We start from the raw sequence: 52700 nt of genomic DNA, 5'->3' as shown, positions 1-52700 counted from the left end.
ACCCGTACCAGACGACGAAGACCCGCTTCGAGGGCTCGGACACGGCGCAGAAGGTCGTCGAACGGTCCGGGGCCATCAGCCACGCCTCCTGACGTGCCGGGACGGCCGCGCCCTTGACGGGGCGCGGCCGTCGCGGTCAGTTCGTGCCTTCCCGCAGGGCCGTGGGGCCGGAGCGCAGGATGGCGACCAGTCGCTCCCCGGCCGCCCAGGCGAAGGACGCCGGCATCCGGTCCTGCCTGCGGGCCACATGGACGACGCAGCCGCCGTCCTGGCGCGGCCACACCCCCGTCACCAGCTCGCAGGTGGCCTCAGCCGGGTCGGGCCGGCGGAACGCCCCTGCCAGGCCGCCCAGCTCCAGGACGGGCTCCTGGTCGTGCAGGCTGAACATGGCCTGGTACAGCGGGGTGCCCGAGCCGTCACGCACGGGGTTGACGAGTTCGACGACCTCGCTGAACGGCACGTCCGCCGCCGCGAGCGCCGCGCCCGCCGCCTCCCGCACCTGGGTGATCAGGCTCTCCCCGTCGGGGGCCGCGGCCGGGCGGACGCGTACGCAGACCGTGTCGATCAGGCAGGTCAGCGCTGTGGCGAGGGTCCGGCTCGCCCGCCTGGCGACGGGGGTGCCGATCGCCAGGTCGGGTTGCCCGGCGACGCGGTGCAGCGCGTCGGCGTAGGCGGCAAGCAGCACCGCGAAGCGGGTGGTGCCGTAGGCGCGCGCGGTCTTGTCCCAGACCGCCAGCTCCCCGGCGGTGATGGTCCAGGAGCGGGACGCCGGCGCGTTCTCACCGGGAGGGACGGCCGGGACGCGCAGCCGGGGAGTACCGCCGAGGGCGGTGCGCCAGTAGGCGCGCTGCGCGGTCAGGTCCGCCTGCCCGCGCTGCCGCCGATACTCCGCGACCACCTGCCACAGCGCCGGGGGAGGCGCCGCGGGAGGTTCCGCGAGCCCGAGCCTGACCCGGTACGCGCGCGACAGGTCGTCGCACAGGACGCTCTGCGACCACTCGTCGAAGGCCACGTGGTGCACGGCCAGCCCGAGCAGCGTCCGGCCGGTGTCCGCGGAACGGACGAGGCCGGCCCGCCAGACGCGCCCGTCGCCGATGGCGAGCGGGTGGACCAGTGCCGCCTCCAGTGCCCGCCAGGCGTGTTCCTCGTCCGGCTCCGCGGGCAGCGCCAGCCACTCGCGTTCCTGGCCGACGGCGGGCGCGTGCGCGTCCACGAGCGCCAGCGGCTGCCCGTCCGTCTCGTCCACGACGTAACACGCGCGCAGCGCCTCGTGCCTGGCGGTCACGTCGCGCAACGCGCCGAGCAACGCGCCCTCGTCCGGAGGCTCGTCGAACCACCAGGCCAGGCGGCACAGGCCGGCGACCTCCTGCGGGTCGAGCAGGTGCTTGATGAGAAAGCCGACCTGCATCGGCATGAGAGGTACGCGCTCGGGGTCGATCCGCTCGTCCTGGGCGGGGGCGTGGGCGGCGTCCAGCCAGGCGGCCAGGCTGCTCGCGTCCGGGGTGCGGAAGAGCTGCGAGACCGGTACGGCCGTGCCGAAGCGCGACTCCAGCCGTACGCACAGCCGCATCGCGTCCAGCGAGGTTCCGCCGGCCGCGAAGAACGACAGGTCGGCCCGGACGCCGGGCATGCCGAGCACGTCGGCGAACACGGCGGCCACCGCGTCGCCGGTGAGTTCGGCGGTGTCCGCCCGCGCCGCGGTCCCGCGCCGGCCGGCCGTGCGCTGCGGCAGGGCGAGCAGCGCCCGCTGGTCGAGCTTGCCGGTGGAGGTGAGCGGTACGCCGCGCACCTCACAGACCTCGTCCGGCACCAGGTATCCGGGCAGGGCGGCGCGCAGCAGCGCGGACAGGTCACCCGGGAGGAGGGCGGCGCCATCCGCGAGCCGGTAGAACAGCACCATCCGCCGGTAGGCGCCGTCGTGGGCCTCCGGGACGGCGGCGCACCAGGTCACCCCGGGCACGTCGCCGGCCGCCCGCTCGATCTCGGCCGGTTCGATCCGGTTGCCGCGGATCTTCACCTGGCGGTCGGCCCGGCCGCTGTAATGCAGCAGGCCGTCGGCCGACCGGTGGCCGAGGTCGCCGGTCCTGTACAGCCTGGTGGGCTCGCCGTCGAGGTCCACGGTGGCGAACTTCTCCGCCGTCAGCTCCGGGTCGCCGAGGTAGGCGAGCGCCAGGCCGTCGCCTGAGACGCACAGCTCGCCCTGGACGCCCACCGGGCAGGGCCGGTCGCCGTCCAGGACGTGCACGCGGGTCTTGGCCACGGGCCGCCCGATGGGGATCTGCCCGCCGCTCGCGCAGTCCTCCGCCGTGATGCGGTGCGTGGTGGCGAAGATCGTGCTCTCCACCGGGCCGTAGCCGTTGACCAGGCGCAACCCCGGATGATGGTCGAGGACGCGCCGCACGTGCGCGACGGACAGGCGCTCCCCGCCGGTCATCACCTGGCGCACGCCGGTGAAGGCGGCCACGTCCTCGTCGGCGTACAGGTTGAACAGCGACGCGGTCAGCCAGAGGGTGTTGACGCCGTGGCGGGCCACCATCTCGCGCAGCTCGCCAGGCAGCAGGTGCTCGCCGCGGACCAGCACGGACGTGCCGCCGTTCATCAGCGTGCTCCACAGCTCCAGGTTGAAGGCGTCCCACGGCAGGGGAGCGGCCTGGGGCATCACCGTGTCCTGGCCGAAGTCGGCGAACGCGCAGTCCTGGAACAGCCGGACGGTGCCGCGGTGCGGCGAGACCACCCCCTTGGGCGTGCCGGTGGTGCCGGAGGTGAAGAAGACGCAGCACGCCGCGTCCTCCGTCACGGTGATCGGGGTGTGCGGGCGGGCGGCGGCGGCCACCTCGCTCAGGGCGTCCCGCGGCGGTGTCCAGACGCGCGCCGGCCACGCTGTGGCGGTGCGGCGGGTGACCAGGAGCGGGCCGCACTGGCGTACCAGGGCCGACAGCCGTTCGTCCGGCCACCGCTCGTCGAGCGCCGCGTAGGCCGCGCCGCGCTTGAGGATCGCCAGCAGCACCGCGACCAGGTGCGCCGAGCGCGGCAGCAGCACCGGGACGACCGTCCCCGGGCCGATGCCCAGCTCTCGCAGCGTCTCGGCGTAGGCGTCGGAGGCGGCGTCGAGCACGCCGTAGCTCACCTGCTCGGCGCCGTCGATGAGCGCGGTGGCACGCGGCCGGCGCGCCGCCTGCGCCCTGACCCGCTCGTGAACGACGTCAGGCCTGGTTTCAAACGCCTTCGCCGCGTTCCCCGCCGGCTCTGGCAGGGCCGTCTCGATGCGCATGTCAGCCCTCCCGTCCGGCGAGCCGCCCGAGCAGTGTCCCGATGCGGCCGGCCAGCGCGCTCACGGCGGGCGCGCGCATGACCGAGTGGTGGTCGCCGCCCACCACTTCGACGGTGAGGCGGTCGGCGACCAGCGCCGGCCAGCCGAACCCGGCGTCCTGCCCGCCCGCCAGCTCCTCGATCGGCCGGTAGAGGACCACCGGATGATCGGGCAGGTCGCCGGGGGTGAACTCGTCCAGGTACGCCTCCACCGCGCGGATGTTGTTGCTGTAGACGCGCAGCAGATGGCCGAGCTCGGTGCGCCCGGCACCGGCGGGCAGCACGCCGTGCTCGCAGGCGACGTCCAGCAGATGATCGAGCCGCTGATCGCTGGTCAGCGCCGCCAGGTCGGGACGCAGCCGGCCGTCGATGCCGAAGTGCCAGGCGAAGCGCCTGACCAGGACGTCCTCGGTGGGTTCCGCACGAGTGGCGCCCGCGCCGGCGGTGAGCGGATTGTCGCTGTCGATCAGCACGAGCAGCGCGGTCCGCTGGTTCTGGGCGCGCAGCACGCACGTCATCTCGTAGGCGATGATGCCGCCGAGGCACCAGCCGCCGATCAGGTAGGGCCCCTCGGGCTGGACCGCGCGCATCGCCTTGACGTACTCGGCGGCCATCTCCGGCAGGCTGGTCAGCAGCTCGCCGCCGTCCAGGCCGGGTGACTGCAGGGCGTAGAAGGGCTGGTCGGGGCCGAGGTCCCGGGCCAGCTCGCGGTAGCCGAGCGCGGTGCCGCCGCCCGCGTGCACGCAGAAGAACGGTTGCCGCGTGCCGCCGGGGTTGAGCGGCACGATCACCGCCTCCGGCGCGTCCGTATCCCCGCGAAGCAGGCGCGCCATCGACTCGACGGTCCCGGACGGGAACAGAGCCGACAGCGGCAGGGCATGGCCGGTGGCCCGGCGGACCTGGGCGATGAGCCGTACCGCGAGCAGGGAGTTGCCGCCGGCCTCGAAGAAGTCGTCGGTGACGCCGAGCGAGTGGTTGTTCAGTGTGTCCTGCCACACCGCGAGCAGGCGCGCCTCCTCCTCGTCGCGGGGCGCCACGACGGGGCGGGACGGATGGGCGGCCTGCGGCTCGCGTTCGAGCAGGGCCTTCCTGTCGACCTTGCCGTTGGGGGTGAGCGGCAGCGCGTCGAGCACCTCGATGGTGGCGGGGACCATATGGTCCGGCAGCCGTTCGTGCAGGAACTCGCGCAGTCCCGCGGCTGCCGGGCCGGGCCCGTGCGCAGCCCCTTCAGCAGCCCCTTGAGCAGCCACGTAGGCGGCCAGGTGGCGGTCGCCGGCGCCGTCCTGGCGGGCGAGCACGGTGACGTCGTGCACGTCGGGGTACGTCCTGATGACGGCCTCGATCTCTCCCGGCTCCACCCGGTAGCCCCGGATCTTGACCTGGTCGTCGACCCGGCCGAGGAACTCCAGCGCGCCACCGGGCAGGCGCCGCAGCAGGTCGCCGGTGCGGTAGGCGCGCTCGCCCGTGGGCAGGGTCAGGAACCGCTCGGCCGTGACGTCGGGCCGGTTGAGGTAGCCGCGCGCCACCTGGGGCCCGCTCACGTACGCCTCGCCCGGCACCCAGTCGGGCACCGGGTTGCGCGCCGGGTCGAGCAGCAGCAGCCGCGTGCCGCCGAACGGCCGCCCGACGGGCACCGTGCGGCAGCGCGCGTCCACGCCCTCGGCCACCGCGTAGGTGGTGGCGCCGACGGTCGTCTCGGTAGGACCGTAGTGGTTGACCAGCGCGCAGGAGCCGAGCTCGGCGATCCGCGCGGCCAGCTCGTGGGTCAGCGGCTCGCCGCCGAGCACCAGCGTGGTGCGCGGGAGCAGGTCGGCGGGCCTGGTCGCCGAGTCGAGCAGGGCGCGCAGATGGGACGGTACGATCTTCATCCGGTCGACGGCCTCGGCGCGCAGGTAGGCGGCCAGGCCGTCGGGGTCGGAGGCACGGTCCTTGGAGATGACGTGCAGCGTGCCGCCGCCGCACAGCGCGTGGAACAGCGCGGTGTTGCCGAGGTCGGCGGCCAGCGTGGACACCATGGCGAAACTGCCCGCCACCGGAGCGCCGAGTCTGCCGGTGACACCCGCCACGTAGTGCGCGATCTGGCCGTGCTCCACGACGACGCCCTTCGGGGTGCCGGTGGTGCCGGAGGTGTAGATCACGTAGGCGGGACCGCCGGCGTCCACCACGGCCGTGGGCGGCTCGGCGCCGCCCGGCTCGCGCAGCGCCTCCAGCTCGACGTGCCGCACGCCGGCGGGGAGCCGGCCGGCCAGGCGCGACGGGGCCAGCACCACGCGGGCACCGACGTCGCCGAGGATGAACGCGATCCGGTTCGCGGGCGTGCCGGGCTCGACGGGCACGTACGCGGCCCCGGCCATGAGCACGCCGAGAACGGCGGCGATGGCGTCCGTGCCCCGGTCGGCGAGGACCGGTACCAGCTCGCCAGGACGCACCCCGGCCGCGGCCAGCCTGCCCGCGGCGCGGTGAGCGCGTTCGCGCAGCTCGCCGTAGGTGAGCCGGTCACCTTCGAAGGCGACGGCCACGGCGTGCGGAGTGGCGGCCGCGTGCCGCTCGAACAGCTCGTGCACCAGGGCCGGGTTCCCGGCGGGCGGGCGGGCCCCGGCCTCTTCCGCGAGGGTCAGCCGCAGGGATCCCACCTCCGTCTCCGGCTCCGAGGCCGCGTGCTCGGCCAGCGCGGCCAGGCTCGCGGCGAGAGCGCGCACGTCGGCGGCGGCGTACCGGCGGGGACAGTGCTCGATCGTGAGCAGGACCGTGCCGGGCAACTCGACGCAGCGCAGCTCCAGCGGGGCCAGGCCGCTGGAACGCTCCAACGAGGCGATCGAGAAGCGCACGCCGCGGCCGGTGGGCAGCGCCTCGACCGTGTCGTGCCCGACGGCCACCCGATGGCCGGCGGCCGCCGCTCGCCCCGTGTCGTGGGCCGATGCCCGCCCCGTGTCGTGGGCCGATGCCCGCGCCGCGTCGGCGGCCGTCGTTCGTCCCGCGTCGGCGGCCGGGATTCGTCCCGCGTCGTAGGAGAACGCGAAGTCGCGCAGCTCGGCGTCCAGGTGCGCGACGCGCCGGACCGCCTCGGCGAGAGGCAGGTCGTCGGCGAGTTCCACGCCCATCGGCACTTCCCTGCCCACCGGGCCGATGCCGTCCCGCAGGTCCTCGTGGTCGCGGCCGGCGCAGGCCAGCGTCAGGGTCATGGCCTGCTGGCGGGTGTAGCGGTACAGGGTCACCGCCCAGAAGGCCGTGAGCACAGCGCCCGGCGACACGGCCAGCCGCCGCGCCATCTGCCCGGCGTGCTCCCAGACGCGCCCGGCGACGGGGACGCGGGCGCTCGCGGCCGTCGTCCCCTCCTCGCCGATCTCGCGCCGGAAGGGCAGCAGCGGCGAGCCCCCCGCCGTCTGCCGCTGCCAGAACTCGGCGCCGGCCTCGGCGTCGGGCGAGGTGAGCAGCTCGTTCATCCACTCCGCCAGGTCGGCGTACTGCGGTAGGTCCTGTTCGGCGGGGCCGGTGGCGGCGCCGTCGCCGTAGTGCGTGACGATCTCGCGGGCGAGCGCCGCCATGCCGGGGACGTCGGCGCAGAGCGCCGGCAGTCTCAGCAGCAACGTGTGCTCGCGCGCCGAGCGCCGGACCAGTTCGGCGCGCAGCAGGCTCACCCGGGCGAGGTCGTCCCGCGACGCCGCCTCCGCGCCGGCGAACGGGGCACCGCCCGCCCCGCGGATCAACGCGCCGGCGGGCACGTCCGCGGCCGGAGTGATCACCTGGATCGGCAGCGTCAGGCCCGGTACGAGGTGGAAGCCGGTCCGCAGGATCTCGTGCCGCGCCACCACCTCGGCGACGGCCCTGCGCAGCTCGTCACGGTCCAGGTCGCCGTCAATGGTCACCGCGCAGCGGATCTCGGGTACGGGCTCGCCCGCCTCCTCGGCTCGCACCCACAGGTCCCGCTGCTGCGGTGACAGGGCGAACCCCTCCACGTGGAGGGAGACCTGCTGGATGTCAGAAGCTCCGTTCACTGCACGTCCTCTCGTTCCGCGTCCGCGTCCGCGTCGGGATCGGGATTGGGGTCGGTCATGGCCACGAGCACCTTGCGCGGCCCGTCGTACGGCCGCCGGCCGTGCGACATCAGCACGTTGTCGATCAGCAGCACCTCGCCCCCGGCCCACGGCTCGGCGACGGTCTCGGCCGCGAAGGCCGCTCTGATCTCCTCCAGGGCGGCGTCCTCGATGGGGGAGCCGTCGCCGTAGAGGGCGTTGCGGGGCAGGTCGTTCTGCCCGGCGGTGGCGAGCAGCGACTCGCGCACGTCCGCGGGCAGGTTGGACGGGTGGAACAGGTGCGCCTGGTTGAACCAGGCGGCCTCGCCGGTCACCGGGTGGTTCGCCACCGCCTGGCAGACCTGCCAGGTGCGCAGCCGGTCGTGCGGCAGCCACTCGTAGGTGATGCGCAGGGTCCTGCAGACGCTCTCGACCTGCTCACGGCGGTCGGTCTCGAAGACCTGCTGCCACGACAGGTCGAGGCCGCCGCCGTAGTTGCGGACGTAGCGCACGCCCCGCTCGGCGAAGCGGCGGCGCAGGCCGGGGTCGAGCCGGGCGAGTACCCGGCGGCTGTCGGCGAGCGGAGTCTCCCCGCCGGCGGCCGCGGCGATCTTGCAGAAGAACCACAGCTTCATCGGCCAGCGGCGGGAGTACGCCATCTCGTTGTGCTGGGGAATGACCTGGTCGGGCGGGTACTCGGTCGAGGTGTACACACTGCCCTTCTCGCGTGAGCGGGGCGTCGAGCCGTACACGTAGTCGAGCAGCCCGGGACCGAGGCTGTGCGAGACGGCCTCGAAATCGGCGGCGGTGGCGACGCCGAAGCCGCGCAGCCGGATGGCGCCGCGCTCGTGCAGCAACCGCTCCACCTGCGCGCGGTGATCGCGCAGCCACCCCGCCAGGTCCACGCCGGCCACCCGGGGCCGCACCACGACCGCCAGGCCGGCCTCGGTGTCGACGCTCACCAGCTCCCCGTCGGAGACTCTGATGGCCCGTCGCCGGACCGTGCGTACAGGTGTGCCCGTGCCGCCGGACGCGAGCGGGCTGGTCATATCTGTGGTCATCACTTACCTCCGGTTGGAGCCGCGACATCCATCGCGGCGGACGACGACCGCACATCGGTGCGCAGCCGTGCGAGTGGTGAGATCAGCAGGAGCACGACGGGGACGGCGAGCCCGGCCCCCGCCACGAGGACAGCCGTCCGCAGGCCGGCGTGCTCGGCGAGCAGCCCGCCCGCGAGCGCGCCGACCGGCATCGTGCCGAAGATGAGGAAACGCATGCTGGCGTTGACCCGGCCGAGCAGCCGGTCGGGGGTGATGAGCTGCCGCAGCGTGACGACGGCGACGTCGAAGAGCGGAACGCCGAACACCAGCAGCGTCGCGGCGAGCCCCGCCAGGCCGACCCGCATCGGGTAGGGGCCGCCGGCGAGGCCGAGGACGACCCCGCCCGCGGCCGTCGTCGCCAGCCCGATGATGAGCGTGGGCCCGAAGCCGGCCCGCCTGATCAGCGTGGTCGCGACCGCCGCCCCCGCCACGGCGCCGAGGCTGCCGACCCCCAGGATCAGCCCGATCAGGGCCGGGCGCAGCCCGAGACCGTTCAGGATGAACAGCACCTGCACCGCCAGCAGCATGTTGCCGAAGAAGTTGGCCGTCGCCGCGGCGATCACGTTCCACCGCAGCAGGCGGTGCCCGAGGACGAACCGCAGGCCCTCCTTGATCTCGGCGGGGATCGAGCGGCCCGTCGCCGGGGCGGCCACGGCGGGCTCCCTCGTCCTGATGCGGCTCAGCAGCACCGCCGAGACCAGGAACGACACCAGGTCGACGACGATCGTGACGGGCGCCGAGACGAGCTGGACCAGCACCCCGCCCGCGCTCGGCCCGACCGCCTCGGCGCCGGCCCGGCTCATCTCCAGCTTGCTGTTGCCGTCGGCCAGCCGCTCCGCCGGTGTGATGGCGGGCAGGTACGACTGCGCGGCGATGTCGAAGATCACCGTCATCGACCCGAGCACGAACGTGACGACGTACAGCTGTTCCACGGTGAGCACGCCCAGCATCGCGGCCACCGGGATCCAGGCCAGCGCCGCCGCCCGTACGAGGTCGGCGCCGACGAGCAGCCCGTGCCGCCTTCTGCGGTCGGCCAGGACCCCCGCCGGCAGCGCGAACAGCAGCCACGGCGCGCGGCCGAGCGCGGTGAGCACGCCCACCTGGATCGCGTCGGCGTGCAACGTCAGGACGGCCAGCAGCGGGAACGCGATCACGCTGATCTGGCTCCCGGCCTGGGACACGCACTGTGCGGTCCAGAACTTCAGAAAATCTGCGCTGCGCAGCAGAGCCCCCGCCATCGATTGCCCCCTCGATCGATCCCGTAGGAGGAGGCGTTCCAAGTCGTTCCACGGGAGTGCCGACGATCGCAGAGAGCCTGCTGAGGAACGCGCTCGCGGAGGCCCGCGACGGCCGAGGGCTGAGCAGGCTGACGGTCACGGGCCGATCAGTGAGGGCCCGCGGGCGCGTCCGTCCTCACCCTGACCGGCCGGGCCGGAGCCGCTCGGCCGGTACGGCCCGCAGTTCCCACCGCAGCGGCCGTCCTGTCGTCAGGTCCGTGCCGTGGATCAGCAGGCGGCCGGCGGTGAGCTCGTACCGGCCGGACAGCAACCGGTCGCCCTTGCGGAGCCAGGTCTGCCAGATGCCGATCGTGGCGGCGGCCGGATCGACCTCGAAATGGTGCGTCTGCCAGGTCTGCCCATGGCGGAGAACCACCTGGAACGCGCGATTGTGCTCGAAATAGACGCGCTCGACAGGGCCGGGCAGGCCCGCCGGCTGGAAAGTGCCCGCGGTCACGTCCCACGTACCGTCCAGCGGGGTGGGCAGCCGATTGTTGTAATTGGCGACCAGATAGGAGCACGAAGCCGCTCCGATGACCAGGAGCAGGACGACTCCGGCGTGCACCCAGCGCAGGCGCGCGGATCGGGTTCCCGGCGCGATGCGATTCTGGTCGCGCCAGAACAACGCGGTCAGCTCCCGGCGGTGCTGCCACAACAAATACCCGGCGCAGGCTGTCCCGAGCGCGGCGACCACCATCGCGTCGATGGCGATCCCGTAGGAGACGTTCAGCACGGTGATCCCGCCGAGCAGCGCCGCGGCTCCGGCGGCGCCGAGCAGGGTGGTGCGGCGAAACGCCAGCGCCAGGCCGAAACCGATCTGCAGGAGTGCTATCAAATTGCCGAAGATCGGTGAGTATCCGAAGTAATACCAGGTCAGCCAGAATCCGCGGACCGTGCCCATGGGTTTGTCGAGCTCGGAATCGAGAATGGTGAACTGCGCGCCGAAGATTTTGGCGAAGCCGTACTGCAGCAGAATCACCGTGAGGGTCCAGCGGCAGATCGGGTAGAGCAGTTTCCTGCTCACCGGCTGACCGCCCTCGTCATTGCGTTCCGTCGACGATTCCCGCGCCATGCTTCCGCTGCCCTTCTTCGATTCCGGTGATGACAAGTTCGGGCGACTGCAGCTGCCGGTTCTGCGGTAGATAATGCATGATCTTCTTCGGTGTTTGGAGGCGCGGGATGCGGTTGTGGCCGATCGGTGATGAGCCCGGGGCGGGCATCTCGTCCACAGCGCTCGGCGGCGGCACGTCCGAGCGTCGCCAGCGTCGGACAGCGGGTCGGGCAGGTCTGTGAGGTCAGCGGACCTCGCGCAGGAACCGCTCGGTCACGTGCCGGGTGATCTGGCTGCCGAAGCCGCCCCAGCTCAGGTCGAACTGGTGGTCGGCGTACGGGATCTCGACCAGCCTGTGCTCGACCCCGGCGGCGGCCAGGCGGCCGGCGAAGGCGCGGGTGTCGGCGGCGGGCTGCAGGAAGTCGCGCCCGCCCTGGACGAGCAGGGTCGGCGGGAGCCCCCGGCGGAGGTAGGTGAGCGGGGAGACGCGCCCGGCCTCCTGCGGCGACGGCAGCGGGCCCTCCTCGGTGAGCTGCCGCCGCAACGGCTCGGCCAGCCGGAACGAGGGCGTCATGGGCCTGGCCAGGTCGGCAGGGGGGTACCAGGCGACGACGGCGGCGATGTCCGGCTGCGGGGCGGGGCAGGTGGCGGGCAGCTCGGCGGCGGTGGTGTAGGAGGCCAGCAGCGCCAGGTAACCGCCCGCCGACTGGCCCATCATGACGATCCGGTCCGGGTCGGCGCCGTAGCGCGCGGCGTTGCGGGCGACCCAGCCGAGCGCGCACTTCACGTCCCCTGGCGTCGTCCGCCAGTCACCGGAGCGGAAGAAGCGGTAGGAGATGTCGAACACGACGTAGCCGGAGTCGGCCAGCCAGGCGTCCCAGCGCGGGAAGAGGCTCTGCCCGGCCTGCTGCGTGCCGCCGTGGATGTTGATCACCGCGGGTGCGGGAGCGCCGGTCGGCCGTGGGGGCCGCCAGACGTCGAGCATGAGGTCGGTGCCGCCGATCCGGGCGTACCGGACGGTGGCGTCAGGCCCGCGCGCGGCGGTGCTGGACAGCCCGCCGAAGTACCGTGACGGGCTCAGCCGGACGTCGAGCTCCCGCGCGGTCGCCCAGGCCGAGACCGGCGGCAGCAGGCCCGCGACGAGCAGCGTCGCGTTGACGAAGGCCACCACCCCCGCGCTCCACGCCGCGCCCCACCTCCTCGCCAGAACGGCCGCCCCCGCTCCCAGCGCCGCGAGGCCCGCCAGGGCCAGGCTGAACTCCGTGACCAGCATGCCGAGCGCCCACAGCTCCAGGTTCGGCATCGGCAGCAGAGCCGGCGCCGCGAGGACGAGTGCGATCACAGCGGCGAGCCAGGACCCGGTCAGCGCGATCCTGCGGCGTCCTGTGTGCCGGTGCGGTGCCATGACGCCTCCTTCTGAATACGATCGTATTTAATACGACTGTACCCGCATGCCGCCGCATGCGGGAGACTGGAGGAATGCCGAAGTCGGTCGATCATCAGGCGCGGCGCCGCCACATCGCCGCCGCGCTGCTGCGCGTCACCGAGCGGGAGGGGATGGAGGCGGTCAGCGTCCGTACGGTCGCGGCCGAGGCGGGCTGTTCGGTGGGCGCGGTGCAGCGTTACTTCCGCACCAAGGACGAGATGCTGCACTTCGCCCTGCGCAGCGTCGTCGAGTCGGCCAGGCGGCGCCTGGGCGGGATCCGCCTGGGCGGCCCGGACGCGATGACGTTCGCCGGCGCGCTGCGCGCCGCGATCCTGCAGTCGCTGCCCCTGGACACGACCAGGCTGGGGGAGGCCCGCGTCTGGGCCGCCTTCTACGCGAAGGCCGCCGTGCGGCCGGACTTCGCCAAGGTGATCGCGGAGCTGCACCAGGAGGCGCTCGGCAACCTGGACCGCGCGCTGCGGTACGCGCGTTCCACCGGGGAGCTGGGCCCTGGCCAGGACACGGAAGCGCTCGCCCGCCTCATCCTGGCGATCATCGACGGCCTGATGTGGGCCATCCTGATGGATCCCGGGCCGGAGCTCGCGGGCGCGGACGCCGTACCGCAGCTCGCGGCGCTGGACGCGGCGCTCGGCCTGATCACGCGCTGATCGGTACCCCTTGTCCACCGATCGGTGGACAACAGGTTCAACCCATCGCCGCTGCCGACGGGGCGCCTCCGGCGGACACCATCGTGGGCATGAGGAATCTCCCCGCAACTGCTGCTCGCTGGAGCGCGCGCCACCCCTGGCGGGCGATCACCGGCTGGATCGTCTTTGTCATCCTGTGTCTCGGCGCCGGGATCGCGCTCGGCACCAACGAGGCGACCACGCAGGACTTCCGGGTCGGTGAGGCCGGACGCGCCGAGACGGTCGCCGAGCAGGCAGGCCTGCATCGCGAACCCACCGACCACCTGTTGATCACCGCCGTCCACGGCTCGCTGGCCGCCTCCCCGGCAAGGCGGGCCGCCACGGAACTCGCCGCCGCGATGCGCGGCCTTCCCGAGGTGAAGCGGGTCGGCGAGCCCGTCGCCTCCAGGGACGGTACGGCGTTGCGGGTCCCGGTGGTCCTGCACGGGCCCGAGCTGGAGGGCAAGAAGAACGTCGTCCCGTTGCGGGCGCTGACCGGGAAGATCGCCGCGGCGTACCCCGGCCTGCGGATCGAGCAGACCGGCTCGCCCTCCATCAGCCAGGGCGTCAACGATCAGCGCGGCGAGGATCTCGCGCTCTCCGAGAAGATCACGCTCCCCGTCACGGTGATCACCTTGCTGGGCGTCTTCGGGTCGATCGTGATGGCGGCCGTTCCGCTGGTGCTGGCGCTCTCCTCGATCGCCGCGGCGCTGGGCCTGTCCATGGTCGTCTCCCATCTGGTGCCCGACGCCGGCGTGGGCACGAACATGATCCTGCTGATCGGCCTGGCCGTCGGCGTCGACTACACGCTGTTCTATCTCAAGCGGGAACGCGATGAGCGAGCCAGGGCCGGTGGGCGGCTGAGCAGCGAGGCGCTGGTGGAGCTGGCGGCGGCGACCGCGGGCAGGACCATCGTCGCCTCCGGCCTCGCCGTGATCGTCTCCACCGCCACCCTCTACCTGGCCTCGGACGTGATCTTCTCCTCCCTGGCCACCGGCACCATCCTGGTGGTGGCGGTCGCCGTGGCCAGCTCGCTCACCGTGTTGCCCGCCCTGCTGGTGAAACTGGGACGGCGAGCCGAGCGCCGCGCGCGGAAGAGGGTCGGACGCGTACGCACCGACCATCAGGTGCTCGGCCGTCTGCTCCGCCCCGCGCAGCGGTATCCCGTCGTCACCCTGGTCGCATCGACGCTCCTGATGCTGGGGCTGGCCGCTCCCGTCCTCACGATCAACTTGATCGACCCCGGCAGGGACACCTTCTCCAGGGACATCCCGGCCATGCGGTCCTATGACCGGCTCACCGCCGCGTACCCGGAACTTCTCGTCAAGCACGAGGTGGTGGTGCGCTCCACCGCCGAGCGCGCCCCGCAGATCCGCCGGGCTCTCACCGAGCTCGCCGGACGCGCCCAGTCCGACCCGCTGTTCGCCTCCACCGCCGCTTCGAACAGCACCAACTCCGACACCGCGAAGGCCACGGCCACCGGCCTCGCCGACCGGTCCGCCGAACCGATCGTCCGCGCCTCGGCCGACGGCCGCACCGCCGTACTGGAGCTGGCCGTTCCCTACCCCGCCCAGGACGCGAGGGCCGTCGCCTCCCTGCAGCGCCTGCGAGAAAGCTACATCCCCGCGACCGTCGGCAAGATCCCCGGCGCGGAGACCGCGGTCAGCGGCGACGTGGCCCGCGGCCAGGACTACGTCCGGCATGAGAGCGGCAAGCTGCCCCTGGTCATCGGCAGCCTGCTGTTGCTGACCTTCCTGATGACGCTGCTGGTCTATCGTTCGGTGGTCATCGCCGGGCTCGGTGTCCTGCTCAACCTGCTGTCCGCGGGGGCGGCGCTGGGCGTGCTCGTCATCGTCTTCCAGGGCACCTGGGCGGAGGGACTGCTCGGTTTCGACTCGCTCGGCGCGATCGCCTCCCGGGTGCCGCTGTTCCTGTTCGTCATCCTCTTCGGCCTCTCGATGGACTACCAGTTCTTCGTCATCAGCAGGATCAAGGAGGCGATGGACCGTGGCGTGCCGGCGAGGCAGGCGGCGGTGGAGGGCATCGGGCACTCCGCTCAGGTGGTGACCAGCGCGGCCGTCGTGATGGTGACCGTCTTCGCCGCCTTCGTCTTCCTGCACCTGACGGAGATGAAGCAGATGGGCTTCTGCCTGGCCCTGGCCGTCCTGCTGGACGCGTTCGTGATCAGGCTGCTGATCCTGCCCGCGGCGCTGCGGCTGCTCGGCGACCGGGCCTGGCCCGGGCGGCGCGGCCCGGGTTCCGCCGGCCTGACGCCCCGCCCCGGCGCGATGTCGCCTGATCTGGAGACCGTACGCTGACCTCCATGCTCAATCGGCCACAGCGCGGGGACCCGTTCTGGATCTGGATGCTCCACTGGTGGGAGGTCTTCTCGTGGGCGATCATCGGCCTGCTGGCCCTGATCACCGTTCTCAGCGACCTCCCGCCCGGGCCCAAGTACGGATCGCTGGCGCTGATGGCCGTGCTGGGCGCCTGCTGCCTGCTGGTCCGCACCCGCAAGGCCAACCCCGTACGGCTCGGGTACGCCTATGTGGGCGTGCTCGTCGCGGTCCTCGGCGCACTCGCCTATCTGCGCCCGGGGTACGGGGTGCTGTACACGGTGATGCTCCCGCATTTCATGATTTATGTGGACGCGCTGATCCCGGCCATCGTCTCCAGCGGGCTGGGAGCCGTCGCCATCACCGTCGGCGGGGCCTTGAGGCAGGGCTGGAGCGCCGGCACCCTGACCACCAACACCATCTCCTCCGCCGCGGTGTGGGCGGTGGCCGTGCTGATCTCCGTGGCCACGCCCCGGGCCCTGGCGCTGCGCGACGAACGGGCCCGGCTGCGCTCCCAGCTCGCCGACGCCCAGGAGGAGCTGGCGGAGGCACACCGGCGCAGGGGAGTGGCGGAGGAGCGCGAGCGCATGGCCAGAGAGATCCATGACACCCTCGCTCAGGGCTTCGCCTCGATCGTGGCCCTCACGGTGGCGGCGCGCACGAACGTGCACGACGACCCCGGGCGGGCCGTGGACCAGCTCCGATCCATCGAGCAGACCGCCAGGGAGAACCTGACCGAGGCCCGCGCCCTGGTCGGGTCCGCGCCGCGCAGCGGCCTCGCCCCCGACCCGATCTCCCGCACCCTGCACCGGACCGTGCGGCGCTTCGCCGAGGACACCGGCCTGACCATGGTGGCCGAACTGCCCGACCTGGACTGCGACCAGACCGGCCGGATCGCCCTGCTGCGCTGCGCCCAGGAAGCTCTGGCGAACGTCCGCAAGCACGCCCAGGCCACCACTGTCGGTGTCGTGCTGGCGCAGCGGCCGGAGGCCATCGAACTGGAGATCACCGATGACGGCCGGGGTTTCGACGTCAGCGAGTCCATCGGGTTCGGCCTGGACGGCATGCGGCGACGGCTGGACGAACTCGGCGGCGAGCTCACCATCACCAGCGCGGCCGGCGCGGGGACCCGGATCCTGGCCGCGATACCCCTGAGGACGGGCCCCTGATGAACAGCACCTCCGGACACGTCCGCATCGTGGTCGCCGACGACCATACGGTGATGCGCGCCGGCGTCCTCGCCCTGCTCGCCGACGACGAAGGCATCGAGGTCGTCGGCGAGGCGGGCAACGGCAGGGAGGCGGTCGAGCTGGTCCTGCGCCTGGAACCGGACCTGGCCGTGCTCGACCTGCGGATGCCCGTCATGGACGGCGTGGCGGCGACCGCCGAGATCACCGCAGCACCGGTCCGGACCAGGGTGCTGATCCTGACCACCTACGACACCGACACCGAGATCGAACGCGCGGTGGAGGCCGGCGCCGTCGGCTACCTGCTCAAGGACGCCACCCGGGAGCAACTCGCCGACGGCATCCGCGCCGCCTCCCGCGGTGAGACGGTGCTCGCTCCGAGGGTCGCCGAACGCCTGGTCGCCCGGATGCGCAGGCCCGCACAGGTTCCGCTGACCAGTCGCGAGGAGGATGTGCTGTCGGCGGTCGCCGACGGCCTGTCGAACGCCGAGATCGGCAGGCGGCTGGTGATCGCCGAAGCCACGGTGAAGACCCACCTGCTGCGGATCTTCGCCAAACTCGACGCCCGTGACCGCACGCACGCGGTGGTGGTCGCCTTGGAACGCGGTCTGCTACGGCGGGGCTGAGAACCGGCGGGCACCGCGACGCCGGGGCCGGTCACGCCCTCGGTAAGGTGCTCATCCTCCCGTGACCCCGTCACGCAGCGACCTCCGCACAGCGGCCTCCACCAGCTCGTGGACCTCCTGCTCGGTGAAGATGTCGGGCAGCGTCAGCCGTTCGACGATCAGCCAGTTGAGGGTGAGGTAGAGCAGCACCACCGAGGTCGAGTCGCCGGGCAGGCCTGAAGCCGCGTGAAAGCCGATGTTGGCGTCGATGTCCTCGCGGATGCGCTTGGTCAGCACGGCGCGCAGCTCAGGGCGCCGGGTGGACTCCAGTCGTAGCTCCAGCAGGGCCAGGTAGCCGGAGTTGAAGGCGGAGATGCGGGCCACCAGCTCGTGCATGAGCTCGGCGTAGCGGGCTTCGTCCTGCACGCCCTCCCGGCTGCGGGTCATGGCGGCCTCGTCCGGCAGCAGCCGCTCGTAGATGCGCCCGCCGACCTGGGTGAACAGGTCGTCGCGGTTGGCGAAGTAGTTGGACGCCGTGCCCGGAGGAACGGCCGCCTCCGTGTCGACGGCCCGGAAGGTCAGCCCCCGCGCCCCTTCCCTGGCCAGCACCTCGATGGCCGCGTCGATCAGAGCCTGCCGCCGCTCGGGATTTTTCCGCACTTGACACCACTCCAGCCGTAGTACTAGTTTCGAAGCACTTCACTCATAGTACTACAGCAGGAGTTGCTTAGCATGCGAAAGCTCGTCTACTACATCGGCGTGTCCCTCGACGGCTACATCGCCGGGCCCAAGGCCGAGTTCGACTTCTACCCGTTGTCCGACCAGATGGCCGCCTGGATCAACAGCCGCTATCCGGAGACCCTCCCCACCCACATCCGCAAGCTCGTCGGCCTCGAAGACGCGCCCAACCAGGTCTTCGACACGCTGGTGATGGGCCGCGGCACGTACGAGCCGGCGCTGGACGTCCCCACCACCAGCCCGTACTCCCACCTGCGCCAGTATGCCGTCTCCAGCACCCTGAAGATCGACGACCCCACCGTGCAGGTCGAGACGGGCGACCCGATCGAGCTCGTCCGGCGGCTGAAGGCCGAGGACACCGGCATGGACATCTACCTGTGCGGCGGCGGCAAGCTCGCCGGCTCCCTGCTCCCGGAGATCGACGAGATCATCCTCAAGGGCTACCCCGTGGTGGCGGGGGCGGGCATCCCCATGTTCTCCGGCCACTTCAGCCCCACCCTGTTCACCCCCACCCGGCGCGAGTCCTTCGACAACGGCGCCCAGGTCACCTGGCTCACCAGGGCTTAGCGCCACAAGGAGCGAACATGCACATCAAACTTCCGGCCACCCTCAACCAGCCCAAGACGGACGACCGGTCCCGATCGTCGCACCGCCACGATCACCCGGTACGCACCCTCAAGCCCACCGCCCGAACCAACCTCTCCCGCCGTCCTACCGCCGCCCCGCGCCGCGGCGGTTACTGAGCACGGCTCCGAGCGCGCGAGCGACGGTGACGGAAAGGGCCGTCCAGGGCTGCCCACTGCAGCAGCATGATCGTCTTCGCGTCGACGATCTCGCCGCTGCGGACCATGGCCAGGGCGGTGTCGAAGGGCAGCTCGACGACCTCGATGTCCTCGTCCTCCGCGGCCACTCCGCCGCCGGTGCCGGCACGGGTGCCGGCGCTGTAGGGGGCGGCGTAGAAGTGCACGCGCTCGGTGACCGAGCCGGGGCTCATGTAGACGTCGAAGACGTGCCGTACCGGTCCGATGACGTGCCCGGTCTCCTCGGCGGCCTCCCGCCGGACGGCGTCCTGCGGGGTCTCGTCGTCGAGCAGCCCGGCCGCCGTCTCCAGCAGCATGCCGTCCGGGTGGCCGTTGACGTAGGCCGGGTAGCGGAACTGGCGGGTCAGCAGGATGGTCGTGCGGCGGGTGTCGTAGAGCAGTACGGTGGCGCCGTTGCCGCGGTCGTAGGTCTCCCGCTGCTGGGTGCTCCAGCAGCCGTCGGCGTGCTGGTAGTCGAAGGTCGTCGTGCGCAGCACCGACCAGTGACACGCCAGCAGCCGCACCTCCCGTACCTGTACGCGCGGGTTCCCCGCCAGGTCCAGGCCGGCCCGGTCCAATCCGGTACGGCCGCGCCGATCGGGAACGTCGATGCCCGCGGTCATGACAGGACCAGCTCCGGACGGGCGTCGTCGACGCCGGGGTCGTGCACGGTGTGGTGGGGAATCATGAAAGATCTTCCTCTTCGCCGGTCCGCGATCGTGAACGCCCTCGGGCGGCCGCGACACGCGAGGCCCGGCGTCGCTGGGGTGGTCAGGCGGCCTGATATCCGGGGATGTCCTCGACGCGGTGGTAGACGGGCAGGCCGCGCTCGACGGCGATCCGCACGTCCTCATCGGCGCCGCTCGACTCACCGGGCAGCCGCAGGACCGCGTCGCAGTGCCGCAGCAGGCGCTCAGCGGTGGGGTACATGATCTGCTCGGCGACCGGATCGGCCGGCCCGGTGCCGCCCGCGCCGCGCAGCACGGGCAGCGCCACCCATTCGCCGATCATCGGGACGTGGCCGCTACGGAAGATCGGCCAGGCGGCCTCCTCCAGCCGGGCCAGGTTGCGTGCCATCAGTGCCGGGTCGTCGCCCGTGCCGGAACGGTAGGGGCCTGCTATCAGAATCATCACGATGCGCCACTATAATCGGAAACAATCGGAAAGAACAAGGAGAAACGTGCACCTTGTCGAAGCCACCTGAGGACGCCGGGGCGGTCCAGGCCGGCCACGAGACACGGCCCGGCCGTGCCGCGGCCACCGCCCACGGCTCCGGCGGGGTCAGCGTCGCACGGTCAGGACCACACGCTGGTAGGAGGTGAGGGACGGGGTGCCGTCGTCCGTGCCGCGCAGGACGAGGTGGATGGTCTGGCCGGGCTCCGCGTCGCGGGGGACATACAGCCGCACCTGGGCGGGCCTGCTCTGGGTCAGTTCGACGGCGCCCGGGTAGGTGCCGGCGTCGGTGTACTGCCACCACGTCGCGGTGACGGCGTCCCGATCCGGGTCGGTGACACGCCCGTTGAGCGTCACCAGCCGGCCGGGCCGGACGTCGCGGTCGAGCCGTCCGGAGACGCTGACGTCCGGCGCGTGGTTGACCGCGTCGTACCGCGGGGTGGTGGTCCACTTCAGCCGGGCGGCGAAGTCGTGCTGGGCGGCGCGGAACCAGCGGGTGGACGGGTAGCTGGTGGACGCGGCGCCGTCGGGGGCGAGGTCCGTCCCCGCGCGGCCGCCCCAGCCGCCCCAGGTCGCGTCGGTGCCCGCGCGCAGGCCGTTGTCCAGGAGGTTCATGAAGATCGAGGTGTCGCCTTCTGAGATCCACGACCCCTTCTCCTGCAGGGACGTCCACACGATGTAGCCCATCTCCTGGAGCTGTTCGGCGGTCAGGCCGGTGAAGCCGAAGAAGTCGAAGATGTCGCCGGGCGCCATCTGTTTGCCGTCGCCCCACACCCGGTAGAACGGCCCGAACGGGCCGGCGTCCGACACGTTGGTCTTGGTCCAGGCGGCGGACAGCAGCTCGGCGTCCTCGGGCAGGACGGCCCGGCGGGCGCCGTAGCCCCAGATGGTGGTGGCCATCTGACGGAACTCGATGTCCGGCCAGTCGGGCCCGATGTACTTGGCGTAGGTGTCGTCCTGGTCGCCCCACGACTGGATGATCGCCTTCTGTGACACCTTCCGCTGGATGGCCGGCCAGTCCGGGGTGTTCTCGTACTGGTCCTTGATGGACTTCAGAGCACGGGCGATGGTGCTCTGGCCCGCCCCGGTGAGCAGGTACAGGGGGCCGGGCTCGTCGTCGAGGAGTTTGCGCCTGACGAGGTCGGAGCCGGGGGAGTCCTTGGAGATGTCGCCGTCGAACTCGATGTTGCCGTTGAGGATCTTCGACTTCAGCTCGCCGGGGCTCGGGTATCCCCTGGCGTGCGCCCGCAGGTTCGGGTACGCCTGCGCGTACAGGTCGACGGCCTCGTGGATGAAGCGTTCGCCGGGCTTCCACCGCCAGGAGGTGCACGGGCAGATGTCGCGGCCGATCCGGTCGTACTCGCGGCCGGGGACGAACCAGGTGGTGCCCTTGCCGTCGCCCGCCCAGTGCACGCCGCTGCTGGTGTAGACGAGCGCTTCGGTGTCGAACTCGTTGCTGTAGAGCAGGTAGCGGATGAGGGTGTTCTGGTCGTCCAGCTCGGGATCGTGCATGAGGATGACGCGGGGCTTGCGCTGCCCGTCTCCGTGACGGGTGTCGCCGGCCACCGCAGGCGGCGCCGCGGCGACGGTGACGACGACGGTCAGCGCGCAGATCAGCAGGCGGCTCAGTAACGTCGCGGTGTCTCTCATGGGGTTGCTCCGCTCTACTTGCGGGCGAACACGCCGAACTCGTCGGCGTTGTCCTTGGTGACGAGCTCGCAGTCGATGGACTGCTTCTCCTCCTTGCCGGTCTTGCCGGTCTTGATGAACTGGTCGGCCTGGTCCACGGCGCTGGTGGCGCCGAGCGCGGCGGGCTGCAGCGCGGTGGCGTGCATCTCGCCCGCCTTGACGGCGGCGATCGCGTCGGGGCTGCCGTCGAAGCCGACCACCGTCACCTTGTCCAGCAGGTTCGCGGCCTTCAGCGCGGCGACAGCGCCCAGCGCCATGGTGTCGTTGCCGGCGATGACGCCCTGGATGTCGCGGTTCTTCTGGATGATGGTCTCCATCTTGGTGAACGCCTCCTGCTGGTCCCAGTTGGCGCTCTCCTTGGCGACCTGCTTCAGGTCCGGGTACTGCGAGATGACGTCGGCGAACCCCTTGGAGCGGACGCTGGCGTTGGTGTCGGACTCCTTGCCGACCAGCTCGACGTAGTTGCCCTTGCTCTTCATCGCCTCCACGAACGACTGCGCGGCGGCCTGCGCGCCCTGGGAGTTGTTGGAGACGATCTGCGCCTTGGCGATGCCGGTGGCGTTGATCTCCCGGTCGATCAGGAAGACGGGCACGCCGCCCTCGGTGGCCTTGCGGACCGGGCCGATGGAGGCGTCGGCGCCGGCGTTGTCCAGGATGATCGCCTTGGCCTGGCGGGAGATGGCGGCGTCGATCAGCTCGCTCTGCTTGTTCGGGTCGTCGTCGTGGGAGGCGACCGACGTCTGGTAGCCGAGCTTCTCTGCCTGGGCCTTGGCCGCGTCGGCCTCGGCCTTGAAGAACGGGTTGTCGTGCGAGGGGGTGATGATGGCGATCAGCCCGCCGGCGGCGGCGCTGCCGCCGCCGGCCGAGGCGCTGGTGGCGGGCTGCTCGCCGCCGCCGCCGCAGGCGGCCAGTGTGGTGCAGGCGATCGTCAGGGACAGGGCTGTGGTGAGGACACGGCGCATGGGTGGTTCTCCTTCGGGGGGTGGTGCTGTCTAGTCGTGGTGTCTGGTGGCGGCGACCGCGGCCGCGGCGGCTCCACGGCGCTTGAATCTCTGCTGGCCCTGGTCGAGCAGCACGGCGAGGATGATGACCGCGCCCTTGATGAGGATCTGCCAGAACGTCGACACGCCCAGGATCACCAGGCCGTCGGCGAGGAAGCCGATGACGAACGCGCCGACCAGGGTGCCGCGCACGGTTCCCCGGCCGCCGCTGAGCGCCGCGCCGCCGATCACGACGGCGGCGATCGCGTTGAGCTCGTAGGTCTCGCCTGCCTGCGGGGCGGCCGAGGTCAGCTCCGAGGCGATGATGAGCCCGGCCACGGCCGCGCACGCGCCGGAGATCACGTACACGACGGTCTTGACCCGGCGGACCGGCACGCCGGACAGGTCGGCGGCCCGCTCGTTGCCGCCGGTGGCGTACAGCCAGCGGCCGAACGGCGACTTGGCCAGCAGCAGCGTGACCGCCACGGCCAGCGCGATCATGATCCAGATGGAGGTGGGCAGGCCGAGCGGCCGGCCGCTGCCGAGCAGGCCGAACCCGGTGTTGCCGAGTGCGGGGTGGCCGGCCAGGTTGGGGTAGGTGGCGCCGTCGGAGATGAGCAGGGCCGCGCCGCGCGCCACGTACAGCATGCCCAGGGTGGCGATGAACGGCGCCACGTTGAAGCGGGTGACCAGCACGCCGTTGACCGCGCCGACCGCCATGCCGACCGTCACGCACAGCACGATCACCACCCACACCGGCGGGTAGGCGATCACGCCGCCCACGTGCAGGCCGCCCAGCAGCTCACCGGCGACCACGCCGGACAGGCCGACGATCGAGCCGACCGACAGGTCGATGCCGCCCTTGAGGATGACCAGCAGCATGCCGAGCGCGATCACCGCGTTGATCGCGACGTGCTTGGTCATCGTGATCAGGTTCGGCACGGTCAGGAACGCGTCGGACAGCACGCTGAACACCACGATGAGCACGGCGAGCGCGATGAAGGCGCGCAGCTCGAAGACCACGTTGAGCAGGGACATCCGGCGGGCCGTGGCCGCCGCCCTGTCCGGCCGCGCGGTCGCCGGCTCGGACGCCGTCGAGGTCATCGGACGGCACCTCCGTTCGTGCCGTCGGATACGCGCATGAGTTCCTCCCGATCGATCTCTCCGCGCCGGTAGTCGCCGACGACGGCCCCGCGGGCGAGCACGAGCAGCCGGTCGGGGATGTGCAGGGCCTCCTCCGCCTCGGAGGTGGTGAACAGCACGGCCAGCTCGCGGCCCGCCTGCTCGGCCATGAGCTGGAAGATGTCGGCCTTGGCGCCGACGTCCACGCCGCGCGACGGCTCGTCCAGCAGCAGCACGCGCGGCCCGGTCAGCAGCGCCTTGCCGATGACGACCTTCTGCTGGTTGCCGCCGCTGAGCGAGCCGATGGGCGCCTTGGCGCCGCTGGTCTTGACGGTGACGTCGGCCATGACGCGCCGCACGGCCTCGCCCTCGCGCGCCGCGGAGACGAACAGCCGCCGCACGTACTGGTAGAGCCCGGCCAGCGACAGGTTCTCGCCGACGGTCATGGTCTGCACGAGCCCGTCGCGCTGCCGGTCCTCCGGCACGAGCACCAGGCCGCGCTCGATGCGGTCGCGGATGCCCGTCCGTGTCAGGCGCTCGCCCGCCAGGACGATCTCGCCGGACGCGGGCGGGATGCGCCCGGCGAGCGCTTCGAGCAATTCGGTACGCCCGGACCCCATGAGCCCGTAGACGCCGACGATCTCCCCGGCGCGCAGGGTCAGGCTCACGCCGTTGACGGCGAGCCTGTCGGGGTTGGCGGGGTCGGCCACGACCAGGTCGCGCAGTTCGAGCACCGGCTCGCCGGCCCGCGTCTCGCGGTCGGGGAACAGGGTGGCCTGGTCGCGGCCGACCATCTGCTCGACGATCCACCGCAGGTCCACCTCGGCCGCCCGCGCCGTGGCCACCAGCGTGCCGTCGCGCAGCACCACGACGTCGTCGGCGATGTCGAGCGCCTCGTCCAGATGGTGGGAGATGTAGACGATCGCGACGCCGCGGGCCGTGAGGTCGCGGATGACCTTGAACAGCACCTCGACCTCGGGCGCGGTCAGCGCCGACGTCGGCTCGTCCATGATCAGCACGCGGGCGTCCTGGAGCAGGGCGCGCGCGATCTCCACGATCTGCTGCTGGCCGAGCCGCAGGTCGGCCACCGGCGTGTCGGGGTCGAGCTCCTCCTCCAGCGTGCGCAGGACGCCGGAGGTGCGCTCCCGCTGTGCGCGCCGGTCCACCGCGCCGTACGGCGTGCGCAGCTCGCGGGCGAGGAACAGGTTGTCGGTGATGCTGAGATTCGGGCACAGGCTCAGCTCCTGGTGGATGATGGCGATGCCCTGGTCGGCGGCGTGCCGAGAGGAGTGCAGCCGCACCGGCCGGCCGTCCAGCTCGACGTGGCCGGTGGTGGGCTGCTCGATCCCCGCGAGGATCTTCATGAGCGTGGACTTGCCCGCGCCGTTCTCGCCGAACAGGGCGGTGACCCGGCCGGGCGCGACGGCGAAGTCCACGCCCTTGAGCGCCTGGGTGCCGCCGTAGATTTTGGTGACCTCACGGGCCGTCAGCGTCGTCATGAGATCTCTACCGGCGTGATCGTCACGGTCTGCGGGGTGAGCAGCGTGAACGCTCCGACGAACGAGATCGTCTCACCGTCCAGGGCGGCCGTGTCCAGGCCGTCGAGGAGCTTGGCGCGCATCTCGTCGTTCAGCGCGGTGGCCGCGTCGGCGTACTCGACCTGGTTGGTGAACTGGCCGAACGTGATGTATCCGGCGGCGTCGCGCAGCGCGGTGCCGTTGATGGCGGGGCCGATCTGCAGCGACACCCTGGTGTCGTCCGGCAGGCCCTCGACGGTGACCGGCAGCAGCCCGGACTTCGCCTCGCCTGCCGTGCCGGTTGCCTTGACGGCGAAGGTGTAGGGGCCGGTGCCCTGGCGCTTGCCGTACTTCTGCCCGGCGGCCTCCTTGTCGTCGGCCAGCGCCTTGAGCAGGACCGGCAGGTCCACGGCGGCGGCCTGGACGGCGGGCACCACCTTGGCCTGGTAGTTCTGCGCGCCGAACGCGGCGGGGTCGAACTTCTTCGGCGCCGCGGCGGCCGCCGTCTCCACCGTCCGGTACTCGGTGTCGGCCGCCATGAGGACGACCAGCACGGCGACGGCCGCGGCGATGATCCAGCGGGCCGGCACCCGCACGCTCATGTGACGCTCCCTTCGTCGGTGGGCCTGGCCCTGCGGACGGCCTCGTGCCAGGCGTCCTTCCTGGCCTGACGCTCCGCCGGGTCGAGCCCGGGCTCGAAGGTGTCGGCCGGGCGGGCCCTGCGCTCCAGCTCCTCGGCCGTCCACAACTTGGCGGCCAGCCCGGCGGCGTCGGCCGCGCCGAGCGCCGACAGGTCGTGCTCGCCCGAGCGGGCGACGGCGCGCCCGCTGAGGTCGGCCTGCAGCCGCATGAGCCGGTCGCTGCGGGTGAGCCCGCCGTCGGCCATGAGGACGCGGACCTGCCCCGCAGCCTCGTCGATCGCGGCCACCACGTCCTCCACCTGGAAGGCGACGGCCTCCAGCGCGGCGGCGACGAGCTGGGCGCGCCGGGTGGCCAGCGACAGGCCGGCGACGACGGGCGTGGCGTCCGGCTCCCACCAGGGGGCGCCCAGGCCGCCGAACGCGGGCACGAAGTGCACCCCGGCGGGGTCGGCGTTCCCGGCCTCGGCCAGCAGGGTCTCGGCGGGCACGTCCAGCAGCTCGGCCAGCCAGGTGATCGCGCGGCCGGTCGCGCGGATGTTGCCCTCCACCGCGGGAACGGGGCCGTCGCCGAGATCCCAGGCGATGCTGCGGCACAGGTCTCCGGATGGGCCGTCGCCGATGGCCATCACCGAGGAGCCGGTGCCGTAGGTGGCCTTGACGACGCCGGGCCGCCAGCCGGCGTGGGCGAACATCGCGGCGTGCGAGTCGCCCATGACGGCCAGCACCGGCACCCCGTCGGGCAGCGGCGGCAGGTCGCGGGCGGCGGGGAACGGCCCGCACGAGGAGACGACCCGGGGCAGCACCCCGGCGGGAACCCCGAACAGCTCCAGCAGCCGGGGGTCCCATCGCGCGGTCTCGATGTCGAGGAGCTGGGTGCGGGAGGCGTTGCCGACCTCGATGAGGTGCTCGCCGCCGAAGCGGCTGAGCAGCCAGGAGTCGACGGTGCCCAGGCACAGCTCGCCCGCCCGGCGGCGGTCCGGGTCATAGGTGTCGAGCAGCCAGCGGGCCTTGAGCGCGGAGAACATCGGATCGAGCGGCAGCCCGCTGACCGAGCGGACCAGCTCGGCATCGCAGGCCAGCTCGCGGCAGTGGGCGGCGGTGCGCTGGTCCTGCCAGCTCAGCAGCGGCCCGAGCGGCTCGCCGGTTCGGCGATCCCACAGGACGAGCGACTCGCGCTGGTTGCTGACGCCGATGCCGATGACCCGGCCGGCGAGGGCGGGGGTGACGCAGGCGGCGACGGCCCGGCGCACGCTCCGCCATAGCTCTTCCGGGTCCTGCTCCACCCAGCCGGGCCGGGGCTGGGTCTCGCCGAGCGGCGCGGACGCGCGGGAGACGACGTGGCCCGCCTCGTCCACCAGGAGGGCTTTGGTGGAGCTGGTGCCCTGGTCGATGGCCAGGATGAGCGGGTCAGCCATGGCGTAGCAGGTTCCGTGCGGAGGCGGCGATGGCCTCGGGGGACATGCCGTAGCGGTCGAGCAGGAACGCGGCCGATCCGGTGGGGGCGAACTCGGGGATGCCGAGGATGGCGACCTTGGCGGGGTGGTGCTGGACGACGGTCTCGGCGACGGCGCCTCCGAGGCCGCCGGCGATGGTCGACTCCTCCACGGTGACGATCCCGGCGGTCTCCCGCGCCGCCGCCACGACCGCGCCGGTGTCGAGCGGCTTGACGGTCGGCATCGACAACACTCGCGCCGAGATGCCTTCGGCTTCGAGCTGTTCGGCGGCGACCAGCGCCCGCCACAGCACGGTGCCGTTGGCGATCAGGGTCACGTCGCCGCCGTCGCGCAGCGTCACCGCCTTTCCCGGAGTGAAGGTGTAGTCGTCCGCGTTGACCTGGGGCACGCTCATCCGGCTGACCCGGACGAACACCGGCCCCTCGAACTGTGCGGCCCAGCGCAGCGCGGCGCTGGTCTCGACCGGGTCGGCCGGGACGATGACGGTCAGGTTGTCGATCGCCCGCAGCCAGGCGATGTCCTCGATGGAGTGGTGGGTGGGGCCGAGTTCGCCGTAGGCCAGGCCGGGGCTCATGCCGCACAGCTTGACGTTGTGGTTGGAGTAGGCGACGTCGGCCTTGATCTGCTCCAGCGCGCGGGCGGTCAGGAAACAGGACGCGGCCGACACGAACGGGATCCGGCCGCCGTTGGCCAGGCCCGCGGCGACGCCGACCATGTTCTGCTCGGCGATGCCGACGTTGATCAGCCGGTCGGGGAAGGAGGCGCGGAAGGCGGCCAGCTTGCTGGAGCCGACCGAGTCGTTGACCACGCCGACGATCCGGTGGTCGTCGTGGGCCAGCTCGGACAGGGTCGCGACGTAGGCGTCGCGGCAGTCGTAGCGCGGTCGGTCGGCGACCGAGGTGGGCATCAACGCTTCTCCAGTTCGGTCAGCGCCTGGTGGTATTCGGCCTCGTCCGGCACCTTGTGGTGCCAGGCGACGTTGTCGCTCATGAACGAGATCGGATGTCCCTTGTGCGTGTGGGCGATCACGAAGGCGGGCTTGCCCGGCGATGGCGCGGCGGACAGCACGTCGAGCAGCTCGCCGTGGTCGTGCCCGTTGACCTCGGCGACGGCGAAGCCGAAGGCGGCGGCCTTGCCGGGCAGCGGGTCGAGGTCGTTGGTGTCCTTGACCGTCGCCCCCTGCTGGAGGCGGTTGCGGTCGACGATCACGGTGAGCCGGTCGAGCCGGTGCTGGGCGGCGGCCATCATCGCCTCCCAGTTGCTGCCCTCCTGCAGCTCGCCGTCGCCGGTCAGCACGTAGGTGCGGCGCGGCGAGCCGTCCAGCTTGGCCGACAGCGCGTGCCCGACCGCGACCGGCAGGCCGTGCCCGAGCGGCCCGGTGTTGGCCTCGACGGCCGCGACCTTGGTGCGGTTGGGGTGACCGTTCAGCGCCGACAGCGGTTGCAGGAAGGTCGCCAGCTCCGCGACCGGAAGAAAGCCGAACGCGGCGAGGGTGGTGTAGAGCGCGCCTGCGACGTGGCCCTTGCTGAGGATGAACCGGTCGCGTTCGGGGTCGTTGACCCGGTCGGGGCTGATGTTCAGCACCGCGCCGTACAGGGTGGCCAGGATGTCGATGGCGGAGAAGTCGCCGCCGATGTGCCCCGCCCCCGCGTGATAGACCAGTTTGAGGTCTTGGACGCGGATCTGCCGGGCGGCCTCGGAGAGGTGCGCGACCTGTTCCGCGCGGCTGGCGTGCGGGCCGATGCGCTCGAAGACGGGCAGGCCGACGTGCTCGTGCACGGCCAGGTCCGTCATGCGTTCTCCAGCCCGGCCATCGAGGTCAGCAGCGCGTTCTGCACCAGCCGCTGGGCGGCCAGCGCGTCGTGCGCGGCCTGCGCGGTGGCGAGCGCCTCGTCGTCCAGCACCTCCAGGGCGCGGTCGATCGCCTTGAGGAAGCGGATGGCCTGCTTGGCGGCCTGCACGCTGTCCTCGCGGAAGGGGAACTGGTCGAGCTGCCAGACGCCGTCCCAGTCGTTCTTGCGCAGGGTGTGGAAGAACTCGAACGTCTCCACCAGGTGCACCGAGCCGACCACCATGTCGTCGTCCCAGCCGCGCATGTTGTCGTTGACGTCGATCGCGAACAGCCGGCCGTGGTCGATGGCGAGCTGGGCGGCGTCGGCGGGGGTTTCCTGGCCGTAGAGGGAGTGGCCGAAGTCCAGCAGGATGCCCAGGTTGGGCAGGCCGATGCGCTCGATGCCGAGCAGGGTGCGGGCCACGCTCGGGAAGATGATCTTTACGCGGGGCTCGCGCGGCTTGTACTCGATCACGTAGTTGATCTCGGGGTGGGCCGAGCACAGTTCCTTGAGCCCGTCGAGGGCGAGCTGCCAGACGTCGTGGTAGTCGACCTGGAAGGGGTAGTCCCAGCCGTCCTGGCCCGGCCACAGCTTCACATACGAGCAGCCCAGCTCCAGGGCCACCTCGGTGGCGTCGTGCATCAACGCGATCGCCTTCTTGCGCACCGCCGGGTCGGGGTTGGTGAACGAGCCCTTCACGAAGTCCCGGGTGTAGATCTCGGGCGTGATCGCGATCGCCTTCAGGTCGTTCTTGGCCAGGGCGGCCTTGACGTCGTCCAAGGTGCCGTCGAACCCGACGAACGGCCAGTTCAAGTCCACCACCGACAGCTCGCCCACGGCCCCGGCCCGGTCGATCTGCTCCAGCAGCCCGACCGGCGGGCCGTACCCGTCGGTGGCGTAACGGTCCTTGTAGGTGGCGAAATGCCAGATACCAGCGCCGAAGGTCGGCATGGTCATCACTCCTTATCCCTTGGTGGCGCCGGCGGTCAGGCCGGCGACGATCCACCGCTGCAACAGCGTGTACGCGATGAGAATGGGCACGACCGCGATGAGGATCCCCGCGGCCAGGCCGGTGTTGTTGTTGGAGAACTGGCCCTGGAAGTTGAGCAGCCCGACGGGCAGGGTCTTGTTCGCGTCGGAGTTCAGCAGGATCAAGGCGAACAGGAACTCGTTCCACGTCGCCACGGCGTCCAGGATCAGCACCGTGACCAGCGCGGGCGCGGACAGCGGCAGCACGATCCGCCAGAAGATCCGCCAGTCTCCCGCCCCGTCCACCCGGGCCGCCTCGACGATCTCGTCCGGGAGCTGCCGGAAGAACGACTGCAGGACGAGCACCTCGAACGGGATGCCGAAGGCGAGATACGGGCCGATCAGGCCGAGGACGCTGTCGGTCGCGCCGGCGGTCTTCATCATGATGAACACCGGCACGATCGTGATGTAGATGGGGATCGTCAGCCCGAGGAAGACCGTGAACATCACGGTCCTGCGGAACTTCATCCGCAGCTTGGCCAGGGCGAAGCCGAGCATCGCCGAGATCAGCACGCCGAGCGGCACCTTGAGGATCAGCAGCAGGGCGCTGTTGCCGTAGGTGGTGGCGAAGTTGCCGATGTCCCAGGCGCCGGCGAAGTTCTCCCAGGTGAACGCGGACGGCCAGGACAGCGGGCCGTTGCCGATGAAGTCCGCCAGCGGCCGGACCGCGGTCACGACGAGCAGCGCCAGGGGCGAGATCCAGAAGACGGCCGCCGCGGCCAGCACGACGGTCAGGGCGAGGCCGCCCTTGGTCTTCTTCCCGGCCGGTGGCGGTGCCGGGGCGACGGTCCGCGTCGCCGGTGCGGAGGCGATCGAGGTCATACCGCACGCTCCCTGGTCTGGGACCGGACGTACGGGATGCCGACCGCGATCGCCACCAAGGTGATCACGACGGCGATGGCCGTGCCGTACCCGGTCTGGTAGTACTGGAAGACGTTGGCGTACATCCAGGTCCCCATCACCTGGGTGGCCGTGCCGGGCCCGCCGTAGGTCATGGCGTAGACCAGGTCGAAGACCTTGAACGAGTCGATGAGGGAGAGCGCCAGCACGATGTAGTGCGCCGGGCGCAGGCCGGGCATGGTCACGTGCCGGAACTGCGCCCAGCGGCTCGCCCCGTCGACTCTCGCCGCCTCGTACAACTGCTCGGGGATGCCCTGGAGCGCGGCGAGGTAGAGCAGCATCGGGAAGCCCGTGCGCAGCCACACCGCCGGCACCATCACGGCCCACAGCGCGGTGGAGTCCTGCCCGAGCCAGGGCTGTGCCAGACCGTCCAGGCCGATGAGCTGCAGGAAGGAGTTGATGGCGCCGTGCTCGGGGTTGTAGAGCCACCCCCAGATCGAGGCGATCGACACCAGCGGCAGCACCCCCGGCGCGTAGAAGATCAGGCGCAGCACGGGCTTGCCCCGCACCTTGCCGTTCAGCAGCAGCGCCAGCGCCAGGCCGAGCGTCACCGGCACGACGATCGTGACCACCGACCACAGGAGGTTGTTCCGGCCCGCGGTCAGCACCACGGGATCGCTGAGCAGGCGCGCGTAGTTGTCCAGCCCGACCAGGTTGTAGGCCGGGCTGAGGCCGTCCCAGTCGGTGAAGCTGAACCACAGGGATGACACGGCCGGGTACACGAGGAAGACCAGGTAGACCCCGAGCGCGGGGAGCGCGAAGAGCCAGGGCCGCCATCCGCCGTTCTGCCGGACGTGCCGGGGGGCGAGGGTTGTCATGAGCCGTCCCCGGTCAGTCGCGGGCCCAGGCGGAGACGATCTCCTGCATCTTCCTGGCCGCCGCGGCCGGCGTCACCTTGCCTTGGAGCAGGTCGCTCTGCACGCTGAAGTACTGGTCCGACTGCTGCTTGGGGAAGGCCTGGTCCTGGATCGTGTAGAAGGGGCTGGAGCCGTACTTCTCGTCCCACCCCGCCGACAGCGGCATCACCGCGGGGTCGGCCTCGGCGCCCTTCACGGTGGACGAGGTGATCTGCATGGCCTTCTGGCTGTCCGGCTTCAGCAGGAAGTCGAGCAGGGCCGCGGCCTTGTCCTTGTTGCCCGAATGGGCGTTGACCATGTAGCCCTCGACGAACCCGGAATGCCGGGCAGGGGAGTGGCCGGTGGGAAGCTGGAAGACCCCGAAGTCCTTCGGGTCCTTCTTCGCGGCCAGGATGGCGGTCGTCTCCGACCACTGGCCCTCGAGGTCGTAGGCGACCTTGCCCTGCACGTACCAGTTGCCGACGTCCGCGGGATCGAGGCCCAGCGCGCCCTCGGGCAGCCACTTGCTGTCCTGCCACTTCTTGAACAGCGTGAACGCCTCGACGACCTCGGGCCGGTCCCAGCTCTCCTGCCCCAGCAGCAGCTTGTCGTGCAGTTGCGGACCCGTGGTGTGCTCCAGGAGGTACTCGAACAGGCGCATGACGTGCCAGCCGTACTTGCCGCCCAGCCCGCACGGGGTGATGCCGGCGGCGACGAGCTGCTCGTTCATCTCCTCAAGCTCGGCGTACGTGGCAGGCGGGGCCTCGATCCCGGCCTTGGCCAGCAGCTCCTTGTTGTACCAAGCGCCTATTCCGCGCGCTGTGAACGGCACGCCCGCCTTGACGCCGTCGAACGTCATGCCCTGGATGGCCGCGGCGCTGATCGAGGAGTCCCAGCCGAACCGCTGGTAGTACGGCGCGAGGTCGGCGGCCTGCTTCGCCTTCGCGAACGGCGCGCCGAGCTGCCCGCCCCAGATCCGCCAGATGTCGGGGCCGCTGCCGCCCAGCAGCTCGGTCCGCAGTTTGTCGGGATACTGGGCCGCGCCCGAGCCGGGCAGGCTGTCGACCGTGGTGGTGGTGCCGTTCTGCTGGTCGAACTTCCGCACCTGGGCCTTCAGGGATCCGATGGTCGCGTCGTCCTCGTAGGTGAACAGGCGCAGCTTGTCCGACGGCGCGGCCGTCGTGGTGCCGCCGCCGACGGAGGCGCCGGTGCAGGCGCTGACGGCGAGCCCGGTGGCCGCGACGGACGAAAGGGCGAGGAACCCTCGGCGGGTGTATGACCTGTCAGTCATGTCGATCTCCCTTGGTCGGGACGGGCGCCTCAGGCGTGCTCGCGGCCGAAGCCCCGGATCTTGGCGAACATGTCCGCCAGCAGGAACCGCACGTCGATCTCCTCGACGACCCTGATCGGGTGGTTCGACCCGGGCAGGTAGGAGCCGTCGGCGCCGAAGCGGGGAGCGGGCCGCACCCGCAGGTTGCCGCTCTGCGGGAAGAGCATCAGCGCGATGGCGGGGGAGTCGCCCAGCGACCGGGACTCGATCGGTGCGGGATGGTGGGTGGCGTTCCACTCGTGCAGTTGCTCGATCAGGTAGCGGCCCAGCGGGCCGGCGTCGCCGATCTTCTCCTCCAGCTCGGCGTAGCTCACCGAGACCTTGGTGTAGACGTCGCGGGGCACCTGCCACACGGTGATCCCGGAGTCGAACACCACGTTGGCGGCGTGGATGTCGTTGGAGAGGTTGAACTCGATGCCGGGGCCCTCGTCGTAGCCCCGGTAGCCGGAGCCGCCGATCCAGATCACGACCACCGGCCGGCGGACGAGCTCGGGGTCCAGCAGGATCGCGGTGGCCATGTCGGTCAGCGGCCCGAGGAAGGCCACGTGGAGCGGGTCGCCGTCGCTCGCCAGCTTGGACTCCTCGATGATCAGCCGGGCGCCGGGCGAGTCCACGGGGGTCCGCTCGTCGGGCAGGGCGGCCGCCGCTCCGTTGGCGACGGTGACGGAGCCGGTCAGCTTGAGCAGTTCGAGCAGGAGATCGATCTCCTCGCGCGACTCCTCCATGCTGCGCTGGGTGCGCCGGGTGCCGAAGTGGGCGGGGATCAGGCCTCGCACGTCGAAGCTGGGTGACAGGAGGCCGTGGACGATGGCGAACTGGTCGTCCGCCTCGTTCTTGGCGTCGGTGTTGATGATCACTCTGCGTTGGCGCATGGCAGCCTCTCGCCAGTGCATAATTATGCGGTAGCGCATAAATTCCGTGCCCGTAGATTGGCTGATCCGTCCATGTCTGTCAATAACTCTGCGCGACCTGTGATCGTGAGAACTGCTCATCGCCTGCGAAACACGCAGCCCGCGCCTGCTCCGCGCACGCCATGGCGCGCACACCGGGAGCCCCGCGGCGGCCACCACCCATGCCCGGCGTGTACAAGGAGTGACCCGCCGGATGGACAATATGGGGCGACGAGACTCTGCCGCGGCGAAGGGGACGGATCTTGATGGCTGTGCACGCGAGCGGCGCGGGCCGGTCCGCCTCCGATGGAAGGGTGCGGCTGATCACCAAAATTGCGCACATGTACCACGAACAGGGCATCCGCCAGGCCGACATCGCCGAGGCCCTGCACATCTCCCAGACGAAGGTGTCCCGGCTGCTGAAGCGGGCGGGCGAGATCGGCATCGTGCGAACGGTGGTGGTCGTCTCGCAGGGCGTGCACTTAGCGCTGGAGCAGGCCCTGGAGGACCGGTACGGGGTGCGGGAGGCGGTCGTGGTCGATGTCGAGGGCGACGAGTCCGAGATCATCGCAGGCATCGGCTCCGCCGGGGCGGCCTACCTGGAGTCGACCCTGGCCGGTGAGGAGCGGATCGGCATCTCGCCGTGGAGCCAGACGCTGCTGTCGGTCGTCGACCGGCTGCATCCGCTGCGCGTGGCCGGCGCCGACCGCGTGGTGCAGCTCGTCGGCGGCGTCGGCGAGAGCGCCGTGCAGGCCAAGGCCAACCGCCTGCTCAGTCATCTCGCCGAGCTGGTCGGCGCCGAACCGCTCTACGTGCAGGCGCCGGGCCTGGTCGGCTCCGCCGAGATCCGTGAGAGCCTGGTCGCGGACGCGGCCATGCAGTCGGTGGCCCAGGAGTGGCGGGGCCTGACGATGGCGCTGGTCGGCATCGGCAGCGTGCAGCCCTCGCCGCTGCTGCGTGACAGCGGCAACGCGATCGCCGCCGCCGATCAGGACCACCTCATCGCCGCCCACGCCGTCGGCGACGTCTGCCAGCGGTACTTCGACGCCACCGGCGAGCTCATCCACAGCGACCTGAACAGCCGCGTCGTCGGCATCGACCCGGAGGTCCTGCGCACCATCCCGCATCGCATCGGCATGGCCGGCGGCGCACGCAAGCACGCGGCCATCCGCGCGGCGATCAGCGGCGGCTGGGTCAACGTCATCATCACCGACGTCACGACCGCCCGCGTGCTGCTGGATGAACACCCGATCGCTAACGACGGCCAGTGACCGACGGCCAGTGATCGACGCTGGAGTGCGCCCGCGCCGCGGGCTCGCCGTCGTGTGGAAGCCCGCAGGCGCGACGCTGCGCCGGAGCCCGGGTCTGTGGCGAGGCGGCCACGCTCGGCCGCGCCTTCCCGCCCCGAGGCCCCGGCCGGCGGTGGCGGCGGGCGCGGGGGTCACTTCGCCTGGAAGCCGCCGTCGATGTTGAGGATGGCGCCGGCGACGAAGGACGCCTTGTCGGACAGGAGCCAGTGGATGCCTTCGGCGATCTCCTTCGGCTGGCCCATGCGCCCGATCGGGTGCATCGCGGTGATGGTCTGCTCGTCGTACTGACCGAGTGAGATGGCTCGCGCGATGATGTCGGTCTTGATGGCGCCGGGGGCCACGGCGTTCACGCGCACGCCCTGGGAGGAGTATTCGAGGCCGGCGGTCTTGGTAAGGCCGACGACGGCGTGCTTGGTGGCGGCGTACGGGCCGCTGTAGGGGATGCCGTTGAGGCCGGCGATGGAGGCGAGGTTGACGATGGCGCCGCCGCGGCCGCCGGCGAGCATCTCCTTGATCTCACGCTGCAGGCACAGGAACAGGCCCGTCACGTTGGTCGAGAGCATCTGCTGGAACTTGACGGGGTCGGCGTCGGCGATCGCCACAGTCTCGTGGGCCAGGCCGGCGTTGTTGACCGCGTAGTCCAGGCGGCCGTGTTCGGCCAGGACGGAGTCGAACAGGGCGGTGATGCTGTCGGGTACGTCCATGTCGGCCACCACGAAGGACGCGCTGCCGCCGTCCTGGGTCAGCTGGGCGACGGCCTGCTTGCCGACGTCCTCGCGCCGGCCGGTCACGACGACGTGCACACCGTCGGCGACCAGCAGCTTGGCGGTCTCCAGGCCGATGCCGGTGGCGCCGCCGGTGATGACGGCGATCTTGGTGTCGTTGCTCATGATGGGGTTCTCCCTGGTGGTGATGGCTGTGACCGTTTCCCCCCGGACCGCTAACGGACCGTCGGTCTCTTGCGACGAAATTAACGTACCACCGGTCTGATGTCAAAAGACCGGAGGTCTGTAAGATGGGGGCATGTCCACCTTCCAGCGCGCCCGCAGCGAGGAGCAGCGAGAGCTGCGTCGGCGAACGATCCTCGACACCGCCGCCGCGATGCTCGACGAGATGCCCGTCGCCGAGGTCAGCCTCAACGAGCTGAGCCGGCGCGTCGGCCTGGCCAAGTCCAACGTCCTGCGCTACTTCGAATCCCGCGAAGCCGTCCTGCTGGAACTGCTGGACCGCGCCTGGAAGCAGTGGATCGACGACCTGCCCGCCCGGATGGCAGCCGAGGTCGGCGAGGACGGCCCCGCGGGGGAGCGCGGCGACCGGCTGGCCGCGGTCCTCACCCGATCACTGCAGGAACGCCAGGTGCTGTGCGACCTCCTCGGCGCCCAAGCCGGCGTCCTGGAACGCAACGTCTCCGCCGACCTGGCGGGCCACTTCAAACGGACCGCCATCGGCAACGTCGACGCCATGGCCCGCCTGGCGCGGCAGCACCTGCCGGAACTGGGCGACCACGCCTGGACGTTGTGCGCGCAGGCCATCATGGCCGCCGCCGCGGCCTGGACCCACGCCCGCCCGTCCGCGGCCATGCTCGCCGCCTACGACGCCGATCCCTCCCTGGCGGTGTTGCGCATGGACTTCGCTCCTACCTTGCAGGACCTGCTGTCCACCTTGGTCGCGGGCACCCTGGCCCGCGCCGCCGTGCCCCGAGAGGGTGCCTGATGCGAGTAGAGGCGTTCGCGGGCGCGCCGCTTGGTGCCGGCCATGAGGCTTTCTCCTTCCACACGTTCGAGAGGTGCCGCTCTCACTCTCGGACGTGAGGGCATCCGCAACATCGGTCACTTGACGGCCTGCCGTCGCTGACGGCACCGTCACTTCTCGCCGTCATGTGACTGAAGTGCCGTGCCGGCCGGGCGGGTGAAATGGAGGGCGCTGTTCAGCGGACCTCCGCCTATGGACGATCACGCAACTACCTCGGACCCTGAACCATTCCAGGTCCGAACACCCCCCTCCTACCGTTGTGGTCATGCGTCGTCCGGCACGTCCCCGCCGAGCCCGCGCCGCACCGACCACGAGTCCGATCCATCACACGAGAAGCTTGGAGCACCCTTCATGACCACCGTGATGCTTGTGCACGGCGCCTGGCACCAGCCGGGCAGCTGGGCCCGGCTCGAGGCCGAGTTGCACGCTCTCGGCCATGACACGCGCACGCCGGCGCTGCCGAGCGCCGGAGAACATCCCACCGCGGGCATGCATGACGACGCCGCCGTGCTGGCCGCGGAACTGGCATCCATCGCAGGACCGGTCGTGCTTCTCGGGCACTCCTACGCGGGCATCCCGATCACCGAGGCCGCCGCCGGAGCGAGCAACGTCGATCGGCTGATCTACCTCGCCGCCTACATGCCGGACAAGGGGCAGTCGATGTACACCATCCATGGCCTCCCCGGCCCCGAGGACACCAGCGGCCTGTTCCCGCGCGCCGACGAGCCGCGTGTCTCGCTCTACGGCGACCTGCCCGACGAAGAGGCCGAGCAGGCGGTGAGCGAGCTGGTCAACCAGACCGTCCGATCGTTCGCGGAGCAGGTCGACGCAGCCGCCTGGCGGAGCATCCCGTCCACCTACATCATCACGGAGCAGGACAAGGCCATCCCTCCCGCGCTGCAGGAGCAGATGGCGGCCCAGGCGGCCGAGACCCGCCGGCTCCCCGGCGGTCATTCGCCGTTCCTGTCCCAGCCGCGCCGGCTGGCCGCCCTCATCGACGAGATCGTACGGCCGGCCTGAACCTGCGAGGCGTTCCCGGGTCCCCGCACCAGTGAGAAATTGCCGAGGCCTTTGTGCACATGGCATTATCCGCGCTGGTGAAAGGATGTGCTGGTGATGCCGAGCCGCGAGGGTGCGCCCGCCGAGTTGGTCAACCGGATCAGTGAGCGGGAAGCGCTCATCGGGTTCCTCAGGGCGGTTCGCGAGGGCACGGGACGAGCCCTCGTCCTGAGCGGGGACGCGGGGCTCGGCAAGACCGCGCTGCTGGACGACATGGCCGCCAGGGCGCACGGGTTCAGGGTGCTGCGGGTGTCGGGCATGCAGTCGGAGATGGAGCTGGCCTTCGCCGGGCTGCACCAGCTGTGCAGCCCCATGCTGGAGCGGGTGGCGGTGCTGCCCAAGCCGCAGCAGCTGGCCTTGCGGACCGCGTTCGGGCTGGCGGAGGGCCCGCCTCCGGCACGGTTCATGGTGGGGATGGCCGTCCTCAGCCTGCTGGCGGATGTCTCCAGGGAACGCCCGCTGCTCTGCGTGGCAGACGATCTGCACTGGCTGGACCGGGCGTCGGCGCAGGCACTCGGCTTCGTCGCGCGAAGGCTCGGGGCCGACCCGGTCGGCATGGTGTTCGGGGCGCGAACCCCGACCGACGAGGTGGCCGGCGTCCCGGAGCTGCGCCTTGCCGGGCTGGCCGATCAGCACGCGCACGAACTGCTGGCCACCGCGCTGACCGGGCCGCTCGACATGCGGGTGCGGGATCAGATCGTGGCCGAGACGCGGGGCAATCCGCTGGCCTTGCTGGAGCTGCCGCGGACGATGTCCCGCGAGGAACTGGCCGTCGGGTTCGGCTTTCCCGGGACGGCTCCGCTGTCGGGACGGATCGAGAAGAGCTTCGCCCAGCAGCTGGACGCTCTGCCCGGCGACACCAGGCTGCTGATCTGCCTGGCGTCGGCCGAACCCTCGGGCGACGCGAAGCTGATCTGGCGGGCCGCGGGCCGCCTGGGGATCTCGCATGTGGTGGCCCGGCCCGCGACGGAGTCGGGGCTCGCCGATTTCGGGCACCGGATCAGCTTCCGGCATCCGCTGCTCCGCAGGGCCGCCTACCGGTCGGCGACGGCCGAACAGCGGCGTGCCGTGCATCGGGCGCTGGCCGAGTCGACCGACCCGATCACCGATCCGGATCGCCGGGCATGGCACCGAGCGCAGTCGACGGACGGGCCGGACGAGGACGCCGCGGCCGACCTTGAACGCTCCGCGAGCAGGGCTCAAGCTCGTGGCGGGCCCAATGCGGCGGCGGCCTTCCTGGAGCAGGCCGCCGCCCTGACCGTCGACCCGGCGCGCCGGAGCGACCGCCTGCTCGCCGCCGCTCACGCCAACCTCCAGGCCGGCTCCTACGACCGCGTACTCCAACTGCTCGCGATCGTGCGGGCGGAACCGCTGACAGAGCTGCAGAGCGCCCGCGCGGACCTGCTGCGGGGAAACGTCGCCTTCACCTCCGGACTGGGCAACGACGCTCCGCCGCTGCTGTTGAAGGCGGCCAGGCAGCTCGAACCGCTCGATCTCGACCTGGCTCGCGAGACCTACCTGAAAGCGTGGATGGCGGCCATGTTCGCGGGTGACCTCGCGATCGGCGGAAGCCTGGCGGACGTGTCCCGGGCCGCCCGCCGCCTGCCGGTGTCCGCGCACCCGGACGAGGCGGAACTCGTCCTCGACGCGCTGGCGCAGGTGATCGTCGAGGGGCCGGTCGTCGCCGCGCCGGTGCTGCGCAGAGCGGTCAGCGCGATCGTCGAGGCCTCCCTCACCCCGGACGAGGTGCTGCGCTGGGGCTGGTTCGCGCACGCCGCCGCCATCGGCAGCTGGGACTTCGCCAACTGGCGCTTCCTGCTCGATCGGGAGCTCAAGGTGCTGAGGACGATGGGCGCGTTCGACCTGCTGCCGATCGTGCTGATCACGCTGGGATGCGTGACCACCTGGTCAGGCGAGTTCGCGGCGTCCACGGCCATGTTCGCCGAGGCCGAGACGATCTGCGAAGTGACAGGCGCGCCCGCGGCCGCCTTCGGCCCGGCGATGCTGGCCTGCCTGCGCGGCGATGAGGAGAAGGCCGTCCCTCTCCTCCGCTCGATGATCGCCGAGACGCAGGTGACCGGTCAGGGCGCGAGCGTCACGTACGCGAACTGGGTGGCGGCGGTCCTCTACAACGGGCTCGGCCACTACCACAAGGCACTGGCCGCCGCCGTCGAGTCGAGCGAGAGCTCCTCCGACTTGTTCATCGCCCTGTGGGCGCTGCCCGAACTGGTCGAAGCCGCCACCCGTACGGGGGACGCCGGGGCCGCGGAAGCGGCCCTCGCCCGGCTGGCTGAGTCGACGACGGCGGGCGGCACGGATGTGGGCCTCGGCCTCGAAGCCCGTTCGCGCGCGCTGCTCAGCGTCGGAGACGTCGCCGAGCGGCACTATCTGGAGGCCGTCGATCGGCTCGGCCGGACCTCCCTGCGGCCCGAGCTGGGCCGGGCACATCTGCTCTACGGCGAGTGGCTTCGCCGGGACAACCGCCGGGTGGAGGCCAGGCACCACTTGAAGACCGCTCACGAGATGTTCACCGATCTGGGGATGAGGGCGTTCGCCGAACGCGCCCGCCGCGAACTGCTGGCGACCGGCGAACGGGTCCGGCACAGCGCGGCGGACAGCGAGAGCACCCTCACGGCCCAGGAGACGTTGATCGTGCGCCTGGCGTCCGGCGGCCTGACGAATCCGGAGATCGGCGCCCAGCTGTTCCTCAGCGCTCGCACCGTCGAGTGGCATCTGCGGAAGGTCTACGGGAAACTCGGCATCACCTCCCGCCGCCAGCTCGCCACCGTCCTTGACCGGAACGGCGATCTGCCGGACCGCTAGATCCGGGGCTCGCGGGGTCACGAGTCCGGAGACGCGTGGCGGGGGACGAATCCGTGGCCGCTGCCGGAGCCGGAAGGAGCGGATGCGGCGTAGGCGGCGATCGTGTCCTCCAGGCGAACCGGCTCGGCGAGCTGAGTGAAACGGCTGAACTCGTTGAGGGCGGCCATCTGGTGGGCGTACCAAACGGGCCAGTCGGAACCGAGGTCCGGGCCGGAGTCGGAAGCGTGGGCCGCGGCGACGCGGCGGAGCGCGTCGGCCAGGTCGTGGACGGAGTCGAAGATCACTTTCATGGGGGCTCCAGCTAGGCGCGGATGAGAGGGTCGGTGTGCAGGCCGTCCGGGGTGCGGAAGACGTCGGCACGGTGGCGGTGGCGGGCGGCGCCCTGGCAGCGGGTGGCGACCCGGATGGGCCAGGCGTCCGCTCGAAGACGCAGCTCGAAGCCTCCGGCCAGGTAGGCGAAGAAGGTCCATGGCAGGAAGAACCACTCTCTCTTCTCCGCTGCGGTCTCAGCGCCCGCTGCGCAGCGGTACGGCGGTGTCCCGGTAGGTCTCGAGGAGACGGAGCCAGACCTCGCTGAGCGTCGGGAAGGCCGGGACGGCGTGCCAGAGGCGGTCCAGCGGGATCTCGCCGGTGATGGCGAACGTCGCGGACTGGAGAAGCTCGGCGACGCCGCGGCCGGCGAAGGTCGCGCCCAGGAGCGTGCCACGGGCAGGGTCGAGGAGGATACGGGCACGGCCCCGATAGCCGGGGCTGTGCTGGTGGGCGCCGGCGACGAGGCCGAGATCGTAGTCGACGATGTCGGCGTCCCTGCCCAGACGGGCGGCGTCGGCGGCGGTGAGGCCGACGAAGGCGACCTGGGGGTCGGCGAAGAGTACCTGGGGGGCGGCGACCAGGTCGGCCGTTCCGGTGTGGCGGCTCCACGGGCTGCGGTCAAGGGGATGGTTGCGGGCGCGGTCGGCGATGACCGTGCCGGCGATCCTCGCCTGGTACCTGCCCTGGTGGGTGAGGAAGGCGCGCTGGTTGACGTCACCGACGGCATACAGCCAGTCGCCGGTGACGCCGGGCACGGTGCAGGTGTCGTCGCTCGGCAGCCAGCCGCCAGGGCGCAGGCCGACGGTCTCCAGGCCGAGGTCGTCGGTGCGGGGAACGCGGCCGGTCGCCAGCAGCAGCTCATCGGCATGGAGCACCTCTCCGCCGGACAACGTGAGCCGGACGTCGGTGGCGCGGGCCGCGGCGACGACGGTCGTGCCGAACCGCAGCTCGGCGCCCGAGGCCCGGAGCGCGTCGGCGACCAGGCCGGCGGCGAAACGTTCCACCCGGGGAAGCAGCTCGGGCCCCCGGATGACGAGGGTGACCTGCGAGCCGAGGGCCTGCCAGGCGGTGGCCATCTCGACGGCGACGGCGCCCCCGCCGACGATGGCCAGACGCGGCGGGACCCGGGTGGCGCTGGTGGCTTCGCGGCTGGTCCAGGGCCGCAGGGCGGCCAGGCCCGGCAGCGGGGGGAGGGCGGCGCGGGTGCCTGTGCACACGGCCACGGCGTGCCGGGCCGCCAGCCGGAGGATCGCGCCGTCCGCGCTGGTCACCTCCACGATCCGGGGCCCGGACAGCCGTCCGTGCCCGCGGACCACAGTGATGCCCGCCCGCTCCAGCGATCGCGCCTGAGGCCGGTCGGGCCGGCCGCCGGACATCCGGTCGCGATGCCGCAGGACGGCTTCGACGTCCAGCGCGCCCGGGTCGATGCCGGGCGTGCCGCGTGCCTCGGCGTGCAGCAGGACCGGCCGTAGCAGCGCCTTGCCGGGCTCACCCGCCCAGGAGGAGCATTCTTCGCCGGCCGGTCCGGCTGCCACGATGACGGTGTTCAGCCCGGCGGCGGCCGTCCGGGCGGCGACGTCCTCGCCGGCCGGTCCGGCGCCGATGACGACGACGTCGAAAATGCGCACAAGATCTCCAAGAGGGGGCGGTACAGGTGATCGGCCAAGTGGAGCCCTGCGGGTCACCTGGACGGCCGGGAGCGGTCGGACGCTCCCACCTTCGGCTGTGCGCCCGCTCCCGCACATCCGTCATCTGACGGTGAGTCGGCCGGCAGCCGGAACGACCGGCCGTCCGGTGACGGACCAAGCCGAGCCCGGCGCAGGCCCGTGCACCCCAGGGAGCAGCCCAGGGACACTCCCTGGCGCTCCGAGGCCTCGCGCCGGGCAAAACTGATCACCGGGCAGGGTCGAGGAGGAGAACGGGGAGTCAGCGATGGTGATCATCGGTCGGGATCGTGAGCGGGCGGAGATCTCCGCAATGGTGCAGTCCACCGCCAGCCGGGTGCTCGTCGTGCGGGGCGAGGCTGGAGTGGGCAAGAGCGCTCTGCTGGAGGAGGCGGCGGAGCTGGCGGTCCGGGACGGCCACCTCGTGATCCGGATCACCGGGGTCGAGGTCGAGTCCGGACTGCCCTACTCCGGGCTGCACCAGCTGCTCTACCAATTACTCCCGCTGAACGACGACATCCGCACGGTCCTCGACGCGGTCACCGGGCCGGGAGCCGATGCTCCCCCCTCGTTGATGACGCTCGGCATCGCGGTGCTCGAACTGCTGTCGGACATCGCCACGCGACGTCCCCTCCTGGTGATCCTCGACGACGGCCATTGGCTCGACGAAGGCAGCGCCGACGTCCTGGGCTTCGTCGGGCGCCGGATCAGGGGCGTCCCGCTGAAGCTGCTGGTCGCCCTCCGGGACGAGGTCGTCTCCCGGTTCGACCTGGCGGTGCTGCCCGAGCTGACGGTCGGCCCGCTCACCGACGAGGACGCGGTTCGCCTGCTCGACCAGCACCACCCCTCCCTGGGGGAGCGGGTGCGCCAATGGGTGCTGGACCAGGCTCTCGGCAACCCGCTCGCGCTGCTGGAACTACCGTCGCAGGCCGGCGACGCGGGACTGCCACGCAGGCTGCACCAGCTGTACGGCTCCCGCATCGCCGCGCTCAGCGACCCGGCCCGTGCGGAACTGTTGCTGGGGGCGCTCGACGGTGTCGGGACCCGGCCGGGCGACGGCAGAGCGAAGCCGCGCCACCGGATGCGGAACGTCGGCGAGGCGGTGGCGTGCGGGCTGCTGGACACCGAACCGATCACCGGGGACGTCACCTTCCGGCATCCGCTGGTCCGGTCGAGCGTCGTGCAGATGGCGACTCCCGAGCAGCGCCGGGCGGCGCATCGCGCCCTCGCGGACCTCCACCGGGACGACCTGGAACGGCGTGCGATGCATCTGGCTGCGGCCTGTGACGCGCCCGACGAGGAGGCCGCCCGGGTGCTGGAGGCCGCGGCCGACTCGGCGATCCGTCACGGCGGCGCCGTCACCGCCGTCGGCTGGCTGACCCGTGCCGCCGAGCTGAGCGAGGACACCGTGGAACAGGCCAGGCGGCGCGGCTACGCGACCTTCCTGTCCGGATACGCGGCCCGGCCCGGCAGTGAGCTTCCCCCGGTCCATCTCACCTCCAGGCCGGACGCCACCGTCAACGCCATCCACCAGGCGTTCTTCGAGGACGGTGACGTTCGCTCCGCCCACAGGCAGGCGCTGGCGATGATCGAGGGCCTGCCGGACGGGTCCACCGAGACCCTCGCCCGCCTGCAAGTCCTCCTGCTCGCCGTCAACCAGTACGCCGCCGACCCCGCCATGTGGAAGGAGGCCCATCGAACGCTCGCGTCCCTCGGCGATCTCGTCACCGAGCAGACCCAGATCTACAGCAACACCTGGAGCGACGTGGTCCTGCACGGGAGTGGCTGGGCCGCGCCCCTGGAACGGGCCGCGGCGAACCTGCACGACCGCGAGCCCTGGGACGTCACCCGCCTGGCGACCGCCGCCTACCACCTCGATGTCGTCAGTCAGTACCGGCCTCATCTGGAACGCGTCGTGGATCGCGAACTGGCGACCGGCACCATGTTCAGCGGCCTGATCATGCTGACAATGATCATGCTGGATCAGATGGGGTCCGGTGACTGGGACGCCGCCGTTCGGACTGGAGAACGGGCTCTGGCCCTGGAGGTCGAGCACGGCCTGCATCTGCTCGCCCACCAGACGCGTGCCCATCTGGCGCAGCTCGCGGCACTACGTGGCCAGACCGCCCGGGCCCTCGAACTACGAGCCGAAGCCGACGCCTGGGCCAGGCCGCGCGGCGTCGGCTTCGTCACCGGCCTCGCCGATTCCATCGCCGTGACGGCCGCGTTGAGCGAGGGCGACTACGAGGCCGCGTACCGCCACGCGGCCGGCATCACGACGCCCGGCACGTTCCGGCCCTACTGCGGCCAGGCGTCACGGACCCTCCTCGACCTCATCGAGGCGGCCCTGCGCACCGGCCGCACCGAACAGGCCCGCCGCCACGCCCTCGCCGCCCGCGACGCGGGCTTCACCGGCCTCTCCCCGCGCCTCGCCCTGACCTGCTACGGGGCGCTCGCGATGACCGCGGGCTCCGAGCGGGAGGCCACCGAGATGTTCACGCGCGCCACCTCCCACCCGGCGGCCGCGCGGTTCCCGTTCGAAACGGCACGGATCCAGCTGGCCCATGGGATCCGCCTGCGCCACACGCGCGAACGCGCCACCGCCCGGTCGCTGCTCACCCACGCCGCCGGGACCTTCGAACGGCTCGGCGCCGCCGCATGGGCCGGGCGGGCCGGCGCCGAACTGCGGATCATCGGCGCGGCACCGCCGGCCTCCGCCCCGTACGCGTCGCTGACCTGGCAGGAACGGCGCATCGCCGACCTCGCCGCCAGCGGTCTCACCAACAAGGAGATCGGGGCACGGCTACGGCTGTCGCCGCGTACCGTCAGCTCTCACCTGTATCGGATCTTCCCCAAACTGGGCATCACCACCCGCGCGGCCCTGCGGGACGCCATGAACCGCCCTGACCGCGTCACCGAGTCGAAGGACTGACATGACCACGCCCAGGGCCACAAGGAGGGCGATCAGCCGGTCGTCGCGCTGAAGGTGTAGGTGCCGGACGGCACGCGGTAGACGGCGTGGCCGCCGTCCATGCGCAGGAATTCGGCCCGCTGCGAACTGGCGGCAGGGCGCTCCTCGGCCGGGACCCGCACTTCGGCGGCGGTGTTGGGCGGGATCTCGACCGTCAGCCTGAACGTGCGCTGCCCGCGGCTCCACTCCGACTTCGCCACGCCCTGCGGCGTGGTGTAACTGCCCTTGACGAAGGTGAGGTCGCCGACCGGCTTGGGCTGGATGACCAGCTCGCGATAGGCGACGGAGCCGTCGGCCGCCCGGATGCCGGCCAGGCCGCTGTGGAACCACTCCTCGATCTGGGCGAGGATCATGTGGTTCTTGGAGTCGCCCCGGTTCCAGCGTTCGCCGATGGTGGTCATGCCGCCCGGGTTGGCGGGGGTGGAGGCCATGAAGTAGCCGTAGCTGGGCTGGGCGTCGCTCTGCAGCAGCTCCCACAGCACGTCGTCGCGCCCGCCGGCGGACAGCGCCCGGACGGTCGGGGCCATGCCGATGGTGCCGCCGCTGAAGTGCGGACCTTCGCCGTTGGGGTGGAAGGCGTGGACGAGCTCGACGAGCGCGTCGAGGACGGCCTGCCGTTCGCCGTCGGGGACGAGCCCGGCGTCCAGGGCGAGCGCCTGCGCGGTCTGGGTGGCGCCGGTGGCGCCGGCGTCGCCGTCGGTGGTGTAGCGGCGCAACTGCTGGTTGTAGAAGTGGCTGTTGAAGGCGTTCTTGATGTCGGTGGCGAGTGTCCGGTAGCGGGTGGCGTCGCCGGGGTGGCCGGTCAGCTCGGCCATCATCGCCAGCTTGCTGATCATGGTGTGGTAGCCCCAGGTGCCGGTGATGCGGCCGGAGGTCTGGTCGGCGGCCACCCAGTCGGCGAGCGCGGCGTCCACGATGTGCGCGTCCGCGCCCGTGCCGGCCTTCTGCCGCTGGATGTAGTCGGCGAACAGCACCATCTGGTCGTAGTGGCGGCTCATCGTCTCGGTGTCGCCGTACAGCTCGTACAACAGCGCCGGGACGAGGATGATCGCGTTGCCCCAGTTGATCTCGTCGCCGAAGCGGCCGCTGTAGCCCCAGTCGTAGACGGGCGTCTTCAGCGCGACATTGCCGCGCATCGGGGTGTCGGCGACCGACTGGCCCTCCACGAGGTGCCGCATCGTGGTCCTCAGGTACGCGGCGAGCTCGTGGTTGCGGTGGATGGCGCCCATCGGCATCGTGTAGTCGGCCGGGTAGGACAGCTTCTCCCGGCCAGGGCAGTCGGTGAACACCGACATGACGTTGGACGCGAACGAGTAGCGCGACATCCGGTGAATCCGGTTGATCCGCGCGTTCGAGGTGGTCACCGCGCCGGCCACCGGGGTGTCGGCCTGCAGCCGGACGCCCTTGACCAGGTTCTTGTCCGGGGTGTGGCCCTCGGGCAGGCCGGTGACCTGGACCCACTGCATGCCGAAGTAGTTGAAGTCGGGGTGCCAGCTCTCGCCGCCGGGCAGCCCGGCCGCGGTGTAGGTGTTGAACAGGTCGCGGCCCCGGTTGCCGCCGCCGCCCATCAGGGACGCCTGGTCGACGGTGCCGTCGGCGGCCAGCGACTCGGCGGGTGACATGCGGATGACGGTGCCGGCGGGCACGGTGCCCTTGAGGTGCAGTTCCGGCCAGCCGACGATGTTCTGCCCGAAGTCGAACACCCAGGTGCCGGGCGCCGGGTTCGTCATCGACACCGGCCGGAAGGTTTCCACCACCCTGATCGGCTCGGCGGTCCGCGCGACGAGCTTGGTGGCGAGGTTCGGCGGCGGCGCGATGCCGGCGGAGGTCCACTCCATGGCCGAGCCGTCACGCCGCTTGGCGGCGGGGGACAGGTCGGCACCGGGGCGGTCCCAGCCGGGCTGCTCGCGGCGGGCGTCGTGGTCGGAGCCGGAGTACCAGGCGTCGGTGACCAGGGCGCCGAGGGCGGTGCGCCAGCTCCGGTCGGAGACGATGACGTCCGATGAGCCGTCGCTGTAGGTGATCTCCATGCGCGCGATCAGGCGAGGCGTCACGGCCGCGCCGGCGCTCGGGTCGCTGGCGGCGAGGTTGTTGCCGGAGCCGGTCACCGTCGCGCCCGCTGGGTGCGGCTTGTCCAGCGGCGGGGTGAAGGTGATCTCGGATGCGCCGATCGCGGTGATCGTGCGGGATTCGAGGTTGTCGCCGCCGCCACCGGTGTCGACGTTGATCGTGCCGCCGACGTGGTAGCCGGTGACGCTGCTCAGTGTCACGGTGGTGGCGCCGGGGGCGGTGTCGGCGGTCAGGGTGCCGCTGCCCTTGAGCTGGCTCTGCCACCAGGAGTAGGGCGCGGTGCGGCCGGCCGCCGGGTTGGTGACGCTGCGCCGCACGTAGGCGGGCCCGTTGCCGAGCCGCACGCCGAGCGTGTTGGCGCCGGCGCGCAGCTCGCCGGTGACGTCGTAGGTGCGGTACTCGCTGGAGAGCTGGTAATTGGAGTTGCCAGGGGCGAGCACCTCGCCGGACAGCTCGCGGCCGTTCAGGGTCGGCAGGTGCAGGCCCACGCCGGACAGGTAGAGGCGGGCACCGGCCACGCGCTTGCGCCGGTCGAGGTCGAACGCGCGGGCGAAGATCGGCATGGGCTGGGACTCGGTGCGGCCGGCGTACTCGATCCAGCGCGCCTGCCCCCAGTCGCTCTGCTGGAGCAGGCCCATCTCCCAGGAGGACGGCCTGCTCCAGTCCGAGGGCTGCTCGCCGGCGTCCCAGACCCGGACGTGCCAGCTGACCTGCTGCCGCGACCCCAGGGCCCGGCCGCCGTAGCGGACCCCGGACTGGGTGGCGGCGTTCACCTTGCCGGAGTCCCAGATCAGCCGGCCGCGCCTGAGGTCGCTCTCACTGGCGGCCACCTGGATCTGGTACGCGGTCTGCGCGTCGGCCGGACAGGCGGCCCGCGAGCCGGGACGGTGGCACGGATGCCCGGCGGACGACCGCGCCGGGGCCATCCGCCACCCGAGCATAGGGGCGGGGTCGTCGAGGCCGAGGGGCCGGTCGCGCCGGCCGTCCACCCGCAGGTCGACGACCTCGACGGAGGAACGTCGCGCGGCGGCCGCAGGCGGGGCCTGCGTGAGGACGAGGGCGAACGCCACCCCCAGCCCTGCTAACGCGCGGATGCGGCGATGGAGTGAGGACACAGGTACTCCCTTCCGGTGCTTCACCGGTCGGTGGCGGTGTCAGGGCGGGCGCGGGCCCGCATGCTCCTTGAATCTATAAATCGTTTTAAGCACCCCGGAGATGCCGCCAACGTAAGCGCTCCCTCATCGGTCGTCAAGAGGAAGGTGAGCAACGATTCATGAAGAAACCGCATCTAGACTTGCGGGTAAGTCTGCTGTTTGGGTAACGATACCCATCTCGAACCCGCCTCTGGCCAGGGTTCGGAAGCCGGCGGCGATGGGGCCATGTCACCAGCTCATACAATCGGACCACGCCGCGGAAATGGAGTCCCATGGTTGCGTCCGATCGACGACGAAAAGTGACGATCGCCGACGTGGCGAACCATGCCCAGGTCTCCGTCACGGCCGTGTCCAAGGTGATCCGCAATGCCTACGGTGTCAGCCCGGCCATGAAGAACAAGGTCAAGACGGCCATCGAGGAGCTCGGCTACCGGCCGCAGGCCGTGGCCCGCGGCATGCGTGGCCGGACCTTCACCCTCGGCCTGGTGTTGCCGCACATCCGCAACCCGTTCTTCGCCGACATCCTGGACGGGCTGACCGCCTACCTGGAGACCACCGACTACCAGGCGTTCATGATCCAGGGCGGTGCCACCCGCAAGGTCGAGCAGCGGGCGGTGGACGCCCTGCTGTCCCGGCAGGTGGACGGCATCATCATGGTCGCCCCGCTCGCCTCGAAGGCGCGGCTGGAGGAGGTGGCCAAGGAGAAGCCCGTCGTGGTGCTCGCCCGCCACGAACGTTCGCCCCACTACGACTCGGTCTTCGACGACGACGAGGCGGGCGCCGAGCTGGTGGTCAACCACCTCATCGAGCTGGGCCACCGCCGTATCGCGCACATCACCCACCAGGACGACAGCATCGCCAAGTCCGGTGATCTGCTGCACAGCATCCGGTCGGCGACCTATGAGCGGGTCATGCGCGAGCACGGTCTAGAGGGCGAGATCGCGGTCGCGACCAGTTTCTACAACGAGCAGGGCGGCTACGACGGCGCCCGCGAGCTGCTGAGCCGCACGCCTCGCCCGACGGCGATCTTCGCGGGAGCCGACCAGGCGGCGCTCGGCGCCCTGGCCGCCGTGCACGAGGCCGGCCTGTCCGTCCCGGCGGACGTGTCGGTCGCCGGCTACGACAACACGCACCTGGCCGCGCTGCCCAACATCGCGTTGACCAGTATCGATCAGGACGGCCGTGAGATGGGGCGGGCAGCGGGCAAGCTGCTGCTCGAACGCGTGGAAGGCCGGATGACGCCGGTGCGCTTCACCGTCACGCCGAGCCTCGTCATCCGCGCCTCCACGGCCGCGCCGCCGACTCCATAGCGTTCGGCGGGAGCCGATCCTGGCACACGGCTGCCCTCAATGAGAACCGTTACGCAGGTAGCAGCCATGTTAGCGTTTCCATCTGCTAAAACATCGGGAACCGTTACACAAAAGCACTCTTGACACGGTCTCGTATGACGCCTACGTTAACCGCATCGGGGGATCGCTTAAAACGATTCAATAACCCTGGAGGGGTGTGTGAAGACCTCCCACCGCCTGCTTGCCACGGCCCTGGCCGTGCTCGCGACGGCGGCTTCGACCTCGTGCGGGTCCGGCTCGGCGCCCAGCGCCGACGGCACCGTGACCCTGACCTTCATGACCGGCAGCGACCAGTCGACCGTGGACACCTCCAAGGCCCTGGCGAACGCCTTCATGAAGGCCAACCCCACCATCAAGATCGAGATGGAGCATCAGCCGGGCGGCAGCGAGGGCGACAACGTCGTCAAGACCCGCCTGTCGACGGGCGAGATGACGGACGTGTTCTGGTACAACTCGGGCTCGCTGCTCCAAGCGCTGAACCCGGCCCAGACCCTGGTCGATCTCACCGGCGACCCTGTCCTGGCCAACGTGCAGGCCGAGTACCTGCCGGTGGTGACGAACGAGAGCAAGGTGTACGGCGTCCCCGCCACCACGCTGACCGGCGGCGGCATCCTGTACAACCGCGAGGTCTACGAGCGGCTCAAGCTGGAGGTGCCGAAGACCTGGGCCGAGTTCATGGCGAACAACGACAAGATCAAGGCCGCCGGGGTCACCCCCGTGATCGGCACGTTCAAGGACACCTGGACCTCGCAGCTCTTCGTCCTGGCCGACTACCACAACGTCCAGGCCGAGGTGCCGACCTTCGCCCAGGACTACACCGCGGGCAAGGCCAAGTACGCCACCACGCCCGCCGCCACCGGCGGCTTCCAGCACCTGGCCGACGTGCACGCCAAGAACCACTTCCAGGAGGGCTTCGGCTCGGCCACCCTCGACCAGGGCCTGAAGCTGCTGGTGGAGGGCAAGGGCGCGCACTACCCGATGCTCAGCGGGCTGCTGCCGCCGCTGCTGGCCACCTACCCGCAGACCGCCACCGACGTCGGCCTGTTCGGCATCCCGGGCACCGACCCGGCCAAGAACGGCGCCACCGTCTGGGAACCCCCGGCCATCTACATCGCCAAGACCACCGAGAAGCTGGACGCGGCCAAGAAGTTCCTCGCCTTCGTCGCCTCACCGGCGGGCACCGAGGCGGTGACCGCGGCCGTGCAGCCGTCGGGGCCGTACCGGATCAAGGGCTCCAAGCTGCCCGAGGACGCCCTCCAGGTGGCCAAGGACCTGCAAGGCTACCTCGACCAGGGCGCCACCACGCCCGCGCTGGAGTTCCTGTCGCCGATCAAGGGCCCGTCGCTGGAGCAGATCACCGTCGCCGTCGGCTCCGGCCTGACCCCGGCCGCCGAAGGGGCCGCCCAGTACGACAAGGACGTGGAGAAGCAGGCCAAGCAGCTGGGGCTGGCCGGGTGGTGACGCGGCAGCACGCCGGGCTCCGCGCGGGGTCCGGCGCGCCGCCCGGCCGGCGGCACGCCCGCTCCGCCGCCAGGCGCAGATCGGCCTACCCGTACGCGCTGTACGCGCCTGCCGCCGTCATCTACGTGGTGATCTTCCTGGTGCCGACGGTGATGGCGTTCTACTTCGCGCTGACCCGCTGGACCCTGTTCGACAGCACCTTCGTGGGGTTGCAGAACTTCCGCGACTTCCTGGCCGAGCAGAACCTGCGCATCGGCTTCCAGAACACCGTCGTCTACGCGGTCGTCACGTCCGGCCTGAAGGTCGTGCTCGGGCTGCTGCTCGGCGTCCTGCTCACCTCCCGGCTGCGGCTGCGCGGCTTCCTGCGCTCGGTCGTGTTCTTCCCGGTCCTGGTCTCCACAGTGGCGGTCGGGATCACCTTCAGCGCGCTGCTGCGGCCGGACACCGGGCTGGTCAACAAGCTGCTCGCGCTGGCCGGCGTCTCCGGCCCTGACTGGCTCGGCGACGCGAACACGGCCCTGCTGTCGGTCGCCCTGGTGGATGTCTGGAAGGGCGTCGGCCTGGCCACCGTGATCTACATCGCCGGCATCATGTCGATTCCGCAGGAGTACTACCAGGCCGTGGCCGTGGACGGCGGGGACGCCTGGCACCGCTTCCGCCACGTGACGCTGCCGCTGTCGTGGCCGGCGACCTACTCGGTGATCATCCTGTCGTTCATCGGCGGCCTGCGCTCCTTCGACCTCATCTGGACGATGACGCGCGGCGGCCCCGGCTTCACCAGCGACACCATCGCCTCGATCATCTACAAGCAGTACCAGGCCGGCTTCTTCGGCCTGTCCACCGCCGGCAACGTG

The 52700-nt window shown here is 71.3% G+C and carries 41 protein-coding genes; 14 read left to right on the top strand and 27 right to left on the bottom strand.

All coding sequences use genetic code 11. From position 1 onward, the window contains the following. Positions 1 to 136: 136 nt before the first annotated feature. From FXF51_RS55985 to FXF51_RS55955, 7 genes are all read right to left on the bottom strand, one after another. Positions 137 to 3271: a non-ribosomal peptide synthetase gene (locus FXF51_RS55985; protein WP_148443049.1), complete on the bottom strand. Its 3135-nt coding sequence runs from the start codon at positions 3269 to 3271 to the stop codon at positions 137 to 139. A gap of 1 nt (position 3272) precedes the next feature. Further along, positions 3273 to 7304 carry a non-ribosomal peptide synthetase gene (locus FXF51_RS55980; RefSeq protein WP_187415117.1) on the bottom strand — a complete coding sequence of 1344 codons (4032 nt, stop codon included), beginning with the start codon at positions 7302 to 7304 and terminating at the stop codon, positions 3273 to 3275. Further along, entirely contained in the window at positions 7301 to 8383 is a 1083-nt protein-coding gene (locus FXF51_RS55975) for a TauD/TfdA family dioxygenase (protein WP_222871926.1), read from the bottom strand. Before FXF51_RS55975 ends, FXF51_RS55980 begins: the two co-directional genes overlap by 4 nt. Beyond that, positions 8383 to 9660, bottom strand: coding sequence for an MFS transporter (locus FXF51_RS55970; RefSeq protein WP_148443047.1), 1278 nt, complete (start codon positions 9658 to 9660; stop codon positions 8383 to 8385). Before FXF51_RS55970 ends, FXF51_RS55975 begins: the two co-directional genes overlap by 1 nt. Before the next feature lie 175 nt (positions 9661 to 9835). Next, on the bottom strand, positions 9836 to 10771 hold the full coding sequence (locus FXF51_RS55965) for a hypothetical protein (RefSeq protein ID WP_148443046.1): 936 nt from the start codon (positions 10769 to 10771) through the stop codon (positions 9836 to 9838). Next, on the bottom strand, positions 10740 to 10928 hold the full coding sequence (locus FXF51_RS55960) for a hypothetical protein (RefSeq protein WP_148443045.1): 189 nt from the start codon (positions 10926 to 10928) through the stop codon (positions 10740 to 10742). Before FXF51_RS55960 ends, FXF51_RS55965 begins: the two co-directional genes overlap by 32 nt. A 66-nt stretch (positions 10929 to 10994) precedes the next feature. Beyond that, entirely contained in the window at positions 10995 to 12155 is a 1161-nt protein-coding gene (locus tag FXF51_RS55955; protein ID WP_148443044.1) for an alpha/beta hydrolase, read from the bottom strand. A 74-nt stretch (positions 12156 to 12229) separates the two neighbouring features. On the opposite strand from FXF51_RS55955, the gene FXF51_RS55950 reads away from it, so the two are divergent. The 4 genes from FXF51_RS55950 to FXF51_RS55935 all read left to right on the top strand — a co-directional run bounded on the left by FXF51_RS55950 (position 12230) and on the right by FXF51_RS55935 (position 17011). Further along, on the top strand, positions 12230 to 12844 hold the full coding sequence (locus tag FXF51_RS55950; RefSeq protein ID WP_148443043.1) for a TetR/AcrR family transcriptional regulator: 615 nt from the start codon (positions 12230 to 12232) through the stop codon (positions 12842 to 12844). A gap of 89 nt (positions 12845 to 12933) precedes the next feature. Then, on the top strand, positions 12934 to 15180 hold the full coding sequence (locus FXF51_RS55945) for an MMPL family transporter (RefSeq protein ID WP_148443042.1): 2247 nt from the start codon (positions 12934 to 12936) through the stop codon (positions 15178 to 15180). A gap of 5 nt (positions 15181 to 15185) precedes the next feature. After that, a complete protein-coding gene (locus FXF51_RS55940; RefSeq protein WP_148443041.1) occupies positions 15186 to 16367 on the top strand; it encodes a sensor histidine kinase in 1182 nt (393 codons plus the stop codon). Next, positions 16367 to 17011, top strand: a complete 645-nt coding sequence (locus tag FXF51_RS55935; RefSeq protein WP_148443040.1) for a response regulator — start codon at positions 16367 to 16369, stop codon at positions 17009 to 17011. The genes FXF51_RS55940 and FXF51_RS55935 overlap by 1 nt, the downstream gene beginning before the upstream one ends. A gap of 51 nt (positions 17012 to 17062) precedes the next feature. On the opposite strand, the gene FXF51_RS55930 is transcribed toward FXF51_RS55935, so the two are convergent. Beyond that, positions 17063 to 17650 (bottom strand): TetR/AcrR family transcriptional regulator, encoded by a 588-nt coding sequence (locus tag FXF51_RS55930; protein WP_148443039.1) that lies wholly within the window; start codon positions 17648 to 17650, stop codon positions 17063 to 17065. A 72-nt stretch (positions 17651 to 17722) separates the two neighbouring features. On the opposite strand from FXF51_RS55930, the gene FXF51_RS55925 reads away from it, so the two are divergent. Together FXF51_RS55925 and FXF51_RS61540 are read left to right on the top strand one after the other, a co-directional pair. Continuing rightward, a complete protein-coding gene (locus tag FXF51_RS55925; RefSeq protein ID WP_148443038.1) occupies positions 17723 to 18295 on the top strand; it encodes a dihydrofolate reductase family protein in 573 nt (190 codons plus the stop codon). A gap of 17 nt (positions 18296 to 18312) precedes the next feature. Continuing rightward, the gene (locus tag FXF51_RS61540; protein WP_187415116.1) at positions 18313 to 18471 is read left to right on the top strand and encodes a hypothetical protein; all 159 of its coding nucleotides are present in this window, start codon (positions 18313 to 18315) and stop codon (positions 18469 to 18471) included. On the opposite strand, the gene FXF51_RS55920 is transcribed toward FXF51_RS61540, so the two are convergent. From FXF51_RS55920 to FXF51_RS55850, 15 genes are all read right to left on the bottom strand, one after another. Further along, positions 18465 to 19151 (bottom strand): NUDIX domain-containing protein, encoded by a 687-nt coding sequence (locus tag FXF51_RS55920; RefSeq protein WP_148443037.1) that lies wholly within the window; start codon positions 19149 to 19151, stop codon positions 18465 to 18467. The two genes, FXF51_RS61540 and FXF51_RS55920, sit on opposite strands and share 7 nt — an antisense overlap. Before the next feature lie 148 nt (positions 19152 to 19299). Next, positions 19300 to 19662 carry a hypothetical protein gene (locus FXF51_RS55915; protein ID WP_222871925.1) on the bottom strand — a complete coding sequence of 121 codons (363 nt, stop codon included), beginning with the start codon at positions 19660 to 19662 and terminating at the stop codon, positions 19300 to 19302. Between the two features lie 147 nt (positions 19663 to 19809). Beyond that, positions 19810 to 21351: a DUF1593 domain-containing protein gene (locus FXF51_RS55910; protein ID WP_148443036.1), complete on the bottom strand. Its 1542-nt coding sequence runs from the start codon at positions 21349 to 21351 to the stop codon at positions 19810 to 19812. A gap of 14 nt (positions 21352 to 21365) precedes the next feature. Further along, positions 21366 to 22352 (bottom strand): D-ribose ABC transporter substrate-binding protein, encoded by a 987-nt coding sequence (locus FXF51_RS55905; protein WP_148443035.1) that lies wholly within the window; start codon positions 22350 to 22352, stop codon positions 21366 to 21368. 30 nt (positions 22353 to 22382) lie between these two features. Next, complete coding sequence (locus FXF51_RS55900; RefSeq protein ID WP_148443034.1) at positions 22383 to 23474, bottom strand: ABC transporter permease; 1092 nt, start codon at positions 23472 to 23474, stop codon at positions 22383 to 22385. Further along, the gene (locus FXF51_RS55895; RefSeq protein WP_148443033.1) at positions 23471 to 24991 is read right to left on the bottom strand and encodes a sugar ABC transporter ATP-binding protein; all 1521 of its coding nucleotides are present in this window, start codon (positions 24989 to 24991) and stop codon (positions 23471 to 23473) included. Before FXF51_RS55895 ends, FXF51_RS55900 begins: the two co-directional genes overlap by 4 nt. Continuing rightward, the gene (locus tag FXF51_RS55890) at positions 24988 to 25611 is read right to left on the bottom strand and encodes a DUF2291 family protein (protein ID WP_148443032.1); all 624 of its coding nucleotides are present in this window, start codon (positions 25609 to 25611) and stop codon (positions 24988 to 24990) included. Before FXF51_RS55890 ends, FXF51_RS55895 begins: the two co-directional genes overlap by 4 nt. Further along, positions 25608 to 27065 carry an FGGY family carbohydrate kinase gene (locus tag FXF51_RS55885; RefSeq protein WP_148443031.1) on the bottom strand — a complete coding sequence of 486 codons (1458 nt, stop codon included), beginning with the start codon at positions 27063 to 27065 and terminating at the stop codon, positions 25608 to 25610. The genes FXF51_RS55890 and FXF51_RS55885 overlap by 4 nt, the downstream gene beginning before the upstream one ends. After that, positions 27058 to 28011 (bottom strand): transketolase family protein, encoded by a 954-nt coding sequence (locus FXF51_RS55880; RefSeq protein WP_148443030.1) that lies wholly within the window; start codon positions 28009 to 28011, stop codon positions 27058 to 27060. The genes FXF51_RS55885 and FXF51_RS55880 overlap by 8 nt, the downstream gene beginning before the upstream one ends. Further along, on the bottom strand, positions 28011 to 28898 hold the full coding sequence (locus FXF51_RS55875) for a transketolase (protein WP_148443029.1): 888 nt from the start codon (positions 28896 to 28898) through the stop codon (positions 28011 to 28013). The genes FXF51_RS55880 and FXF51_RS55875 overlap by 1 nt, the downstream gene beginning before the upstream one ends. Next, positions 28895 to 29893: a sugar phosphate isomerase/epimerase family protein gene (locus FXF51_RS55870; RefSeq protein WP_148443028.1), complete on the bottom strand. Its 999-nt coding sequence runs from the start codon at positions 29891 to 29893 to the stop codon at positions 28895 to 28897. Before FXF51_RS55870 ends, FXF51_RS55875 begins: the two co-directional genes overlap by 4 nt. Before the next feature lie 6 nt (positions 29894 to 29899). Beyond that, positions 29900 to 30787: a carbohydrate ABC transporter permease gene (locus tag FXF51_RS55865; RefSeq protein WP_148443027.1), complete on the bottom strand. Its 888-nt coding sequence runs from the start codon at positions 30785 to 30787 to the stop codon at positions 29900 to 29902. Further along, entirely contained in the window at positions 30784 to 31683 is a 900-nt protein-coding gene (locus FXF51_RS55860; RefSeq protein WP_148443026.1) for a carbohydrate ABC transporter permease, read from the bottom strand. The genes FXF51_RS55865 and FXF51_RS55860 overlap by 4 nt, the downstream gene beginning before the upstream one ends. A 13-nt stretch (positions 31684 to 31696) precedes the next feature. Continuing rightward, positions 31697 to 32992 carry an ABC transporter substrate-binding protein gene (locus tag FXF51_RS55855; RefSeq protein WP_148443025.1) on the bottom strand — a complete coding sequence of 432 codons (1296 nt, stop codon included), beginning with the start codon at positions 32990 to 32992 and terminating at the stop codon, positions 31697 to 31699. Between the two features lie 29 nt (positions 32993 to 33021). Then, complete coding sequence (locus FXF51_RS55850; RefSeq protein WP_222871924.1) at positions 33022 to 33903, bottom strand: nucleoside hydrolase; 882 nt, start codon at positions 33901 to 33903, stop codon at positions 33022 to 33024. Between the two features lie 359 nt (positions 33904 to 34262). Here FXF51_RS55850 and FXF51_RS55845 point away from each other — a divergent pair, with 359 nt between their 5' ends. Beyond that, positions 34263 to 35192 (top strand): sugar-binding transcriptional regulator, encoded by a 930-nt coding sequence (locus FXF51_RS55845; protein WP_222871927.1) that lies wholly within the window; start codon positions 34263 to 34265, stop codon positions 35190 to 35192. A 170-nt stretch (positions 35193 to 35362) separates the two neighbouring features. Here FXF51_RS55845 and FXF51_RS55840 read toward each other — a convergent pair whose 3' ends face one another. After that, positions 35363 to 36121 carry an SDR family NAD(P)-dependent oxidoreductase gene (locus FXF51_RS55840; protein ID WP_148443022.1) on the bottom strand — a complete coding sequence of 253 codons (759 nt, stop codon included), beginning with the start codon at positions 36119 to 36121 and terminating at the stop codon, positions 35363 to 35365. Positions 36122 to 36254: 133 nt separating this feature from the next. On the opposite strand from FXF51_RS55840, the gene FXF51_RS55835 reads away from it, so the two are divergent. The 3 genes from FXF51_RS55835 to FXF51_RS55825 all read left to right on the top strand — a co-directional run bounded on the left by FXF51_RS55835 (position 36255) and on the right by FXF51_RS55825 (position 40865). After that, on the top strand, positions 36255 to 36944 hold the full coding sequence (locus tag FXF51_RS55835) for a TetR/AcrR family transcriptional regulator (RefSeq protein WP_148443021.1): 690 nt from the start codon (positions 36255 to 36257) through the stop codon (positions 36942 to 36944). 390 nt (positions 36945 to 37334) lie between these two features. Beyond that, positions 37335 to 38003: an alpha/beta hydrolase gene (locus tag FXF51_RS55830; RefSeq protein WP_148443020.1), complete on the top strand. Its 669-nt coding sequence runs from the start codon at positions 37335 to 37337 to the stop codon at positions 38001 to 38003. A gap of 96 nt (positions 38004 to 38099) precedes the next feature. Beyond that, on the top strand, positions 38100 to 40865 hold the full coding sequence (locus tag FXF51_RS55825) for an ATP-binding protein (protein ID WP_148443019.1): 2766 nt from the start codon (positions 38100 to 38102) through the stop codon (positions 40863 to 40865). A 17-nt stretch (positions 40866 to 40882) separates the two neighbouring features. On the opposite strand, the gene FXF51_RS55820 is transcribed toward FXF51_RS55825, so the two are convergent. Both FXF51_RS55820 and FXF51_RS55815 read right to left on the bottom strand, forming a co-directional pair. Further along, on the bottom strand, positions 40883 to 41155 hold the full coding sequence (locus tag FXF51_RS55820) for a hypothetical protein (RefSeq protein WP_148443018.1): 273 nt from the start codon (positions 41153 to 41155) through the stop codon (positions 40883 to 40885). A gap of 216 nt (positions 41156 to 41371) precedes the next feature. Continuing rightward, positions 41372 to 42805 carry a dihydrolipoyl dehydrogenase family protein gene (locus FXF51_RS55815; RefSeq protein ID WP_262380544.1) on the bottom strand — a complete coding sequence of 478 codons (1434 nt, stop codon included), beginning with the start codon at positions 42803 to 42805 and terminating at the stop codon, positions 41372 to 41374. Positions 42806 to 43109: 304 nt separating this feature from the next. Here FXF51_RS55815 and FXF51_RS55810 point away from each other — a divergent pair, with 304 nt between their 5' ends. Further along, positions 43110 to 45773 carry a LuxR family transcriptional regulator gene (locus FXF51_RS55810; protein WP_148443016.1) on the top strand — a complete coding sequence of 888 codons (2664 nt, stop codon included), beginning with the start codon at positions 43110 to 43112 and terminating at the stop codon, positions 45771 to 45773. Positions 45774 to 45805: 32 nt separating this feature from the next. On the opposite strand, the gene FXF51_RS55805 is transcribed toward FXF51_RS55810, so the two are convergent. Beyond that, the gene (locus tag FXF51_RS55805) at positions 45806 to 48997 is read right to left on the bottom strand and encodes an alpha-L-rhamnosidase (RefSeq protein WP_222871923.1); all 3192 of its coding nucleotides are present in this window, start codon (positions 48995 to 48997) and stop codon (positions 45806 to 45808) included. A gap of 353 nt (positions 48998 to 49350) precedes the next feature. On the opposite strand from FXF51_RS55805, the gene FXF51_RS55800 reads away from it, so the two are divergent. From FXF51_RS55800 to FXF51_RS55790, 3 genes are all read left to right on the top strand, one after another. Then, positions 49351 to 50346, top strand: a complete 996-nt coding sequence (locus FXF51_RS55800; RefSeq protein WP_262380543.1) for a LacI family DNA-binding transcriptional regulator — start codon at positions 49351 to 49353, stop codon at positions 50344 to 50346. Positions 50347 to 50544: 198 nt separating this feature from the next. Next, a complete protein-coding gene (locus FXF51_RS55795) occupies positions 50545 to 51846 on the top strand; it encodes an ABC transporter substrate-binding protein (protein ID WP_222871922.1) in 1302 nt (433 codons plus the stop codon). Beyond that, a partial coding sequence (locus FXF51_RS55790; RefSeq protein WP_222871921.1) for a carbohydrate ABC transporter permease occupies positions 51843 to 52700 on the top strand: 858 nt, incomplete at its 3' end. The genes FXF51_RS55795 and FXF51_RS55790, both read left to right, overlap by 4 nt.

The sequence above is a fragment of the Nonomuraea sp. PA05 genome (genome assembly GCF_008086045.1).
Taxonomy (GTDB): domain Bacteria; phylum Actinomycetota; class Actinomycetes; order Streptosporangiales; family Streptosporangiaceae; genus Nonomuraea; species Nonomuraea monospora.
The sequence above is the reverse complement of the archived record's forward strand: the minus strand, read 5'-3'. Positions and strand labels throughout refer to the sequence as shown.

What these genes read in the sequence shown, in the direction of transcription:
- FXF51_RS55845 (WP_222871927.1), top strand. Translation starts at nt 34,263, where the DNA reads ATGTACCACGAACAGGGCATCCGCCAGGCCGACATCGCCGAGGCCCTG.
- FXF51_RS55910 (WP_148443036.1), bottom strand. Translation starts at nt 21,351, where the DNA reads ATGAGAGACACCGCGACGTTACTGAGCCGCCTGCTGATCTGCGCGCTG.
- FXF51_RS55985 (WP_148443049.1), bottom strand. Translation starts at nt 3,271, where the DNA reads ATGCGCATCGAGACGGCCCTGCCAGAGCCGGCGGGGAACGCGGCGAAG.
- FXF51_RS55935 (WP_148443040.1), top strand. Translation starts at nt 16,367, where the DNA reads ATGAACAGCACCTCCGGACACGTCCGCATCGTGGTCGCCGACGACCAT.
- FXF51_RS55950 (WP_148443043.1), top strand. Translation starts at nt 12,230, where the DNA reads ATGCCGAAGTCGGTCGATCATCAGGCGCGGCGCCGCCACATCGCCGCC.
- FXF51_RS55965 (WP_148443046.1), bottom strand. Translation starts at nt 10,771, where the DNA reads ATGGCGCGGGAATCGTCGACGGAACGCAATGACGAGGGCGGTCAGCCG.
- FXF51_RS55855 (WP_148443025.1), bottom strand. Translation starts at nt 32,992, where the DNA reads ATGACTGACAGGTCATACACCCGCCGAGGGTTCCTCGCCCTTTCGTCC.
- FXF51_RS55860 (WP_148443026.1), bottom strand. Translation starts at nt 31,683, where the DNA reads ATGACAACCCTCGCCCCCCGGCACGTCCGGCAGAACGGCGGATGGCGG.
- FXF51_RS55890 (WP_148443032.1), bottom strand. Translation starts at nt 25,611, where the DNA reads ATGAGCGTGCGGGTGCCGGCCCGCTGGATCATCGCCGCGGCCGTCGCC.
- FXF51_RS61540 (WP_187415116.1), top strand. Translation starts at nt 18,313, where the DNA reads ATGCACATCAAACTTCCGGCCACCCTCAACCAGCCCAAGACGGACGAC.
- FXF51_RS55850 (WP_222871924.1), bottom strand. Translation starts at nt 33,903, where the DNA reads ATGCGCCAACGCAGAGTGATCATCAACACCGACGCCAAGAACGAGGCG.
- FXF51_RS55830 (WP_148443020.1), top strand. Translation starts at nt 37,335, where the DNA reads ATGACCACCGTGATGCTTGTGCACGGCGCCTGGCACCAGCCGGGCAGC.
- FXF51_RS55920 (WP_148443037.1), bottom strand. Translation starts at nt 19,151, where the DNA reads ATGACCGCGGGCATCGACGTTCCCGATCGGCGCGGCCGTACCGGATTG.
- FXF51_RS55880 (WP_148443030.1), bottom strand. Translation starts at nt 28,011, where the DNA reads ATGCCCACCTCGGTCGCCGACCGACCGCGCTACGACTGCCGCGACGCC.
- FXF51_RS55900 (WP_148443034.1), bottom strand. Translation starts at nt 23,474, where the DNA reads ATGACCTCGACGGCGTCCGAGCCGGCGACCGCGCGGCCGGACAGGGCG.
- FXF51_RS55865 (WP_148443027.1), bottom strand. Translation starts at nt 30,787, where the DNA reads ATGACCTCGATCGCCTCCGCACCGGCGACGCGGACCGTCGCCCCGGCA.
- FXF51_RS55840 (WP_148443022.1), bottom strand. Translation starts at nt 36,121, where the DNA reads ATGAGCAACGACACCAAGATCGCCGTCATCACCGGCGGCGCCACCGGC.
- FXF51_RS55945 (WP_148443042.1), top strand. Translation starts at nt 12,934, where the DNA reads ATGAGGAATCTCCCCGCAACTGCTGCTCGCTGGAGCGCGCGCCACCCC.
- FXF51_RS55905 (WP_148443035.1), bottom strand. Translation starts at nt 22,352, where the DNA reads ATGCGCCGTGTCCTCACCACAGCCCTGTCCCTGACGATCGCCTGCACC.
- FXF51_RS55835 (WP_148443021.1), top strand. Translation starts at nt 36,255, where the DNA reads ATGTCCACCTTCCAGCGCGCCCGCAGCGAGGAGCAGCGAGAGCTGCGT.
- FXF51_RS55970 (WP_148443047.1), bottom strand. Translation starts at nt 9,660, where the DNA reads ATGGCGGGGGCTCTGCTGCGCAGCGCAGATTTTCTGAAGTTCTGGACC.
- FXF51_RS55885 (WP_148443031.1), bottom strand. Translation starts at nt 27,065, where the DNA reads ATGGCTGACCCGCTCATCCTGGCCATCGACCAGGGCACCAGCTCCACC.
- FXF51_RS55870 (WP_148443028.1), bottom strand. Translation starts at nt 29,893, where the DNA reads ATGACCATGCCGACCTTCGGCGCTGGTATCTGGCATTTCGCCACCTAC.
- FXF51_RS55925 (WP_148443038.1), top strand. Translation starts at nt 17,723, where the DNA reads ATGCGAAAGCTCGTCTACTACATCGGCGTGTCCCTCGACGGCTACATC.
- FXF51_RS55875 (WP_148443029.1), bottom strand. Translation starts at nt 28,898, where the DNA reads ATGACGGACCTGGCCGTGCACGAGCACGTCGGCCTGCCCGTCTTCGAG.
- FXF51_RS55895 (WP_148443033.1), bottom strand. Translation starts at nt 24,991, where the DNA reads ATGACGACGCTGACGGCCCGTGAGGTCACCAAAATCTACGGCGGCACC.
- FXF51_RS55975 (WP_222871926.1), bottom strand. Translation starts at nt 8,383, where the DNA reads ATGACCACAGATATGACCAGCCCGCTCGCGTCCGGCGGCACGGGCACA.
- FXF51_RS55810 (WP_148443016.1), top strand. Translation starts at nt 43,110, where the DNA reads ATGGTGATCATCGGTCGGGATCGTGAGCGGGCGGAGATCTCCGCAATG.
- FXF51_RS55820 (WP_148443018.1), bottom strand. Translation starts at nt 41,155, where the DNA reads ATGAAAGTGATCTTCGACTCCGTCCACGACCTGGCCGACGCGCTCCGC.
- FXF51_RS55940 (WP_148443041.1), top strand. Translation starts at nt 15,186, where the DNA reads ATGCTCAATCGGCCACAGCGCGGGGACCCGTTCTGGATCTGGATGCTC.
- FXF51_RS55825 (WP_148443019.1), top strand. Translation starts at nt 38,100, where the DNA reads ATGCCGAGCCGCGAGGGTGCGCCCGCCGAGTTGGTCAACCGGATCAGT.
- FXF51_RS55955 (WP_148443044.1), bottom strand. Translation starts at nt 12,155, where the DNA reads ATGGCACCGCACCGGCACACAGGACGCCGCAGGATCGCGCTGACCGGG.